We start from the raw sequence: 57671 nt of genomic DNA on the forward strand, positions 1-57671 counted from the left end.
GCAATGCCTGAGAAGCCTACACCATACCCGTTAGGGTTGGTGTAGGAGCGTCACTTAGCTTTAGCTAACTTTAGCTTTTAGCCCGAACTTTAGTTCAGGGCAGAATGTAGTGCGAAGAGGAAAATATATCAGCTATCTACCAGAGGTGAAGCGATGGTTAATCAAACATACACAGCCGATATCTTAGTCGTCGGAGGCGGTACTGGAGGAACCGCCGCCGCCATTCAAGCGGCGCGACGAGGGGCAAAAACTATCCTGGTGAGTGAATTTCCTTGGTTAGGGGGAATGCTAACCTCAGCCGGAGTATCTGCGCCGGATGGCAATGAATTAGAAGCTTTTCAAACAGGATTATGGGGTGCTTTTTTACGAGAATTGCAGCACCGACAGCCGGGAGGATTAGACAATAGTTGGGTCAGCTTTTTTAGTTATGATCCGCGTATTGGGGCACAGATTTTTGCAGATTGGGTGCAGAAATTGCCCAACCTGCTTTGGATTACAGGACAAGTGCCGTTAGAAGTTTTCCGCCAAGGAAACTGCGTAACTGGCGTTCGATTTGCAAATTTTGCAGTCAAAGCCAAGGTGACTCTAGACGCGACAGAATTGGGAGATTTGCTAGCTTTTGCGCAGGTGCCATTACGTTGGAGCTGGGAATTGCAGTCTGAGTGGAGAGAACCCAGTGCCCCAGCGAAGCTTGACTATATCACACAAAGATATCCAGTGCAAGCCCCCACTTGGGTTGTGATCATGCAAGATTTTGGTGAAGCGATCGCCCCAGAAATTCCCGCCGCACCAAATGAAGATCCATCACAGTTTGCTGGTGCCTGGGATGGCTACGGTGCAGAACAGTTTTTGAATTACGGTCGCTTGCCAGGAGGTCTATTTATGATTAACTGGCCCATTCGTGGCAATGACTACGGCAAAGACTTGGGGCGATTGATAGAAACAGAAGAAACACGGCGCGAATTTCTTCAAGAATGCCGGTGGCACAGCCAAAATTTTGCCCGTTTTATCCAAAACCAACTTGGTCGTCGCTACGGTTTAGCACCAGGTATCTTCCCCCACTCTCCCTCATCTGCCTCATGCTCCTCATCCCCCTCCGAACCCTCCGAACCCTCATCCCCCTCATCCCCCTACTCCTCCTTCGCCCTTCATCCCTACTACCGGGAAAGCCGCCGCTTGGTAGGACTCACTACTGTGCGAGAACAGGATATTTTGCCAATGTCTGGAGGTATAGTTGCATCTTTGAATGAAGATGCAATTGCTATTGGTAACTATCCCAACGATCACCATTATCCGGGTGTCGAGTTTCAGGTTTCACCTAAATCTATCCTCTGGGGAGGACGGAGGACGGGAACTCCTTTCACAATTCCCTACCGTTGTTTAATTCCTACAGAAATAGATGGTTTACTAGTGTGCGAAAAGAACATTTCTGTCTCCCATATTGCTAATGGAGCAACTAGATTGCAACCTGTAGTCATGGGTATCGGTCAAGCTGCGGGAATGGCTGCTGCTATCTGTATTGAATTGAATTTAAGCCCTCGCAATTTACCTGTGAGAGTTCTTCAAGAAGCTTTATTGAAAGATAAATATGCGCCTGCAGGAATTATTCCATTATTGAATATGCTACCAAACTCTCCGGATTGGCTCCACTGGCAATTGTATTATTTAGATAACCCAGAAGCATATCCAGTTAATGGCAATTGTCCTTTGTCATCGCCTCCTCAATATTATTACATTGGTGGCGATAGTCTAACTGTAAGGGAGACTTCTTGTTTCCAGGGCATCTTTTACCAAAAAGCTGAGCAAGATTACAAATTCACTATCACTGCGCCAAGTAAATACAAGGGGCAAACTTGGCAGATTGTGACTTTGCGATCGCACATACACGAGCAGTTGCAAACTTTTTGTGATCAGCAACTGCTCACAATTTGCGGTCGAATCAATCACGCTCTCAATTGCTTGATAATTGAAAATCTCAGCAGATGAGCAAATTTTGTGCAGTAAAAAAAAATACTATTTGCTAAATTATCCGGATGCAGTAAAGGAAACTCAGTATCAGTGAAATGGAGAGTTCAAAAATAGACATTTGCTATGCGTGCTGCCATTTCATTTTTAATCACAGGATTGTTATTTGGCTCCTTAGCTGCTAACAGCCAAGTACCTGGTATACACTTGTCCAACTCAGGCTCACAACAGTTGATGTCGGCAAAAGGTAATACCAAAAAGTCTACTAGCAGCCCCTATCGTGGTAGTGGGCGCGACAAAGACAAATTGATGGAATATGTCGAGAGTACACCTCCTGCTGTTTAACAACTCGAAGTTCTAGCTATTTGTTGGGGTGGCAATCGTCTTGTAGCAAGGAAATCAAAGTCCCATAACCCAGGGTGTTATATGTAACACTCATGCAACGCCATTCTTAGCAGAGATGTAACACTAAAAATACAACAAAGCTAAGCAATAGCTCGGTATTTCATCCGTAAGCTTCTGTATACCAACTCAGTTGTCAACCCTTGCATCGGAATGCGAAGCAAGTTAGTTGCCTGTTTTGCAAGCATTAAGAGCTACTTAAATAGCAGGAAATTCAAAGATTGCAACCTTCAAGTTATCTCTTGAAAAGGTGTTATACCATTTCACGCTCAGGCTTGATACAAATGATTGGTCTCTAATTCTTTCCCCCTGCCCCCTGCCCCCTACCCCCTGCTGCCCACCATGTTCTAACCTTAAAGTGAAAAGGTGTTACTAGGGCTGTTGCAGCTATAGCCCATGTGGTTCAGGTATTATGACTATCAAGAAATTTGTGACCGTACTGCAACCTGTCCAAAGGAAAGGTTGTAGGCGCACGGGCTGATAGAAGCGAAACTCCACTCAGATTTGGGGTAGCTGTTTTCGCTAACGCATGAAACAGCTTTTTGGTTGAATTTTGCTAAAAAAATAGGGTGGACATTGCCCACCCTATTTATAGAACACGTGTCTTGCCTGTTCTACACCGTCGTTTTCTGGCGGTTATTTTGCATCCCTTTCAAACCGTTAAGGAACATTGGCACAAACCTTTCCATCAATGCCTGGGGGTCTCGCTTCCAAACTCGCTGAACGACATCAATGCGAGTCATTTGCAAATCTGGCGCTAGCAGAGTTTGCGGTAAGCGCTCCATCAGGTATTGGGGACGTTCCCAAACAGGCATCGTGTTTGCCACTTCTAGCAGGTTGGCAACTCTACGCAGTTCTGCACCCAAGGTGATATCCATACCTGCTTCAAAGGCTGCTTGTTCAATAGCAGCGTATTTCCGCTTTGCTTGCTCAACCTTTTGCCGATGTTCTGGACTTTTATCTGCTAACTGCGCCAACCAACGATTACCCCAGCGAACGTGTCCTGCTTCCTCAGGCAGGATTTTTTCAATCGTTTCGCGGATTTTGATGTTTTCTTCGGTTTGCGGCGCTTGCTTTAGGGCGTAAATATGTGCCGAGAAATACTCACAGCCCCGTTTTTCGGTGACGTTAATTCCAGCAAGTAACGAAATTAAAAAATCGTCGAGGTCTTTGGTAGGGTCTTTTTGTTCGCGGTCTATTAGCCTTTCAAACTCGTCAATATAGGAAGACCCTGGAGGCGTTCCCACTTTCGCTCCCAGTTCCACTAACAGATCAGTCAGCCACATGGCATGACGGGCTTCATCTGAAATATGGTGAGACAAATCCCGTACTAGCTCCGGTGGCTGTCCATCGAGTTCTTCAATGATTTCAGTGAGGTCTTTGCAACTGCGTTGCTCGGCGTAGCGGTAGCGGTTGAGAGTGATCAGGTGGAGTTCGCGATCGCCGAAGGCGGGTGCTCTGCACCATCGCTGACAACCTGTTTCAAGATGTCCCTTGCGCCTATAGCGTTCTGAAATTTGCGTGGGTAGGCAACAGCCATAACTTTTTATGAGAGTTATGTTAACTAGTATTAATATTAGCTGACTTTTTTGTTGCTACCGTAGCGTTTCTTTACATCAAGCAGGCTTTCGAGCAATGAGATACTTGCTCATAAAGTGAACTTGCATATCAATATTTTCAAAGCCTGCTTTCTCTAAACGCTCTACCAAATCATCAGTCGTGTAATGTTTGTAGTAAGGTTCATGGAAAGTTTCCTGGAAGTTTTCCATTAAAGGCTCCATTTCAGGTGAATCGCTCATTTGAATAGAGTCGCAAATAATAAACATTCCCCCTGGTTTGGTCACCCGGTAACATTGCTCTATGACTTGTTGACGTGCTGCTGCGGGTAGCTCATGGAAGAGGAAAACTGAAGTCACAGCATGGAAATAGTTATCCAAGTAGGGTAACTCTTCCGCATTTGCTTGTAAAAGTTGCGGTAATTCTCCTGGAATTTGGGATAAGAGTTCATTTGCTTTACGCAAATAAGTTGGTGACAAATCTGTCCCAAACAGAGATGCTTGAGGTAAAGCTGCTCGAATCAACTTTAAAGTACGACCAGTTCCACAAGCGACATCTAGTATACGTACTTGGCGTGGTGGCACATCACTAAAAACTTTTAACCCTTCTTTGAGAGGAGCCAGAATGCGCCGCCGCATTGGATCAGCTGAACCACCAAACAGAAGTTCCACCTGCAAGTCATACAGATTGGCTGATAATTCACTCAAGTAGCCATCTGTTTGGTGATGGAAGTTCTGCACGTAGTAGCTGGGATAACCCTCAATGTCCACATTGGAGGAAAACTGTTGATATTTCTTTTGGTTAGCCCGCTCCCAGATTTGCGGTAAATCTAGCCACACGACTGGATAGTAGCGGAAAAACTCTTCCCAAGGGTTATCAAACAGTACACTTGTGGGATACACACCCCGCTCAGCGTCCTGCCAATCAACTTCCAGCAGATTATTCAGCCTTTGTTGAAGTTTGGGTAAAATCTCAGTTGGTATAGGTTTGGTCTGGTGCTGACTAGGAGAGATGATGTTCATCAACCGCGTACTTAATATTTTGTGAGCCAGACCAAAGTAATTTTTGCCCTGTTGGAAAGTCTGATAAGTCAGCTTCGTTAAAGTGTCAGACATGAGAATCGCTTAAGCTTTTGTTACGTTCTTCTCTACAAATTTAATAATTATAACTAAAGAATCATGAATCTTAAGAAAGGTTTATGTAATAAAGCGAAACCAATCTTGAGAAAGATGTAACAAAAAAGCAGGATTTATGGGGTTCTCTCCTGTGCCCCCAACTCCGGTTCTCCTCCGCTTCTTCGATGACCCCTTACCCCTCCGGGCTACCTTCGCTTGAGCCCGGAGGCGCACGCGGTTTCTGGTGGCATCTCGGCTCAATGCCCTTCAGGGTCACGACCCCGTTAACCGAACGGTATTGGAAGCGCCCGTACCCTAAAGGCAAACCGCTCGGCGTCTATAGACTTCTCTTCATCTCCCCACGTCTTTTTGTTAAGTTTTATTAAAGCAAACTATTCCGTAACTTTAGATACAGAATTTCTGCTATATTAGAATCAATTAAGTCAGCTAATCTTAACATTACAAAAAAAATTACGGAGGATCTTACTATGTCTACTCAAGAAAAAGCTCGTGCTTTAATGATGCGTCATTATCAGATCATCAAAAATCGTCAACAATCGATGCTAGAGCGTACTGGTGAGGAAATAGGTCTTCCCGGAGAGGTCTCTCATTACTGGAACCCTACCCAAGGGAAAATCGACCCTACCGCTCGCATGACTTACGATCGCAGCAATGCGGCTATGAGCTAGGTGTCAAGATTGTTGAATTTTGTACAGATGCGATATATCGCGTCTCTACACCAAAAAAAGCCACCCAGGGCGGGTGGCTTTAGTTATGGTCTCAAAATGCTCTCAAATAGCGTTCTTAATTAAGCATCGTAATAGAGGGCAAATTCGTAGGGATGAGGACGCAACCGCATCGGGTTGACTTCGTTATCTAGCTTGTAGGAAATCCAAGTTTGAATGAAGTCTTCGGTGAACACGCCTGGTTCTGTCAAGAAGGCGTGGTCATTCTCCAGTGCTTCCAACGCTAACTCTAGAGAACCTGGAGTTGAAGGAACTTTCGCCAGTTCTTCTGGAGAGAGTTCATAGATATTCTTATCCAGAGGTTGACCTGGGTCAATTTTGTTCTTAATACCATCTAAACCAGCGCACAGCATCGCAGCAAATGCTAGGTAGGGGTTAGAAGTCGCATCAGGACACCGGAACTCCAACCGCTTGGCTTTGGGGTTAGTACCAGACAAAGGAATACGGATAGAAGCAGAACGGTTCCCTTGGGAGTAAGCCAAGTTTACAGGTGCTTCATAACCAGGTACTAAGCGCTTGTAAGAGTTGGTGGTGGGGTTGGTGAGTGCCAAGAGTGCTGGTGCATGCTTGAGGATACCGCCAATGTAGTGCAACGCCATGTCACTCAAGCCAGCGTATTTGTCGCCAGCAAACAGCGGTTGACCATCTTTCCAAATGGACTGGTGAGTGTGCATCCCGGAACCGTTATCGCCAAAGATGGGCTTGGGCATAAAGGTGACGGTTTTGCTGTACTTTTTGGCTACGTTTTTGATGACATATTTGTAAGTCAACAGCCAGTCGGCTGCTTCAATCAACTTACCAAAACGGAAGCCCAATTCGCACTGTCCACCAGTGGCTACTTCGTGGTGCTGCTTTTCAATGGGTACGCCGCACTCTGCCATTGTCAGCAGCATTTCTGTACGAATATCCTGGAAAGTATCAGTAGGGGGAACTGGGAAGTAACCCTGTTTGTAGGCTGGTTTGTTACCCAGGTTAGGACCTTCTTCTCTACCAGAATTCCAACGACCTTCAACTGAGTCTACGTAGTAGTAGCCTTGGTGCGCAGTTTGGTCAAAGCGGACATCATCAAAGATGAAAAACTCGGCTTCAGGACCAAAGAAAGCTGTATCACCAATGCCTGTGGAAACCAGATAATCTACTGCTTTTTGGGCAATAACGCGGGGACAACGGTTGTACCATTCACCTGTCCGTGGTTCCTTGATGCTACAGATGATACTCAGAGTTGGCTCTTTCATGAAAGGATCGATCCAGGCAGTGTTGGGATCGAGTACCATCGCCATGTCTGATTCATTGATGGCTTTCCAACCCCGGATACTAGAACCGTCGAAAGGTACGCCGTCTGTGAAGGAAGTTTCATCGATTTGGTTATGGTAAACCGTGAGGTGCTGCCAGGTTCCTGGCGTATCGATGAATTTCAGATCGATCATCTGAATGTTATTGTCCTGAATTCGCTTCAGAACTTCTTGTGGGGTTGTCATGGTTACTCCTTATCTGCCGATTTATTCATAGTAAAACCAGAGTGTTCAAAGCATGCTGACCCGGCTTGTAAATCCAAATCCACGAGACACCTAGAATATCGTAAGGATTTAAAATTGGAGTATTTTGTATTGGTTGTAACAAAATATCAGTTTGCAAGATTATGTTTAACCTTTCCTTAACTAGTTTTACAAAAGTAGACAGTTCATCTTGCGGGGGTCAACTTTAGCATAGAATCCTTAATTAGCGCTATAGATTGTTTTTGTGCTGGAGCTTCTTTGACAAGAGGCACTCTTAAATTGCAGCTTTGCTAAAAGCAGTCAGATTAATATCAAACCATAGAAAGGATTGATTAGGAGAAAAAGGAATGCGGGATGCAGTCACAAGTTTAATTAAGAATTATGACGTTGCGGGTCGGTATTTCGACAGGAACGCGCTGGACAGCCTCAAGTCTTACTTTGAAAGCGGTACGGCACGCGTGCAAGCAGCGGCGGCTATCAATTCAAATGCGGCGGCACTAGTTAAGCAGGCTGGTTCTAAGTTATTTGAAGAACAGCCGGAGTTAATTCGTCCTGGTGGGAATGCCTACACGACTCGTCGTTATGCGGCTTGTCTACGGGATATGGACTACTACCTGCGCTATGCTACCTATGCTCTTGTTGCCGGTAATACGGATGTGCTGGATGAGCGTGTGTTACAAGGGCTGCGCGAAACTTACAATTCTCTGGGAGTACCCATTGGTCCCACGGTTCGCGGTATCCAAATTATGAAGGATATTGTGAAGGAGCAAGTGGCTGCAGCAGGTGTTGCCAATACCAGCTTTGTAGATGAGCCGTTTGACTATATGACTAGAGAGTTGAGCGAACAAGATATCTAAGTTGCTCTGTTGGTTTTAAAATAAGGCGAGTTTCCTCAGGGAAGCTCGCTTTTTTTAGCTTAGACGGAAAGACGCGCCCCACACCGTACTCGAAGAGTCGGTGTCGGGATGAATAGCCGGACAAAAACGAGGCGTACCTCCGAACGGCAGGCGAATCACACGCCGGGGAACCCGTCCAACGCGCTGCCTCCCTATGCTGAGCGTCGGTCAACGCGGGAGTGGGGTACCCGAGTTTTTGTCAATCTCCGGGATTTTTAACGAGTCAATCATCTCGTCAATTACTTGAGTCATTGTCTTTTCTGTTAAAGCTGCATATAAGCGAAGTTTATTTAATCTTCTTTCAGATGTTCTAACTCTAATATACTTATCTTTCATTTTGTTTCCTCATGACTTCCTCGTAATGCTATGATACATAAAGTAGAGAGGTAATTAAAGTGTTGAAAGCAGTTAAGGTCAGACTATACCCAACAACTGAACAAGAAATAGCTTTAGCAAAATCTTTTTGTTGTGCAAGATGGTATTGGAATTATGCACTTAATGCTTGCATTCAACACAGAGCGTGAAACTGGAAAGTCATTAAAGCTGAGTGTATACAAGGCTTACCTTCCTCAACTTAAAGTAGAGCATCCTTGGTTGAAAGAGGATTGTTATTCGTCTGTCTTACAGTCTGTAGCAATCAACTTGAACAAGGCTTACACTAATTTTTTTGAGGGACGCGCTAAGCTTCCTAGATTTAAAGCGAAACACCATAGACAATCAATTCAATATCCTCAAAACGTAAAGATTGTGGGTGATTGTTTGGAAATTCCTAAGATTGGTGTTGTTAAAGCAGTCTTTCATAGACTAATTGAAGGAAAAATTAAAACGGTTACAATCAGTAAAACTCCAACAGATAAGTATTTTGCTTCAATATTATGTGAAGAAGAGGAGGCAGTGCGTTGGGCGGGTTCGCCGACTTGTAGCACCTGCCGTGGAGACGCAAGTAAAGTATCTAGCAACAAGACGCTTGGTATTGACTTGGGAATAAAAGATTTTGCTATTGTTCATGATGGGAGTGAGGTACAAAAATATTCAAACCCAGCATATCTGACGCGTCATGAGAAAAATCTAGCACGCAAGCAGAAAAAACTTGCCCGTAAAATTAAAGGAAGTAATTCAAGAAATAAATACAAGAAACTAGTAGCCAAGGTTCATGAACGAGTATCAAATTCCCGCCAAGATTTCTTGCATAAATTGAGCAGGAAGCTGGTAGACTTAGCCCACGTCATCATTGTAGAAAATCTCAATGTGTTTTGGGACTGGTACGGAATCGCAAGCTATCAAAAGCAATATCCGACGTGGGATGGGGAATGTTTGTTAACTTCCTAGACTACAAGTTGAAACGCTCATGTGGACAACTCGTAGAAATAGGAAGATTCTTTCCCAGTTCCAAAACGTGTTCATGCTGCGGCCATCTTCTTGATGAGTTAACGCTCGATATTCGTGAATGGAATTGTCCATCATGTGGCACTCATCATGACCGTGATGGTAATGCAGCATTGAACATCAGGAATGAAGGAATTCGGATATTATCTATGGGCGGAGGGAACCCCGTTCTTGTTGATGGAGGCTGTGTAAGACCACCTACCCGTAAGGGCAAGGGGCAACGGTCAATGAAATCAGAAGCCCACATCGTACCCGACAGGGTCGGTGTTGGGTAGTTCACTGGGAACTGCTAAGCTACTGGCTGCAGTAGAAAGGAAGGCACTCCATGAGTGATGAACGCTTTCTTTGCTGGGTACTGTGTTTATCCAAGCTTTGTTGAATAAGCTTTGTTGAATAAACGTCACCAGTATCACGCTCAGCCTAAAGTACCATTTTTAGCAACTTGCTGGCTGCTTACCCTACTTCTTGGTTAGTTCGTGGGGGAAGGAGATGGCGGTAACTCTATCTTCTTACTTGGCGGGGGACACGGTGACGTGTGCCTCCTTAGCCGACAAGATGCTGTTGGCAAATTGCTTTGAACCGTTTGAAAGCCTCATTATTTTGAGTTAAGAACAATTTCAACTTCCTGTTGCTCAATTTGTTGCTTCAGCCATTCAGAAAACAAGATTGAGAGAATTTTTGAGCGTAGCATTTCATCTAATTGTGGTAATATAATATCCTCAACAAAAATCAAATGGGCTCCCTGAGAGGTCACAATAGGTTTGATCATCTGGGGCGGGGTAGCTGCAAATACAGCGGCGGAAATTTCTGGTTTTAAATCTGTGCGACTCAGCACTCCTTTATATCCTCCAGCTCGGCGAGTTTCAGTATCTTGAATGTATTGGTGGGCGACCTCAGGAAAACTCATCTCACCTTCAGCAAGTGCATAGAAAAGTTCCATAGCAAAGTCAAAGTCGTCCAAGACCACTTCATACATAACCACCTGGGCATAATTGAGCTGGTGTTCCACAAAAAAAGGTTCAACTTTCTCGGCAAACAGATGTTGAGCCAATTTTGAGGAAATAACATTGGCATAAACCAATTCTTCAAACTCGTCTAAGGACAGACTATGTTTTTGTAGCCATGACCAAGTAGCATCAGCACTAGTCAGCTTGTTCATCAACCGCAAACCGTCTGCTGCTTGCTGAAGTTCTTCCGGCTCCACTTTAATACCAGCCTTCCCTGCTGCACGCGCAATAATCTTGCGAGTAAGAATACCTTCAACCACAGAGGGAATTTGGCAGTCAAGTTTGATCTGGTAAATAATTTCGTCGCTGGAAACAGTTAGCACTTCTAACATAGAATAGCTCCTTGGTAATTTATTAATCGGAGTTGAATTGTGAAATGTTGACAAGGGGACAAGGTAAATTGTTTAATCCAGTTTGAAAGTTCTTGTTTTAAAAGAGATTGACCCAAGGTTTGGGTGAGTTTTTCACCTAGTTGTTGGGTTGAAAATTGTGATGATTTGTGAACCATGATTTGCTATAAGTTTAATGGCAGAATTAGTTACCAGTCTTGATGAGATTGAGTGACCACAGAAAATTAGGTTCGGAGTTCGACTGCAAATCGCGAATAGTAATGCTGCAATCCTTGGTATGATTAGTTCCTTTCTCGATGGTTTCGCGTTTCTGCCGAGTGGAAAGCCCCATCTCCTTGAGCAGGCGGTTAATGTGGCAACTGCTAACTTTAATCCCCAATTCTTTCGCCAGATGCTTGCTTAACCATTGCGCTGTCCAGCGTTGAAATGGATAGCCGTACTCACGCGGACTATGGCTCACCAGTTCTTTCAAGCGAGCGAGATATTGTTCATTAACAGCCTTGGGGCGTCCCATCGGGCGATCGCTCCAATGGTGGGCATTACCTGTCTGTGCCATAACAATCCAATGGCGTGCCATCTCTTGAGAACACCCCAAGGCTTTACAGATCTGAGCTTGAGATTGACCAGCATCTGCCAGCAGCATAATTTCAATACGACGACGATATTCTGGGCGTAAATCGCCTTTTAGACTCTTTAGTAAAAGCTTGTGTTGAAAAGGTGTTAAGTAAAGGCTCTGATTTTCCATAGCGATTCTTCCTGGTAGAACTTGCGGGGCTGGAAGTATGTCTGGGTACTCCCAGTGAACCTCTGCTTACTTATCACAATCAAAAGTCCAGGAATTCCACAATTAGTTACAAAAATCTACAATCATCGGGTGAATAGTCAGAAGGTAGACTTTTCGGGCGTTGGTGTTGTGACATAGAAGCAGCGAGAAAAAAGCGAGCGTGAAATCAAAGGCATAGCTTCAGTATTAAGGTGGTAAAACGGAATATTTTATTATGCCAAAAGACTTGATTTTACAAGATAAAACTGATTTTCATTTTTGTTTTTAAAAAGCTTCGATGATGAAAACATAAATCCTTTAGTTATGCGCGATCAATTAGTTTAAAACTCTTGAATTTATAGGTTGAATTTCAGAATATTGAAGTGGGATTAGACAACCTACAACTAATTCCATTGACACTCGATAAGAACTATCAGGAAAGGAAAGATGAAAGACAATCAGCATGAACAACTGTTTACCGAATTAACTGCCGCAGAAGCGGCTGTCGTAGAAGGTGGAGTTACCGTAAGAATAGATCGCATTCAAGCCATCAAGGCTGGTGCAGACGTTATCGGCGCTGACGATACCTATATCACAGTCAATGGCGGCAAAATATGGGGAGACTACAGCATGACGACAGGGCAAACTCGCTTGGTTAACCGAAGCGTAACGACTCGAGGTTCTTCGACACGGGTTGAACTTTTCGACGATGACCCCTGGCCAAATCGTGATGACTCATTGGGAGGATTTACCGCAGTTAACACCAACGGTCAGCTATCGCGAGCACGAGTGAGTGGAAGTGGGTCTATTTACGACGTATACTACCGTGGTTTTGCCTAAAGTCAGGCTAAGAGACAGACTAAGCAACTTTTAGAGGTTAATGGACAAAAGGTCTGGGGGCCTGAGAGCTGCGATGATGGAAAAGTTATACGCCCTCCTGGAAGAGGTATCAAAGTTCCTGGTTCTTCCGCACGGGTTGAACTTTTCGACGATGACCCCTGGCCAAATCGTGATGACTCATTGGGAGGATTTACCGCAGTTAACACCAACGGTCAGCTATCGCGAGCACGAGTGGGTGGAAGTGGGTCTATCTACGACATATACTACCGTACCACTGTCTAAAGTAAAGCTAAGAGACAGGCTAAGCAACTTTTAGATGTCTTAGGACAGTATGGCAAAAGCCCCAACCGCACTTTCTGCCCTGCGTAAGTCCCAATTATGAAATCCAAATTGTTCTACACTCTGATCGAACAAACTGATTAGATCAGTAGAACATTTACGGCGATCAAGGCTTTCCCCTTGATCGCCTTCTCTCCAACAAAGGGAGATGTAACACATTTGTTGTTGATTGTTCTGAAAGATGCAACAAGCGTACCATTCCAAAAATCAACAACAGAGCTAGAACCAACAAAGCTAGATGGTTTGAGTGTTGACGATGAAATATCAAAGTGTCCTGCAACATAGTGAAGAAGACTGTGGTGCTGCCTCCCTTGCCACTGTTGTCAAACACTCAGGACGCATCTTTGCCATTCGTTTTGTGAAGAAATATTACAAGAACTAATGGCTTGCATAAAACACAGACGTAACTCACCGAGAAATAGGTAGCAACTCAAAACAACAAGTTTTGTGCTTGCAAACAAAAACTGTAGTTCCTCAAGGAACAACACAGAACAATTCACACTTAATTACGAGAGAAAAGATGAAAGACAATCAGCACGAACAACTGTTTACAGAATTAGACCCTGTCTTTGAAGAAATTTCAGATGACAATTCTGCTTCTCTAACAGGAGGAGTCGTCAGATTTGCCTCGGGTAACCCAGATATAATTTTATATGACTCCCCTAATCGTGGTCTAGGAGATGCACTGCAAATCAATGCAGGAGCGTATGAGGGTGATGCCAACCTCGACAACAACCCGTGGCCCGGACAAAGTGGCTGGAATAACAAGACTTCGTCCATTCAAGTAATAAGAGGTAACTGGGTAATATACGAACACACTAACAGAGGTGGTCGATCTGGGGTGACTCTAACGCCCAACGGTGGACCAAACAGGGACGGGGTTTATCCTAATGCCCGAGCATTTGGTCTTCCAGACAACTCACTGACTGGTATTTTTCGGACAAACGTCTAGTCTTCCTGCAACTGTTTTAGAGATTTGTGCCTAGACAGTAAAGCTGCTTCAGAGCATCTGCTCTGAAGCAGTTGAATATCCGGCGTTGACTTTTACCGATCGCTTACACGATCGGCTATAAAGTTTATCCGCTAGTTTAATAATTCAACGACTAGACTGAACCAAACACCACTGCTATAAACCTTGTTAATAAATAAACTACTCCCGAAGCGCGATCGCCCCTTGGGGTGGCTCCTGTGGAGCATCGCCCTTTTCGGTAAATCAAATTAAGCGAAAGCAAAAAAGATTTCAGCACAGAAATGAAATACCAGATTGTTTTACAACACAGTGAAGAAGACTGTGGTGCTGCTTGCCTTGCCACTGTTGCCAAACATTACGGACGCACCTTTGCCATCAGTCGCGTGCGGGAAGCAGTTGGCACCGGGTCGCGGGGAACTAGCCTGCTAGGGTTGAGACGGGGAGCAGAAGTTTTAGGATTCAACGCCCGCCAAGTCAAAGCTACCCCGCAACTGCTCGACTCTTTGCATAAAGTTTCTCTGCCAGCCATCATACACTGGAAAGGCTACCACTGGGTCGTTTTATACGGGCAAAAAGGGAAAAAATATGCACTTGCTGACCCAGGCGTGGGTATTCGCTATCTCACCCGCTCTGAGTTAATGGCAGGTTGGGGCAATGGCGTGATGCTGTTGTTAGAGCCAGACGACAGTCGCTTTTATCAACAACCCTCAGATAAAGTTGGCGGCTTTGGGCGTTATCTGGTGCGGGTTTGGCCCTATCGCTTCATTCTCGCCCAAGCAATTGGCATCAATATTGCGATCGGTCTTCTCTCTCTCGCCTCCCCGTTGATGATGCAACTCCTCACCGATGACGTGCTGGTGCGGGGAGATACCCAACTGCTTACCACAGTGGCAATTGGGGTCATTGCCATGAATCTATTTAGTAGTGCGATCGGTTTAGTACAATCTCACCTGATTGGTCACTTTGGTCAGCGGCTGCAATTAGGGCTAATCTTGGAATACGGTCGAAAACTCCTGCACTTGCCCCTCTCATATTTTGAAGGACGGCGCAGTGGCGAAGTTGTCAGCCGCATTGCTGATGTTAATGCCATCAATGCCCTAGTTTCTCAAATTGTCCTCGGTTTACCCAGCCAATTTTTTATCGCTGTAGTTTCCTTGGGCTTTATGCTCTTCTACAGTTGGGGACTCACTCTGGCTTCCTTCGCTGCCTTTGTTATTGTCACGGGAGTCAACCTGCTTTTTCTCCCGGCGTTGCGCCACAAAACCCGCAGCCAAATTGTCTTAAGCACAGAAAACCAAGGCTTTCTCGTTGAAACTTTTCGCGGTGTCCAAGTTCTTAAAACTACCCAAGCGACTCCCCAAGCTTGGCAAGAGTATCAGAGCAATTTTGGTCGTCTTGCTAACTTGGGCTGGACTACGATGAAGTTGGGACTTTACAGCAGCACAATCACTGGTATTCTTTCCAGTTTGACTAGTATTGCATTGCTGTGGTTAGGCAGCTATTTAGTGATTAATCGTACCTTAAGCATTGGTCAGCTGCTAGCTTTTAACGGTATGAGTGGCAACTTTCTTGGCTTCCTGGGTTCAGCTATTGGGTTAGTTGATGAGTTTATCACTGCCCAGATTGTTATCCAACGCTTGACGGAAGTCATCGATGCTACCCCGGAAGACGAAAACGACTTCAAGAAGCCAGAGGCAGAAATTCCCGGTAATGCAGATATTACCTGCACCAACCTCAACTTCCACCATGCGGGTAGAGTTGACCTACTACAAGATTTTTCCCTCACTATACCTGGCGGTCAAGTGATTGCCCTGATTGGGAAATCTGGCTGTGGCAAAAGTACCCTCGCCAAAATGATTGCCGGTTTATATTCTCCCCAGTCTGGCAATATCCGCTACGGCATCTATAATCAGCAAGACCTTTCCCTAGAATGCCTGCGGCAGCAGGTGGTGCTAGTGCCTCAAGAACCCCACTTCTGGAGTCGCTCAATTATTGACAACTTCCGCTTCAGCTATCCCCATATCAGTTTTGAACAAATTGTCAGGGCTTGTCAGATAGCAGGTGCAGACGAGTTTATCAGTAAACTGCCGGACAAGTATCAAACTGTCTTAGGAGAATTTGGCGCGAATCTCTCTGGTGGACAACGGCAGAGATTAGCTATAGCTAGAGCTATAGCGACTGAGCCGCCGATACTTATATTAGATGAATCCACTGGCGCTCTTGACCCGGTGAGTGAAGCTCAAGTACTAGATAAACTGCTGTATTATCGACAGGGTAAAACCACAATTATGATTAGCCACCGCCCAAAAGTGATCGGTCGAGCTGATTGGATTGTACTGCTTGAGGAAGGGCGCTTGAAAATCTCTGGCACTCCACAGGAGCTACGGCTTGTTCCTGGTGACCACTTAGACTTTTTAGACGACTTTGCCTTATCAACGAATGGTTTGGTGGTGAAATCCTCCCCCAAATCTGAATCCAACGGCAAATCTCCTGCAATCAGAAAATAAAATTATCTTTTGCAGTGAGCATGTACCCGCATTATCAATTATCAGTTTTTTGGTCACTGCGGCTGGTACTGTTTACTGGTCACTGTTCACTGTTCACTGTTTTAATATGCTTAGTCACTTCAACTCACCAGACTCTCTTCCAATTATTGAAGAAAATGAATTTCTACCACCAATTAGTCGTTGGACTACTTTTGGTGGACTGGTTATGCTAAGTGCTGTGGCTGTTGCTCTTGCTGTTGCTTCTGTAACTAAATACAAAGTCACTGTTAAAGCACAGGCGAAGATCCGTCCTGCTGGTGAATTGCGGATTGTTCAAGCTGCAACAGAAGGTCCAGTGATGCGCGTCTCGGTGAAAGAGAATCAAGTTGTCAAAAAAGGAGATGTGATTGCCACTATCGACGCCAGTCGCCTTCAAACCAAAAAGAGCCAACTGCAAAGCAACATCCAGCAGTCCCGATTACAACTGGTTCAACTCAACGCCCAAATTAGTGCTACGAATAGCCAAATAAGAGCCGAAACCGACCGCTTCAACCGCCTTGTCGCTGCCGCTGAAGCTGAATTGAGTGGTCGCAGTCGCGAATATCAAGATAAAAAAATTACCACCACTGCTGATGTCGAAGAAGCCGAGGCGAACGTCAAGATAGCCGAGAAGGAATTGCAAAAAGGCTTTGCAGAGTTAAAGTCAACTCAAGCGAACTTAGGGGCAACAGTTGCCACCTTAGCAGCCGCCGAGTCAAAGCGAAACCGATATCAAAAAGTAGCGAAACAAGGAGCGCTTTCTCAGGATCAATTCGAGGAAGCACAACTGGCTGTTGACCAGCAAGAACAAGCAGTAGAAGGGCAAAAAGCAGCAATTGAGGCGCAAAAACAAACAATTTCGCGGCTACAACAAGCTGTCTCGGCAGCTGTTGCTAGAAGGCAACGCGCTTCTTCTGCCCTTAATCCTAGTAACGCAGAAGTGGCGATCGCCTCCTCGCGCATTGCCCAAGAAAAAGCCAGCCTTAAAGCCAACGAAGCTTCTTTAGACAAACAACGCAAGGCTCTCATTCAGCAACAGATTGAAATTCAGCAAACAATTGAGCGCGACATCCGTGAACTCCAACAAGTGAAAATTGACCTTAGCCAAACCGTCATTACTGCCACAGCTGATGGTATAATATCTAAGCTGAACCTGCGAAATTCTGGTCAAACTGTGCGCCCAGGAGAGGAAATAGCCCAAATTGTCCCTAGTGATGCTCCCTTGGTAGTCAAGGCAGCGGTGGCATCTGAGGAAAAAAGCAAGTTGAAAGAAGGTCAAAAAGTACTTCTGCGGGTTTCTGCCTGTCCTTATCCAGATTACGGCACTCTTAAAGGTCAGGTCAAAACCATTTCCCCAGATGCTTTCGTCCCTCAAGCCAATGGTGCGACTGCAGCTGCCCCGACAACAGGTACAAGTCAAAAGGCAGTTGGTGTCGGTGCTTTCTATGAGGTGACAATTGAGCCAGAAAGCCTATCTTTACATCAAGGCGAAAAACAGTGTTCTGTCCAATTGGGGATGGAGGGCACAGCCGATATTATTTCCAAAGAAGAAACTGTACTGCAATTCTTTTTGAGGAAAGCAAGGCTAATCGCTGACTTGTAAAGTCAGTCATTGATTAATAATATTCTTGGAAAGAATACCCTTGGAAAGTGCAGCAATTAGTTGTAATGTTTGGTAGGGTCAATGCGATCGCTGGTTGAGAAGTAAATTACTGCTTCTAATGGTGGTGCTATGTCTGGAATGACTGTATGCTGGCAGCGTTGGGATTGGAAATTGGTGCTAGCGAGTTGGTTAGCGATTGGTAGTGCGATCGCCTCTGCAAATTGCGCTCTTTGTTGCCCAAATCACTCCCGATGGTACTTTACCCAATAATTCTCGTGTCACAAGATGATTGGGCATTCCAAAAGGGACATCGATATGGAACGCTGTTAGTAGACCTTGAACGACACCGACCAGTAGATTTATTACCGGACCGAGAGTCGTCAACCTTTGCAAATTGGTTGAGAGAACATCCAGGCGTTGAAATCATTAGTCGAGACCCATTGGTAACAAATTAAAAACAAGTTATACCAATTTGAAAAAAGAATGCAACACATAGTAAGATACCCCTCCCTAACCCTCCCCTTAGCAAGGAGAGGGTGCGCGTTAGCGCGGGTGGGGTATCTGTCGCAAACATTTTTTGAATCGGTATTAATTTTGTCAATACATCTAAATGTAGAAAGAATTTTTTATTGGAATGATAATCAAAAAAAGGAGAGAAGGGGGAGAGGAAGCCGACGGCTTCCTCTCCCCCTTCTCATCGATTATGATTATTAATAAATCTTCTGGTTATATTCGCCTTGAGGAAATCTGAAATATCCCCGTCTTTAAGCTATTCTCGTAGGGGTGCTAGGTGGGGTACTGCTTACTTTCCTGTATCAAAAGTCCTGGAATTTTACAACTTTTACAAAACTTAGCATTAATCTAGCAAACAGTTATAAATGCGCCTTTTTCAAGTGGTTGTGCTGTGATAAGGCACCATTCTCTATATACAACCAACAAACATAGCTTCAGTTTCAAATTACATCATTTGGACTATCGAGAGACACTACAGTACTTTAAGTTGTAAGATAAAACCTCTTTTTTCTCGAATGTTTAAGGTTTGGCTCGTCAAAACATAAGTCATATAGTTATGCATTTTACATTTGTTTTTAAACCTTGAAATACTAAAGTTAATTTCATAACATTTCTATTATTGAAGTGGAATTAGACAATTTACAGTTAATTGCATTTTTAGGATTTTTTCTTGAAAACTACTAATTTAGTAAACGAGGAAAAAATAATATGGTCTACATTTACAATTTCCTAATTTAATCGAAGGTCAGCGTCATTACCCACAAATCAATAACACTACTTGAAAAACCAACTTGCATATTAATGAAGGAGTCGGTATGAACATTAATGACTCTAGTGTATATTTTGAAGATTTATCCCCTGACGAGGCTAGTGCTATTAGAGGCGGTGCGGACTTAGAACTTTACAATGGCGACAATTTTAGGGGGCTGTTAGTGGCTACAAACACTAGTATCCGGAATGTAGGTGATACCGCAAATGACCTAACTACCTCAGCTAAAGTTAAGCGTGGTACATGGCGATTATGGACAGGTCAGAATTTCACGGGTACGTCTAGGCGGGTAGGAGTAGGAAATTATCCGAATCTTTACTTTGACGTAGGCTTACCTAACGATTCGATCTCATCGGTTCAGCGTATAGCTTAACTCATCCCCCGGGCAAGAACATTTCACTGCGTTTAGTTTCATGAGAAGCCGGGGGGAAATCGAAGTCATTAGTCATTAGTCCTTAGTCATTAGTACGTTTTTCACAATTTTTCGTCATTAATTATACGTCGGACTGATGACCAATGACTAAGGACCAAGACGGGGAACGAGAAATCATCCCACCCCGCGCGTGGGGCGGGCTTTCTCGCCGTCTTTTCGGTAATCTCGTAGAGAACCGAAACCGTGCAGCGCGACTGTCTTTACGTTGAAGCAATCGCAAGCCTGACTTTTCACGTTATGTGGAAAAGGTCATTTTGACGTTTTCTCCAGCCCTTGTTTTTTCGTTGCCTATTATCAATAGCTTAAACTTATTGATAATAAGCCTGTGGAAAAAGTAACGTAATTTCCTTGGTTAAGGACTTACCGTGAAAAGTCAGATTGCAAGCAGTGGTTAGCGTTAAAACAGACTTGGTGGGGTTGTGAAAACTGCTTGAGTATTTGAAAAATTAATAACTATTCATATTTCAACCCAAGAGAAATCTTGGGTTTATTTTTTGGAAACCTTTGGAAAAGAGCGGCCTTGAGGTGAGCCGAACAAGCTGTATTGTAACCATTTGTAACTATCTCTGGCAATCCTACGGTTTTCTGCCCATCTATTTTGTATCCAGAGTAAACTGTAGTCCGTTTAACAACTGTTCCTTTATCGAGGCAAGTTTACCAGATGATTACTAGCTGGAAGAATTGGGGCAGTCAATTGGCGCTGGCGAGTTGCGTAATCGTTGGAGGAGCGATCGCCTCTGCAAATTGCGCTCTTGCTCAAATTACTCCCGATAGCACATTACCCAATAATTCTCGTGTCACAACACAGGACAACATTAGAATTATTGAAGGAGGAACCCAAGCTGGTGGCAACTTGTTCCACAGCTTCCAACAGTTTTCTGTACCTACAGGTAGCGAAGCTTACTTTAATAATACTCTTGATATTCAGAACATTATTAGCAGAGTAACGGGTTCATCAATCTCTAACATTGATGGTTTAATTCGTGCTAACGGCACAGCAAACCTATTTCTAATTAATCCCACCGGGATTATTTTTGGTCCCAATGCGTCACTAAATATCGGTGGGTCTTTTCTTGCAACTACGGCTAATAGCTTGAAATTTCCTGATGGTACTCAGTTTAGTGCTACTGCACCCCAAACAACACCTCTACTGACTATTAGCGTACCCATAGGTTTGCAATTTGGGGAAAATGCCGGGAGCATCCGCAATCAATCTCAGATTAGCGATCGCAATGGTGAACGTGTTGGTTTACAAGTCAAGTCCGGTAAAAGCTTAGCACTTGTAGGGGGTGAAGTCGCGCTGGAGGGAGGCACACTCACAACACCAGGGGGACGGATTGAACTGGGGAGTGTAGCTGGCAGTGGTTTGGTGACGCTGAACCCAACAAACAAAGGTTGGACTTTAGGATATGAGGGCATACAGAACTTCCAGAACATCGACCTGTCTCAGTATGCTCTTGTAGATGCTAGTGGCAAAAGCGGTGGTGATATTCACGTGCAAGGCAAACTTGTCAGGGTTACCGATGGTTCCCAAATAGCAGCTAAGACTCTAGGATCGGGATTGGGAGGCAATCTTGTCATCAACGCTTCTGAGGAAGTGATAGTGAGTGGAGAATCAGTAAAACCTCAAGATAAGAATGTCAGCCGTTTGACAACTAGAACTGAAGCATCTGGATCTGGTGGAAACTTGACAATTACTACAGGGAAGTTCTTTATTCAGGGTGGGGCACAGGTGTCCGCAGGCACTCAAGGTTCAGGGTCTGGAGGAACTCTGACTGTAAACGCCTCTGAGGAGGTACAGATAAGTGGCGCATCAGCGAATGGTGAGATTCTCAGCCGCTTGACAACTCGTACTGAGAGTGGTGGAACTGCTGGAAACATGATCATTACTAGTGGCAAGTTACTTATCCGCAATGGAGGACAAGTATCTACTGGCGCTTTAGACGGCAGTACAGGTGCTGGGGGTAGTTTGACTGTAAACGCAAAAGACTCGGTAGAGGTGAGCGGATTTATATTTATACCAGATGCTGATAGTGAGCCAGTGTTTAGCCGCTTGACGACTCGAACTGAGGGTGATGGAACTGCTGGAAACATGACAATTACCACTGGCAAGTTGCTTGTCCGTAATGGAGGACAAGTATCCACTGGCACTGTAGGTGGCAGTACAGGTGCTGGGGGTAGTTTGACTATAAACGCAAAAGACTCGGTAGAGGTGAGCGGATTTATATTTATACCAGATGCTAATAGTGAGCCAACGTTCAGCCGGATAACGACTCGGACTCGGGGTGATGGCACTGCCGGAGACATGGTAATTAACACCAACAAGTTAGTTATCTGGGATGGAGGACAGGTATCTGCTGGTACTTTGCCTACAAGTAAAGGAAATGGAGGAAATTTAACCATAAACGCTGCGGACTCAGTACAGGTGATTGGAACAGCGGCCAATATACCAGGTGAGCCAGTTCGCAGCCGTTTGACAAATCGGACTGAGAATGACTTGTCTACTGGTAACTTGAGGATTAGTACTGGAAAGTTAATTGTCCGGGATGGAGCTGAAGTCAGTGTTAACAGTCTTCGAGGATCTGCACAGGCAGGCAACCTTCACATAAAGGCTCGTTCTATCCAACTAGAAAACGAAGCAACTCTCAATGCTAGAGCAAAGTCAGCTGATGGTGGAAATATAACCTTACAACTGCAGGATTTATTACTGTTACGTCGCAATAGCCAAATATCAGCTACCGCAGGCATTACCCAAGGTAGTGGAAATGGCGGTAACATCACAATTAATGCTCCTAATGGATTTATTGTTGCCGTCCCAAATGAAAATAGCGACATTGCTGCAAATGCTTTCACTGGCTCTGGTGGTAAAGTGGAAATCACTGCACAAGGTATTTTTGGATTGACGCCACGCACTCGAGAAGAACTCGAGACTTTATTGGGAACTCAAGACCCCAACCAATTAAATCCTGCACGGCTACCGAGTAGCGATATCACCGCAATTTCGCGCATCAACCCCTCATTAAGTGGTCAAGTAATTATCAACACACCTGATGTTGATCCTAGTCGCGGATTAGTCAATCTGCCAGCAGTACCAGTTGATACCCAAGTGGCACAGGGCTGTACTGCGGATGGCTCTCAAGCGCAAAGCGAATTTATTATCACCGGACGCGGTGGCTTGCCCCCTAATCCAGGCGAAGCCCTCAACACTGATGTAGTACAGGTAGATTTGGTGACACTTAACCCAGAAGTGATTCAAAGTTCTACGACCGCAGTTTCCAATAATCCTACTACCCCTACTCCAGCTCGTATAGTAGAAGCTACTGGTTGGGTGATTGATGCCGATGGCAACGTGGTACTTACAGCAAATGCACCCACTGTCACACCCCATAGTTCCTGGCAGAGGACAGCTGATTGCCGTGCGTTCAATCAGCTGCCAGGAGGTTGATGAGCGCAAACTGCACTGTTCATTTGAAAGGAAAGACGCAGCACGAGTGAGGGCAAAAACATGGCAAGAAAAAAATTTAGATTCCGTAGAATCAAACGCCTCTTAAGCGTACTGCTGCTTTTGGCTATGTTCTTGGGCGCAGGGTTATTGCCACCCACTTTCGCCTATATGACTGGGGAAAACTCCATTGTTCAAAGCTTGCCCGATGCCCAAAACTTAGTGGAACAGGGCAGAAAACTTTATGAAGCCGAACGGTTTGCTGAGGCAGTTGCTTCTTGGCAACAGGCTATCTCTGCATTCAAAGCTAATGGGGATGTACTCAGACAAGCGATGACACTGGGCAATCTATCATTAGCTTATCAGCAACTAGGACAGTGGACTGAGGCTGAAAAAGCGATCGCCCAAAGCCTCAACATATTACAAACCGCACAAAATATAGATACTAAAGACCGCTCACAAATCCTCGCTCAAGCCTTAGATATCAAAGGTCGCCTACAGTTGGCTCAAAGCAAAGCTGAAGATGCCTTAAATACTTGGCGACTGTCACTTGACATTTACGAAAAAATAGGAGATAAGAATGCAGCAATTCGTAACCGCATAAACCAAGCTCAAGCTTTGCAAGCGTTGGGATTTTATCGTCAAGCTGAGAAAACGTTAAGGGAAAGTAACCAAGTTCTGCAAAGCCAACCCAACTCACCTCTTAAAGTCGCAGGACTGCGTAGTCTCGGCAACGTCGTGCAAGTCACGGGCGATTTAGAAACATCTCGGCAGATATTGCAGCAAAGTTTAAAAGTCGCTTCATCATTGCCAGATAAGCAAGCAATAGGTGATATTTTACTCAGTTTAGGCAACACAGCCCGCGCCCAACAAGATGTCCCAGCAGCTATAGAATTCTACCAACAAGCTGCCAACGCTACCACCTCACCGACCACCCGCATTCAAGCTCAAGTCAATCAACTAAGACTACTGCTGGAAACCGAGAAATTACCAGCTTTCCAAGCGTTATCGTCCCAAATCCAAACTCAGCTTGCCGACTTACCCGTTAGTCGCACGGCAATCTCTGCGCGCATCAACTTTGCCCAAAGTCTAACACAATTCAGAAAAAATACCACCGCAGATACTTCCGAATGGTTGGATATTGCCCAACTACTGTCAACTGCTATTGAGCAAGCCAGAAGCCTGCAAGATAAACGCACAGAATCCTATGCTCTTGGTGTTTTGGGTGGACTGTATGAACAAACCCAGCAGAAATCTGATGCACAAAACCTTACCCAGCAAGCCTTAGTGATGGCTGAAAATATTGATGCTAAGGACATTGCTTATCGATGGCAATGGCAACTGGGACGTTTGTTGAAAGCGAAGGGAGATATGAAAGGGGCGATCGCATCTTACAATGAAGCAGTCAATACCCTCCAGTCTCTGCGCTACGATTTAGTTGCTGTTAATCCAGAGGTGAAATTTTCCTTTCGGGATGAAGTTGAACCTGTCTACCGGGAGTTAGTAGAGTTGCTTTTGCAACCTGGGGCAAATTCCCAACCTAGTTTAAAAAATATCGAAAAAGCAAGCGAAACAATAGAATTGCTGCAAGTCGCAGAACTTGACAACTTTTTTCGCAACACCTGTTTGAATGCTCGGATTCAAGGTAAAAAACAAGACCAAACAGGGGCAGCAGTCATCTATCCTTTTATTTTGCCAGACCGACTAGAGGTCATCCTCCAGTTACCGCAAAAGCCTGTACGGCACTACGCTACCGCTGTAGGTAAAGAGGAAGTGCAAAGTACTTTAAAACAACTACAGGAAAATTTAACAAAGCCCCACACACTGCGACAGGTTCAGTCTTTGTCCCAAAAGGTCTACAACTGGTTGATTAAACCTGCTGAAGCTGACTTGGCTGACAGTAAGATCCCGACTTTGGTGTTTGTGCTGGATGGTTCCTTGCGGAATATCCCGATGGCCGCTCTTTACGACGGCAAACAGTATTTGATAGAGAAGTATAGCATTGCACTCACCCCCGGTCTGCAACTGATTGAACCCAAACCATTGCAGAAAGGATTAAAGACAATAGCCGCAGGATTGAGTGAACCACGTTCTGGATTTTCTGCACTACCCAACGTCAAGCGTGAATTAGAGGAAATCCGCTCTCAAGTACCTAGCAGCATACTTCTCAATCAAGAATTTACCAGTTCGGCTTTGCAAAACCGAATTAATTCTCAACCTTTCCCAGTCGTTCATCTTGCAACTCATGGTCAGTTTAGCTCCAAGGCTGAGGAAACATTTATTGTTGCTTGGGATAACCGCATTTATGTCAAGGAGTTCAATAAGTTAGTGCGAACTATAGAGCAAAACAGACCGGAAGCGATTGAATTGCTTATCCTGAGTGCTTGTCAAACAGCTGCTGGCGATGAACGGGCTGGACTGGGAATTGCTGGTGTCGCTTTTCAGGCGGGAGCACGCAGTACCATCGCTTCTCTGTGGAACTTGGATGATGAATCTACCGCTGTGTTGATGAGTCAATTTTACCAAGAGTTAGCTAACAAGAAGCTCACTAAAGCCGAAGCACTCCGTCGCGCCCAGCTAGCTCTTTTGCAGAATCCCAGGTACAGACGTCCCAGGTATTGGGCACCCTACGTTCTGCTTGGGAATTGGTTGTAATATCATATCCTCCGGTTAAATTTCGTGGATTGCAGCGGCGTGAGCATCAGTGCTCAATTTTGCATTTACACCTCAATACATTAGATTTCTTGCAAAAGTTAGATTTCTTGCAAAAGTATGATTAATAAATATTTAGAACCACAGATGCACACAGATTAACACTAGTTAATTATCTGTGTGCATCTGTGTAGCCTACGGCACGGCTTACGCCTACATCTGTGGTTTCATTTTCATCCAATTGACTTTTGCAAGAGGTCTATTGATGAATTTTTGTAAATAAATAGTGGTTTTGGCGTAAAACTGTGAGCTTGAAACAGAGAAGTAAGCAGAACATTACTTGACTACTAGAACACCAATTCAGTAATCCTCAATTAAACCTCTCCACGCCAGTCGCCTCAACTCTGGGAACCAGAGCACGGTGCTGGCTCCCCTACCCCTCCCCTACCTTGGGGAACTCACCGGTCCCCATGGAGGAGCGTAAGCTCCAGGAGGGTTTCCCGCTCTCGGGCGCGACTGGCGTTGGGGATTAGGGGCAGAGGGAGTAATGCTCCCCCTTCCCTTATAGGGAAGGGGGCTGGGGGGTTAGGTTTTTGATTACTGAATCGATGGTCTAGTAAATGTAGTTCGCGGGATCTCAGTAGCAGACGAAAATGCGACATTGGGTCGTACGTTTGTCTGCTACTTGCACCCATGACTTGTAAAAAGCAATACCACTGAATTTATATTGTCCATTTAACAAATTTTCAAACCTCATAAGGAGACGGAATGATAGACCGCTATACACTCCTGATGGAGCAGATTTCTCCCATTCGCAATACTCTAGTTGCTCATCCGGTTTATACCGAACTGCGCGATCTGCAATCTCTGCGAATTTTCATGGAATCTCATAGCTTTGCTGTATGGGATTTTATGAGCCTGTTGAAAACACTGCAAGCACAACTTACGTGTGTCACCGTACCTTGGCTACCGCCAAAAGACATTTTCTCTGCTCGAGTGATCAACGACATTGTTTTAGCTGAAGAAACGGACGAAGTTTCCCCTGGTCGTTTTATCAGCCACTTCGACCTTTATCTTGCTGGAATGAAGGAGATTGGTGCCAACACTACTCCCATTCAAAGCTTTATTCAAAAGCTACAGCAGGCAATACCTGTACCAATAGCCCTGGATAATATCGCAATTCCAACAACAACTAAGGCATTTGTCCTCAGCACAATGGAAGCAACTTTCAAGTCAACACATGAAGTGGCAGCCACATTCCTGTTAGGCAGAGAAGATGTTATTCCGTCTATGTTTCGACGAATCCTTCAAACCTTAGACCAGTCCAGCCTTGAGTGTAAACAACTCTCTCTCTACCTGGAACGCCATACTCACCTTGACGAGGACATTCATGGACCAATGGGTGAGCAACTGCTTAAGCATCTGTGCGCCGATGACGACCAGAAGTGGGAACAAGCTGTAAGTGCTGCAAAAAAAGCCCTTTTTGAGCGGCTCTCACTTTGGAATGGATTGACTTTGCATATAGTAGATAGCAAGAAATCCAAGCGAGAGTCACACAATTTGAGCCACACCCCTAGCTTCTAGCTAGGGGATTCTGGCTAGGAATTTGGATTAACTTTTCGCCCGGACTCCGTGGAGACAGCTATCTGGTTAATCTTTCCTAGCTTATTGGAGAACCACTCTGGGGCAATCAACCCACTTTCAGACGAGCCTACTTGTTTGCGGTTTAAAGACTCCTGCCACGCCTCCACTCTTGAGCGGCTCCGCCCCACAATACCCATCACGGGCATCTTGCAATGACAGTTTCTCGTCTTGATTGACATATCTACTCAAGTACGCACTAAACAAATCGCGATGCATTTTCATACCAGTTACATCATGATGGACTCGTTGGGATAGCGATTTCTTGGTACGACTCCCATCTAAGTGAGTTTGAGAAAGTGCTGTTTTTTGAGTAGAAAAAGTGATGAATTGACCGCCAGTTTTTTCAACTTTGCGTTGCAATTCAGATTGAACGAAACTGGGAGACTTGGCAGATATAGCTTTACCATAGCGCTTCTGCCAACCCTTTACAGATACTTTTTCAGTTTTGATTACATTACCATGCCGCAAGATTTCATTAACTGTTTTGCGATTTTGGCTTTTGGCATATGCTGCCTTTTTCCGTTGCAATTCTCGTTTCTTTTGGGCAAATTTCTTATAATTATTAGACTTCTTCCATTGACGCTTACCCTTGACTACCTTACCTTTTTTGGTAATAGTACGATGACCTTTTTTCACTTGAAAATCGGGTTCATAATTCTCAGGATTATTTACCCGTTGGGAACGCTGCATCTTTCTTTGAAGTGCAGCAATCTCTTTTTCGTAGGTGGGGACTTTTTCAGCAAATGGCAATAATCCCGCTTTATTATCTCCAACAAAGGCAACGTTGGATATATTTAAGTCCAAACCAATTAAATTTTTCAGTCTTCTCGACTAGGACCGCTAGCACGGAATACGATTAGGGGAATTGTTGAGCGAGCTGGCTCCTTAGCGGAGCTACCTTTCCCAGTTCACGCACATATGCTGCGACATGGAACAGGTTACTATCTTGCAAACCGAGGTATTGATACCCGGACAATTCAGAGTTACCTGGGACACAACAATATCCAACACACAGTGCGTTACACGGAACTCGCATCTGGACGGTTTCAAGGACTGTGGGATGGTTAATCTTTAAAATCAAGTTAAATCTTAAGTTGTCACGGGAGCACATTGCCCAGCTCCCCCGAAAAAAATCGCTCTCCTTATGAAAATCCCTCACGTCTCGTGAGGGAGCCTCAATCCCTTTTCCTTGAATTAATTACGGTAACCGCGAAATCAGCCGCGTACTCTCGGGGTTATCGACCACCCCTAAAAAAGGTGGGGTGGCGAGGAATCACCGCTCTAGGACTCCAGATTAACTATGGGAGGCGGAATCAGTTCGGTTTCCCAACGTCTGTCGGTTCTTAACCTGCCAAGTGCTGAATTTCCCTTGCCTGGAAACCAAAGCGACCCTGCATCAATCCTGACCTTGATACTCAAGGCATTAGGTCTAGGGTTATTTATGTCAAAGCGTGTATTGTTCTGAAAATTAGTAGTTAAGGAGGAGGGCACTACATTTCTAGTTCCTGAAAAAGTTTTATTCTGGTAGAAAGCTGCAACCAGTCCTCTTCCTGTAATTTTTATTCTTGCTGTTGAGGGTATCCCATTACTTAGGTTGGGATGAAGCAGGGTCACATCTGGGTAATCGCCAACACTTAGGGTTGCTATTAAATTATTATTGACGATAATTTGCACGCAATAATCGTAACGATTCCAATCCCAGAAATTATTATTCCTGCTGGCCACAGGCGGTCCGAATCGACCCACCTGATACCTTAGTCTGGCATCAGGTACATTCCCATGTTGGGTTCTGTAATTCCAGAAGTACCGGGCGTAGCGCTCATACTGGCCCATCAAAAAGTTTGCAAAGATATTCCGGTCGGCATTGCCAACATTCGCTAATCGACGTTGGCCGTAAGTTGGAGCGAACCGATCAAATAGACGTTGGATTTCTCGTGACGTGGTATCGTACTTCCGGCAGAGATTATGGAGTTGGGTACTAAGGGTTACAAAAAAATCTACTCGACGCCTTAATGCTTCTTCTTCCCCACTAAGATGATCATGTTGAGCCCAATGCGAGTCGGCTGCATAAATAGCGCGATTGTTTATGTTATCTATAAGTCTTACTTCACTTTGCCACCAATCATGAATAACGTGCATGTCATAATGACGTCTTGTCTCCAGGTAGCTTTGTCGTGCTAATCTGTCAAGGTAATTATACCAAGTGTTTATGAACGTTACTAATTCGTCTAGAAACAACCTTACAGAGTTAGGTTGGTTGGTCTTTACAGCTGTATCCAGTGCCCCCAATAGAACATTCAAACGTACTATTGTTGTTTCATCAACTAATTGATGCACTTGGTAATGAACTTGTGCTGCATTGCGGGATTGGTCTAGTAGCGTTAATTGAAGCCGGTAAGAACTTGATCTAGCCGCGAACCAGCTAGTTAGAGTTAGATGGTTTGGATTCTTAGCCATAACTCCGTTATAATCATGAACCGCTACCCTAAAATCAGTATGGATAGTTGAGATTGTGATCTCTCTTACAGCCCGCTCGACACGTTCATTAATCATCCTGTCTACATCGGCGGCGGTAAGTGGTGGCTGTGGAGGCCAAATCAGACTAAAGATTGCGCTTATAGCCGCGCTAGCAAACACGCCTCCGACGGCTCCAGCTATTAGTTGAACCGAAGTCCTTAGAGCAGTAGATTCTAGGAACCTTTCTAGGGAAGCATTAACAACTTCTATGATGATCTCTTGTAGAATACTAGAATCAGCAGGTACTACGGATGCGGGTTGCAACTCGGGAATATAGCTCATCTTTACCCAATCAAGAGCGACTTCTTGAGTCGATTCTGCCAGTTGAGTATAGGATTTGGTCTCTTGCGCTGGGTCTTGGGTCTCTTGCGCTGGGTCTTGGGACTCGGCATCTTTATTGATGATGATTAAGTCTTCTCTTACTTTTGCCCAGGTTTGCGCTTCTCGCCTTCCCCAAATTCTTGTCAGGAGCGAACTGATTTGGTCGCACTGAAGATCCTGTACATAGGAGTCGGCGATGCGCTCTCCGAGGAGAAGCAAAGCGTCATCAATTTTGCGTGCGTTTTCTTCTTCGCTGCTCTCTACCCAGTTAGTTAGTGACTGCTGGAGGTAGTGGTCGTAAATATAAATAAGATTCTTGAACGGACCGGACAGTTCAGTTTGGATCAGGTATTTGCGCCGTTCGAAAGCACTTGTCATCGCCCGAACCAGGAGTCCTTCTAACGATGCAAATATCCCCTCCCCTTCTTTTTCTTGATGCATCAAATCGAGTTTGATGCCTGCCCGCAGGACATAGAAGCTAAGATAGAGTAAATGTGGCAGATTTGGGAGGCTAGAGTAGTCAAAAGGTGCGCTGTACAATACTTTAAACACCTCTGAACACTTCTGGCGACAGTTCTCGAAGCTGATTTCAATAGAGGTCTTGTACTTTTGCTGCTCCTGTTTGTCGAGAGACGCGAGTTTGTCGTACAACAGAATTATTTCTTCTTCGAGGCCATCGAGGGCATTGTTGACCTCTTGGTGGTAATCCTCACATTCTTTCCTCCTATGTTCCGGTATCAGTCCGCTCAAAGCTTGGGTCAGCTTTTCTTGGGAACTCTCCCAAGCTGATTTGGTGTAGAAGTTTTCACTGGTTAGTGCCTGGAAATCAGTATTTTCCCACTGCTGGCTAGAAGTATCGCTCAAAAACGGTAAAAAGATATCTTCGAGACTCTTCTGTGAGAGAGAGGATGTAGATCCTGAAAAAGCTAGGGTCATATTGTTGTCCTTTAAGGCATTTGAGTTGGAAATTGATGACAAATCTACAATCAGTAGATCACAAAGTTTTTTGGAAGCCCTGCCACATGGACATTTCAGCAAAGTACATGGGCATGAGAAAAGTCCCTCTGATTCAGGACTTCAGGCGATATCGCTAGCCGACCTGAAGGCTAGCGCTCTCAAGTAGGTGCTGTTTGGACTTCTTCTATATAGGCTGAAACCCTTATTATTGCGTAAGCTTAGAAAAGTTTGTGATCTACTGACATTAGAGTTCCATTGCTACTCAAGGGCGGTTATTAGGTGGTAAAGCCCCTTGTAAATTACTAACTGTATTTATACACTGGTCGTCATTACATGCGGCATGAGTAATATATTCATTTTTACAGTTGCCATATGTGCGTGTTGATTGCTTAGCAACCACTGAATCATTACCAATTGGATTTCTGAAAATAGAAGTTTGAGCACCAATATGAGAACAAGATGGAAGTTGGTTATCTCCCTGAGAGAATTCTTCAACAAATCCCACAGAGGCATATATCCCACCCCAAGTATTAGGAATTACAATTGTAGCGATATTAGTCTTTGAACCATCCATTAAATTAGTAATAACACCTTTTACTTTATTATTTTCTTTTATGATATCAAGTTGATATAAATGGCCTGTTTTCCAAGGGATGACCACGTCACACTGAACCCCGCTACCCTCATGATCAAAGTATCTACAATGTCCCTGCTCACTAGGGGTAGGAGGAGCCCATGACTCGGCTTTCCAAATGGAATAATTAAACGCATAAACACCACTAGATCTATTTTGTAGACCAATATATCCACCGTCACCATTTTTAAAATAGAATTGATTAGCCCAGTAGTAGCGTGATTTATTTCCTCCATCATCATTAATTTGCTGAAAGAAAGATACCTTATTAAAGGAAGATGATGAAGGCCACTGTTGATCTATGGCTATCATCCCCCCAGCCACAACGGCGTTAGCTAGTGAAGGGAATAATAACGTTCCTGAAAGAACTAATATTGAAGCCAACATTACTTGTATAAGTCGTTTCATTCTTCTTTTCCTCGTTATGATTAACTAACGCGCATATTCCTGATATAAGAATCCTATTTGATTTACAAATACCTGATATCTAGCTCCCTTAATGAGAAGGATTCCAACAGGTCTGTGTTTGAATCTCATTTAGGCTTCTATATAGTTGAATCTTAAAAATTTGTTTTTGCTCTGAGTGCATTTAACTCATAGTTACTAACATACATTGAATCAGCAAGTTATTGGAAATGTATATTAAAAAAGTTATAATTGAAAATTATGCTAAATTGTGCAAAAAGCCAGATATTTGTGTAAACAGTATGTAGAATCTATTGATTGTACATTTTTTAATGATTTTTTTGGTGATTTTTTGGAAAAATAGTAATTTTTGTGAATTTGTACATATCATTTTGTAGTATCAAAGAAGATTAGAAAAATAAATATAAAATCTATGATTATTGTGACTTTGTTGGCGAATTTATGTAAACCACAATTTCTGGCGTAGCGGCTACGACATTTCAAAGGTTTGAGCATAGCAATGCCTGCAACGGGCTGCGCCAACGCAATTCGCCAACAGAATCACTTTATTCGCAAACCGCTCTTTCTTTTCCACATCCCGTGAAAAGTCAAACTTCTAAATATGGTTTAAGAAGCTGATTAATTGATTCATCTTCGTACAGTACGAAGATAGTTCTGACTTCAACTTGTGTAACAGGACAAATCACCGTCATCATTCACGATAATGCATCTGTTCATAAAAGCCATCTTGCACGTCAGCACCATCAACGAGAGAGTGATTTTTTTCAGGGGAGATGAGACTGGCAATGCGGTAAGATGACCAAATGTCCAATTCTGAGGAACTTGTCATCTACCAGCTTCATATTTTTATCCTAGGCATCAGTCCAATGATTTGGCGTAGGGTCAAAATCCGCAGCGACAGCACAATCGCCGATTTGCACTATATTATCCAGATAGCAATGGGGTGGACTGATTCCCACCTACATCGCTTTGTAATCCATGGTAAGCATTACGGGATTGCTAAAATTGGGGGAATGTGGTTTTCTGACGACCCAAAAGAAGTCAAATTATCAGATTTTGGCTGGCGAATGCGAGAGCGTTTTTTATACGAATATGACGAAAGGTGATAACTGGCAGCATCAAATTCGGGTCGAAGCAATTCTCACTTCCAAATCAAATTGCTTTTATCCAGTGTGCATTAGTGGTCAACGTGCTTGTCCTCCAGAAGACTGTGGTGGCTCGTGGGAGTTCATGGCACAAAAGCAGGAATACTCGGTAAGATATATAGCTTCTCGGTGCAGTACTTTATGGATGAAGGTGATATCCCTGGCAATATTGAAGAGATGTACGAACTACGCCAATGGTTAATGGTTGACCATTTTGACCGCCCAAAAATCAACCAACGGTTACAGCAATACGCGGCTGGGGATAAAGAGATGTTATTTGTATTGAAATAGTGTGAAAGTCAAAATCCAAATAGTTGTTGAGTCAGACAATGGAGATCCCCAAGTTGTCCAAGAAATTATGCTCCTTGAGCGCGGTGCTTTACAGCCAGAAAATTTGGGACTAAAGCTAGCAGAAGCCAAAACATTACTACAAAGCCTCCAACGCACCCTAGCCGAGCAACAAGTAGCAGAGTACTCTCAACAACAGGAATTATGTTTGCACGCTCCGCAAGAAACTATTGCATAAAGACAAGCGTACAATTGTATACCGCACATTGTTTGGTAAGTTACATCTCAAATGCCCTCGACTATTTCACTGCCTGTGTCAGGAACAACCAACCCGTAGCTTTAACCCAGTAGCCAACTTACTACCAGAACGCACTTCAAGAGAACTATTGTATCTGGAGTCCAAGTTTGGGTCTTTGATGTCTTACGGACTGTCTGTGAAACTATTGCAGGAAGTATTACCAATAGAAGGAGAAATAAACACTACATCGATACGGAATAACTTACACTCAATTGGTCAACGCTTAGAAGACGAGTTGGGGGAAGAAAAAGGAGGATACATTGAAGGCTGTCCAAGAGATTGGGAGGAATTGCCCCGACCTGATTTACCTTTGGTACTGGGAATGGATGGTGGATATGTTCGTTCCTACGACAAAAAATTGCTTTCCAAAGGTAATTTTGAAGTTATCGTTGATAAGAGTATAAAAGCAGACAGTACATCGAAGCGATTTGGGCGAGTTTCTTGTTACGATACCAAACCCCAACGTCGGATCTTTGAGGTCTTGACTTCTCTTGGAATGCAAATGAATCAACAAGTAACTTTCCTGTCAGACGGTGATGAGAAGATACGCGAACTACAGCTTTATCTCAATCCCAACGCAGAATATCTCTTGGATTGGTTTCATATCACCATGCGGCTGACAGTGATGAATCAGACGGCAAAAGGACTTAGCAAAAAAGATACCGAACTAGACACAGACATACCCAAAGAGCTAGAACGAATTAAGTGGTATTTGGTTGGCTTGGATTGGAGAACAAATGCCTCCAATATCAGAAGTTTGGCGACTCTACTTACGTCGCTTTACTGTTGACCACTGGTATCGTTTTTTGAAGCAACGCCTGCACTGGACTCTTCCAAAACTCAGTACTCCCAAGCAATGTGAGCGTTGGAGTGACTTGATGCCGATGATTACTTGGGAATTGTGGTTAGCTGGTGATATCGTTGCTGATAACCCCCTACCTTGGCAGAAGTCGATAGACAAACTAACCCCCGGAAGGGTTGCTCAGGCTATGGGGATCATTTTAGAGGCTATTGGTACTCCTGCCCGTTCACCCAAACCTCAAAGGAAAGTCCCCTGGTTGGAAACCAGGACAAGCAAGACAACGTAGAATTCGCTATCCTATAGTCAAAAAAACTACTAGTAAGCCTCGCAAACAGTTACCAGAATTCGCTTAATCACAAAGATTTTTATGCTTGAAGCTTGTGTCTCATCAACGAGCGTGCTGCTGGGTCTTTTTTTGTTGCTTAGTCTAAGCTCCAGTTACTCAGCGCTGATACACAAAGCGCTAAATTTGACCCGAATAGGGAACAGGCGACAATTAACATTAACTCACGAGATTTGATTATGCGCCGTGGCAGCAACATCAGAACCAACGCCACTGGAGAAAATGTCATCGGCGGTAACATCAACATTGACACAGACGTATTAGCGGCATTTGAAAATAGTGATATTAGCGCCAATTCTGCTAACTTCCGTGGCGGGAATGTGCGAATCAATGCCCAAGGTATCTTTGGTACACAGTTCCGAGATGTAGCATCTGATAAAACAAGTGACATCACCGCCACTGGGGCAAGTCCTGAGTTCAGTGGTACCGTAGAAATCAATCAACCCGATGTTGACCTCAGTCGCGGCTTAATTAACTTGCCGTCAGTACCAGTTGATACCCAAGTGACACAAAGCTGTACTGCGGGTGGAACTGTAGCTAAGAGCCAATTTATCATCACCGGACGCGGCGGCTTGCCTCCTAATCCCGGCGATGCCCTCAGCACTGATGCAGTTCAAGTAGATTTAATCACTCTCAATCCAAGCAGTAATAACCGCAATAGTCCATCTGTTACCAGCAAAACAACTACCGCCGTACCAGAACGCATTGTAGAAGCTACTGGTTGGATAATCAACGAAAAAGGGGAAGTCGTCCTCATAGCAAATGCTCCCACCACCACGCCCCATAGTCCTTCGTTTAACCCTGCATCTTGCAGAGCAAGTTAGCATTGGACTTCACTACTGACTTTCTAGGTTGCAGCACTCCACTTTTGGTTCAGTTGCAAAATCATTCAAACCAACAGTTTGCAACAGCGCAACCCAAGAAGTATCTTGCCCAGTAGTACGACGCAGTTCACTAGCAGCGCTCAGTGCCTCATACCAAATACCATTAGTACCATAAAGGGCTACGCGCTGGCTTGGTGTCGCTTTTTCTAATTGAGTTTTCAGAGCAGAGTTCAGTTGCTCCCGTTTTACGTACCCTTCAACATCAGCAATAATTTGATTATCCTTCTTACAGTAGATGTTAAAATACCAACGATACCTCTTACCAATCTCCAAAGGTGCTGCTTTTGATGGCAAACTCAGGTTCACTACTCCTGGTGTCCCTGTCAAAGAAGTTTTGTAAATAGTCTGATTTTGTGCTTCATCTTCTAGCACAAACTCTCCATAAGCTAAGGACGACGAATAAGGAACATAGAACGAGAAACTAGGATGTTCGGCAATCGTTGCTGCAAACACCAATTCTGACTTTGAATAAACAGGTACTAAGGCTGTGAGCCGCTTTTGAGAAGAAGTCAGGGGTTTTTTCATGGTATCCTGACCACAGCCACGGCTACCTGCTTCTGCTCGCTTACCTGGTTCCCCGATGTCTGGTGGTGGGGGCGGTGCAGCGAAAATCAATGATTGGTTTAATTGTCCCTTGGAGTTTCCAGGCTGTGCCTGCACTTGTATACAGCTAAGGAGTGTTAAATTGATAAGTGTTAAAAAACTAATGGCGAGGGAAAGTTGAATCTTTTGCACAGACAATTTCATCTTTTTTATGATGCCTCAAATTGTAAAAATCAATTGTCGCTGACTTTGTTGTGAAGCGAGGTAAATCGCCACTGTGCCGCCAGTCACTACTAAAACTAAGGCTGACGGGACGAGGGGAACCCAAATGCCAGAGCAAAAGAGAATTAAGCAAACAACGTATAAAACGCCTATTGCGCCTCCACCCGCTAGTATGAGATGTCGTCCTGACTGATAGCGCCAAGCAATTGCTCCTCCAACCACAGACCAACCCCAAACCCACAACACTTCACCCCAAACAGGCAAAACTGATATCAAAGGTCGCCCATCTTTCACCGCACTCACAAGCTGACTCACCATCTGTGCTTGCAGAATGACCCCTGGTATTTCCAGGGAAAAACCCTGCCCAGTCATGTAAGGGGTAGGACTATAATCACGGAAGCTTGGGGCAGTGGTACCAATGAGGACAATTCGGTCTTTGACTTGTTCCGGGTTGACCTTACCCCTAAGAACATCTGTGAGTGTGACTGTGGGGGCAATTTCTAAAGGAGAATCTTGGTAAGAGCGGTAATTGAGCAATATTTGATAGCCCTCTGTATCTAATTGTTGATATCCACCCATGTGAGACCGCAACCGCTTAAATACGACGTTGCCTAGCTGCAAATCCCCTTGGGGAGTGTATTTGGCAGAAATACCCTCCTTCTGGAGGTAGTGGAATGCCAGTTGGGCGTTAAGGGCGTAGTGTGCAGTACATGGGGTTGTTGGGTCTGCTGGTTGCATTGCCAATAAATGACGACGCACAACACCGTCTGGATCTGGGACAATATCACTAAATCCTTGGCGTTCTTTTGGAACTTCCTTTGGAGGTGAAGTTCCCTGATGGTCTTGTGTGCGATCGCTCACTTTACAAATCGCAAAGAAGTTATCAGCAGTTTGCAGACGAGTGGCTAAAGCAGCCTGGTTGGGATTTACTGTCCAAGGACGATAAATATCCAAGCCAATGGTTCGCGGTTGGAACTGTGCAAGTTTTTCCAACAGCTGCGCCAGTGCTATATCTGAGAGTGACCCTTTTCCTTGTTGCTGTTCTTTTAGTTTCAAATCATCTTCGGTGACAGTGACTATCAACAGGCGCGAATCTTGCTTTTCCTGTGGACGCGATCGCGAAGCGAGTAAAAAGCGAGGCGGCGATCGCATGAATTGGTCATAAGCCTGCAACTCCCATGTTTGCAATCCTCCTTGGTGTCTTATCCCTAGTACGCCAGCGGTTATCAACAAACTCAAAACTAGCAAGGTTCCGAGGCGGCGAGTGTTGGGAACTCGGGATTTTGCCCAAGCCATTGGCACTACAGCAGGATGTTCGCAAATGACTGGCAACCAACTTGCGCCTGGATATTCGCCCTCTAGTCCGTGGAGTTTTTCTCTAGCAGTCCGAAAGGCAGCATATATAGACTGTCCTGAGGAAAAAGCCTGCAGAAAATGCTTTAAAAATGCTTGAGCCACCAAGTCTGGCACCGGCTCTCGCATGACAATAATTTGCGGAATATGTAAATCTTGTAGTTCTCGCGCTAATCCCAACCCATCACAGGAGTTGAAAATCGCTAATTGCAACCCGTTGGCAACAGCATTTCTCAACGCATACTTGAGTTCGGCAATTGTTAAGCTCTCTGTCTCATTAATATAGATGCGACCAGTGTCACCTTCGGTCTTGCTATGACCCGCGAAGAATAAGATGTTCCAGGGTTGGTTCCACAACTGGTCGTTGATGTCTTGACGTTGAGGCTGTTCCAAAAAGGTCGTAGCCGCACCCGGCAATTTTTTTAGTAACTGGCGGTCTTGGTCTACATTAATACCATTACTATCACCCAAAATCGCTAAAATTCTGATTTTATTTCTTTGGGCAGATGTCTGCAATGCGGCTGCCACTTGTTCTGACTCTGGAACACTTAAAGCGACTTCAGCTTTTTGATAATCTTGATCAATCAAATCCCACAAATGCCAAGGAAGTTTCTTGATCTGCAAACAAGGAGTGCGTATCAGCACCCGCACTTCGTCCTCTGGCATTAAGTGTTTGAGCCATTTTTCCCGCACCGGGCGAAAAGACTCTGACAGCAACCAGTTATTCAGATGCTTACGCAACTCACAAGCAGCGCTTTCGCAGTCATTGCGCCACTGGGTAATGGAACCATCGTAAATAATTTTTTTGGCTTTGATACGGGCATTTCCCAGACTGCAATAAGTTGACCGCCACTGGTCAATTGCTCTCACCATGTTTGGATTTGAGGGTAACTTACCGGAAATTTCTGTACTGGGGCGAAAGCCTTCTTCCCCAATCTCCAGCGTCACCCGCACCCCCACCTCTAAATCGCCATCTAGCTTCAGGACAACTAACTTTCTCATTGGCAGCACCTCTATATTCGCTTCAGATGACAAAATCTTCTATAGTGCTGACATCCGCCAGAGCGAGTTTAACACTGAAACGTTCTCCTATCTCGCAACTAAACTCCAATTGAATATTCTTATTGCTGCTTCTAGTTTGGGCTTCCATGACAGATGCTCCATCACAATCCAACAATGTCAAATGGAGATTTGGTGGCAAATAATTTTCTTTGCTTGTGGGATGTACTTCCACGATAACGTCCATTTCCTGGTCATTGTCTGGAGTGAGAGTAACGACTAGAACGACGGCTTGCTCGGTCAAAAGTTTCCCCAAATTAATCAACTTGCCCCTGCTAACCAAATCGCCCTTACTACTTCTAAGGCTACTAGCTACATAGGCTGGTTGAGTGCGTAAGAGAGATTCAATTTCTTGCCAGCCAGCATCAAAAATATTCTCAAACCATTGCTTCAAGTTGACCAAATTATTATTTACTTTGAGCGAATCATCAGCTAATTTGGCTGTATTTAATTGAGTCAGATATTCTAAATAATCCAGTAAATCTTCCAAAGAATGCAGTTGACTGATTGATAATACATCATTTGATACTTCCTTGACAAATCCTAGCAACTTTGCCTCTCGAAATGATTTACTAATTTGCACAGCCACATAGCCGATTCGGTTTAACTGTGCTTCGGGTGGCACATAGACAAACTGTTCCCCTTCCAATACCGGACGACATTCTAACGAGCCTAAATTTTTTAGCGACAAATCAGCTACGTCCATAAGTAAATGCTGCACTGGGTTCCAACTGTCACTCGCTTCCAAGTCTGTCTCGAACCCCATGCATTGTAGATATGAATTCACAAAAGACACAGATAAAGTATTGAGACGGACTTGTTCGCCTTTTTCAGGCGTGGCTTGTTGTCTACATAATTGTTCAGCTAGCCGCCTAGCTCCTGGAGATATAAGTCCTGTAAATGTTAAAAAACCTGTTTTGTTGCTCATAATTTTTTGACCACCCGGTTAAATTTTATGAAATCTACAAATATTCTCTTAATATAGGAGCAAATTTTTTCAGGCATCTTTGATAAAAATTATGTAATGATGAAATTCCAATTCGCCATTCGGCTGAGATGTCTTTCCAGGGAATTCCCGAATACCTTCTTCTCGCTATTTCTTGAAAATTTGCTTCCGGATGACCTTTTATATGTTCTTTGATAAAAATTCCTTCTGGGTCAGATTCTATAAATTGAATGATTTGTTCATACAAAGACGTAGATTCAGAGTCGGAAATATTTTCTATGTGAGACTTGTCTAAACTTATTTCATTTTCTTGTCCTACAATTACGGGTATAGCTTCTGGAAAAAAGCGTTTAGTGAGTAGCATATTCACCCAGGTTATGACTTCACCCCGTTCTGAGTCATATTTGCTAATATTGTCATCTCGACAAATATAAAAGAATAGACTTTGTACCGCTTCTTGATAAATATCTTCATAAAGTCGTTGAAATTGACCGCTATAGGGACGAATAAGTTTACCTGACAGCCAAATGGCATCAACTAGCTGTGTTAAAGCCATCCGTCGCTCCTTGGTTGCTTGTGGGTGTCGTTGGGCAAGGAGCGCTAATTTTTTAAGTTGTACATCTAGCTGTTTTCTCAACGAGTCGTTTGTCATAAAAGACCTCGAATGTCATTGCACCGAGTTGCGCTCTATATTTCTCAGCTAGAAAGCGCGGGTTTTACACAAACTATTGTTGATTGTTACAAAAATTTATTTATTGAGAGTGGGATGGAGCGATCAAAGGGCAGTGTCACCCGGAAAATCGCCCTTTAGAGGGCTCCTGTCGCTATGCCTGCGGCTAAGCGATACCGCTTGGCAACTACCAGCCCCAAGATTCACCCGATCGCTGCACTCCCAAGTGCGATCGCGTTTCCCCTTAAGGCGACTGCGGTAGGTACTTCAGGGCAAGGTACAAGTTCAGCTAAAACCGCACGAAACTACATCTCACCCCGATAGGGGGAGTGTGAGAGGAATGCGGGTCAAAGAAGGGGGTTCGATACCCCCTTCTTTGACATTTTCTTGGCTAGCACCCGAAGGTAATCCCTAAACACATCATTTTGCGTTCTGGCTGTCATGTCACAATATTGCAGCCATACTTGTTTTTCTTCTGGGGTGAGACGAAAATTAACACACTCTGTAAGTTTTGCCATTGTCGTGTAAAAGGATTTCATTTACAATGATGACATGAAATACACATACCAGTACAAAACATTCGCAACAACTCAACAGAAGCTAGAGCTAAATCTCTGGCTCAGAACGTGCCAGTACTGGTACAACCGCCAATTAGGTGACAGATTTGATTGGTGGGAGTGCAACCGCTCCCCCGTTAATGCCTGTCCTCTGGTAACACACTTACCAGAATTACGGGACAAGCCAAACTATTACAACCAGAAAAAACAATTGCCAGACCTCAAAAAAGAACCTGTTGTTGTTCAGTGGTCTGGGCAAAAGCTAGATTTCTCGCGAGTACCAGCAAACACGCTACAAGAAGTTTGTAAGCGAGTAGACAAAGCCTTTGAACGCTTTATTGCAGGCGACTCATCTGGGAAGCGTAGTGGAAAACCACGCTTTAAATCCGAGTCTCGTTTTCGCTCTTTCGTAATTGAAGGTGCTGGACTAGAGTTGCATTCTTGCTCAGTGGGCGGGAAGTATCTCTACATCAAAGTCCCTAAGATTGGCTTAATTAAAGTTCGGTCACATAGACATATCCCGGATGGCGCTGTTCTCAAGCAGTTGCAGTTCATCAAAAAGAGCGATGGCTGGTTTGTAAACTTACGACTAGAAGATGTAACCGTTCCTACTATCACCCCAGAATCAATTATTCCTACATGGGAAAACTCGATGGGACTGGATGCTGTCTTGCATGAAGACAGCTACCTTGCAACATCAGAGAATACAAAGCTTCCCTCTCTCAAAGTTCTACGCAAGAGTTTAGAAAAGCTAGCTCAGATATCTAAGAAGAAGAATTTAAGAAAAAAAGGTTCTGCGTCTAGACGTAAGCTAGCTAAAACAGAAGGAAGGCAGCACCAGAAAATAGCTAGAGCGAGGAAAGATTTCCAGTACAAAACTGCTCACAAACTAGTGAGAACTGGCAAGAAAGTATTTTTCTATGAAGACCTCAACCTAACAGGTCTTACCCGACGCAATGCCCCTAAACAAGACGAGACAGGGGCATATCTTCCCAACGGTCAGTCCGTCAAATCAGGGTTGAACCTGTCATGGGCTGATGCTGCATTTGGTCAATTCTTTGAAATCTTAGGTCACATAGCTGGAAAAGCTGGAGCCGTTGTGGTTGCAAAGAATCCTGCCTATAGCTCTCAATTGCTCTCCTACCGAGACGAATTTGCCTTTACTGATAGAGATATTCGAGAGTATTGGGATGAAATGCAGAAGCTCTGGGTTGATAGAGATGTCAATGCTGCTATCAACTTGAAGAGGCTGGGGCTGGACGTGTTCCCCAGCATAAAACGCCGAAAAGGTGGTATGGCAATAGTAAATTCTATTACCGATACCACCTCCAAGGAAGTTCTCCGTATTCTCCGGAATACCTGAGAAGCCTACACGCTCCCCGTTAGGGCAGTGTAGGAGCGTCACGGACGATCGCTTGCCATGCTGGCGCACTCATGGCAGCACCCAAACTCAGCACGAACGTCAAAGCCAGTAATAAGGGATTTCCAAATGAAAAATGTCTTTCCTGTGACCCAACGTCCACCGATGAATAGGCGATCGAATCCGGTGTAGGGAGCGGGTGCATGAGAAGTTGAGTCGGTCGTTCGGTTTGGGGTCGTTGTGGTCATAAAAAAGTCTCCTTATCGGTTTGTTGGTTGGATACTGCCTCTCGACGCTCCAGACGAAATCAGACGTATCTCACAAAAACCGAATGCTTTATGGTATGTATGTTGTAGCTGCGATCGCGCTTCTGTTTCATCTTCCCTATGGTTAGGACGGAAGTTCAATATTGTGTGTTCGAGGATACCTTCCTGGAGTTCTGTCTATGACTACTTTTTAGTACGAGCGCCAATCTGGTAGGATGGCTTAGCTCTTGCAACAGATGTATACTGGGAATTGCGATCGCGAAGCGTCTCCATGAGCATCGCTTGGCGCATATAGCATCGATTTCCGCTAATTCTTGCTATAAGACAAACCAGTAGAGAAACACGATTGCGTTCATCGGCTAGATTTTACGTCAAAGCCAACGCTTGTTCCTTAGAGAATAATTTGGAAGATATACGGAACTCTGCGGTCTATCCACCCAAAGCAGCCTGCTATCCGGACAGTTGGTATTAATCCAATTAATACCATCCCCTTATGAAGCTAGCACGATTAGAAAAGTTGGTCAAAGTCCTGCTTGGTCAATCAATCTTGACAAAGATATCGATAGGTTTCTGGAAGATGATTCAGAATATTTTAAGACCAAATGGGATGAATCCTTTAGCAATAATTTACGACACATTGAGTGCTGGAATTCACAGGCTTCGTGAAGAGGAGTGTCTAAAGAACTCCGAATACATACGGGTTGCATTGTCCTATATAATCCAAACACTTACTCGGCAGAATGAAGAGCAAAGAGCATTTCTTGATGCCACAAAAAGTCTAAATGACTTTAACAGTAAATCTAGTTAATCTGGTGGAGAAAATCTGCCTAACGATTCGCGTGAGGGGCTGCAAACAACTTTGAACTCAGCAGTGGAAGGCTTTCATGAGTCTGCGCTAAGCGAATTGTTAGGCTTGGCTTGGAATATGGAGAAACAAGTCTATATCATGCATATTTAGATACTTTACTCATGCGCTGAATCCTCCAGAACAGTACCAAAAGCTAGCAGCCAATGCTTTATACATAGCTGTTTGCCAAGAGTTTAAATATACTGACTCACGACTTGCAGCTTCTTCACTGAGATGAGCATTAACTCCTTTATAGCCCGTCTTAGAGAAAAGCTGAGCAAGACGATCTCGAATATTGACAAGTTCTGTTGCTGCATGTGAGGTGTAAAGATATGAAAGCTTAAATACTTTAAAGTGGTGTTCGATGCGTTTAGCCTTCAGAATATCCCAACCTACAGGTGGTTTCGCAAAAAATTGAAGGACAGCTGGAGAGGTCTCAATAACTTTTGCATAAAGCCATAAGTCAGTTTCGACATCATCAAAGTATGGATGAATTGTCTCTTGATCTGACGTCTTTGGAATTGCAGCAATCTTTGTCTTATTACAATCTGCACAAGCAGGAACCAAATTTATTGGAACAACAGCAAGTGCCGGATATTCGGTCTTAGGTAGATGATGATCTAGGGTAGAGACTACGCGCTGTCCACATAAGGGACAACGACCATGTGCAGGAGCAGCCAATAACTTATCGTAAATTGAGCGTCCTGGAGCATCTTTTTTTGCCATCCTATTTGTGTATACTTCTAACATCTCTTGCTTTGTCACTATCCCATTAACATCATTTTGCGGTATCAATGTATGAAGCGTAGTCGTTGAAGCAGCCGCTTCAAATTCATTAGCAGCCGCTACTATAGTTGCTCCGACTGAGGTTAGACGGGACTTTAAACCAATGTTCCTAACACGGCTGATGCACGTGAGGAAAACTGCTCCAGGCTCATCAAGAGGCTTTGTCAACTTTCGCATGACGTTACAACTCCTCTTCGGAGTCGCGTGCTACGATCAGAGCGCGTAAGATAGCACGTGCTTCAGCTCCAAGTTCATAATCAAACATGTCCATAGTAGATTCAAAACTTCTCCCGTGTTCTACAGCAGCCTGAAGTAATCTATGGAACCCAGACTGTGTTACTTCCAATCCGAATACTTCACGTGTTAGGATACCAGCATTTTCTCCAAAAGTTTCTATCTCAGGTCTTTCAACTATGGCTTCAGAGCCAGTACGGCGTAACTTCCAAGCGCAGCTTCTAGGAACTTCTTGGAGAACAACGGGCGAGTGAGTTGCTATGATTGCAACGCCATTTCGATATATTAAAAGCTCAGAAAGCGCTCTAACGAATGCAGACAGAAGTGGTGGATGAAGATGTGCTTCTGGCTCATCTAGCAAAACTAATGTACGCTCTTCAACGGTTTCAACTAACCGGGTCATTGTCAAGAGAACAATTTTGTGACCAGAACTGAGCTTATCAAAAACTTTACGAGCTTTCTTATCAAATAACTCATTTTCATTACCATCAGCTAGTGATGCTACCTCCGCTTCTTTGAAGATTGGATCTGCTTCAAGCATTTCCAGAGATCTTTGCCAGCGAATGACTCTAGCACCTTGCCTGCAAGCGCGTACACTACTTACAAACTCAGTTGCCAATATTTGAGGAGTTTTTGGTGCAGGGTTAGCCTCTTTTCCCTTGCTACTCAAGCGCTTTAGTCCAACATAAGAGTATTTAATACCAACTGTCTTATCCTTTCTCTCACGCAGTGGTTCAAAATCATCAAAGGCACTAAAAGTAACAGAAACTAGATTTGCGAAAAGTTCAATATTATTGCTCATCTCTTGGGAAGTGAACCTTCCAAATTGATTGGGGGATGCCTCTTCATCCACTAGTGAACGTGTCATGTAATTAAGAATACGAGTTTTACCAACACCATTCCGACCGATTAAGACATGGATATTAGTTGGAGGATTTGACTCTGGTTCAACCTCAAAAGATAGAACAATCGAAGGTATTGTACTACCACTACGACTTGGCGATTGATAGGAGAAGTCGTAGCGAGAGAGCCGAGCTCCTCCATCTACCAATCGTCGGAACTGTCCACGCACAGACATAGGAGTAACAGACCTCAAAAGTGAAATCTTAGTTACTCGCTCCTCAAGTGCTCTCTCAAATAGTGAAAGATCTGCAACGACATCCCTTAGTCCAGTTAGCACTCGCTCTCGTAGTGAGTGACTGAGTTTCTTTAGACTCTCGTAATAGCTGTCTTCTTGCCCAAGCGAGAAGAAGTGTTCGTCCAATGCATCGAATTCATCTGGTATTTGAGGGCTACGTTGTCCCTTCTGCATACCAAACTGACCAATTTTGACACCCCCTGGCTGGTGTTGTTCACCTGCTTCATCAAATATGATTAACGAAAATAAAGTTGAAAACTCAAACCAGTCGTCCCAGTTATCCCTAACCAGGAAAACATTGGGAAGAGTTGAAGATAAGGTTGGTGTTCTTGAGGAGAGAACAGTAAAAAACATAAGAATAGAAAATAACGTAAGGCATTTATGTTCTCAATATTAGCTGAGGGAAAACTCATTAAAGCCTAACAATTCGTTCGCAGTGCATCGTCTATCATTTAAGCTGCATTAGCTCTTGTATAGCACATCAATTAATTCAATCTGCTCTGTCGCTCACACTGACATCAATTGCTGGATGCGCTCTGGCACCTCTCCTAGCCAATCCGGATTCTCGGCAGTGCCGTCGTAAATTGATGAGGTTTTGAATGGCTCAAACTCGCCGCGTGATGCCGCTTCTGCTGTTTTTGCTAACAGCGATCGCACCTGCTCATCATTCATCGGCTTGAACGTCCGCACCGCTTCAAACGCTTGATCGAGAATCTCCATGCTGTCAATTCCCGTAATTACAAGCGATGTGGGCAGATTCAATGCATAATGTAGGCACTCAATTGGCGTTACCGTATTTGACGGTAAAAGAATACCGTTTGCCATGCTTTTCATGCCAAGAGACACACTAGAGCTGGCTGTAGGCAATTTAGCTAATTCGGGCGCGAAACTACGTCCTACCCGTAAGGGAGGCGGTAGTTGCTGTCCTGGACAAAAACTCGGTACACCCCCGACCTATATTAAACGTCGTTTAACGCGGGACAGGGGTGTCCTCGTTGATTGTCTATCTCCGTGATATTATAGAGATGGTCGTTGACCCGCCCGCCAGCAAACAGATAGGTCAAAAGAAAGTAGCGTAACGACGCTTACCGCAGAAAGCTCGGTAGACCAGGGGAATGGGATTTGCCGCTGGAGAGCAAAGCACACTCCATGCGAATCCTCGGACAAAAAAACGATATTCGCCTGCGGAAGGCTGGGCGACTGCCGGGGTCTAGGCTTATGACCTAGTAAACGCCTATTGGCGAGAGACGCTGTGTAAGACCAAATTGTACTTGTACAAAGAGGCAACGGCGAGTGAGACCGGAAGCCTGCACTCACCCATGAGCGGGAGTGTAGGTACTTCACGCAGTGTGAGGTACATGGTTGAGTTGATGCGTTACGCGATCGCTCGTGAAGGCGAGATCCCCGACTTCTCTAAAAAGTCGGGGATCTGAAGCGCTGGCATCTCACACCTCAAATAGGATTGCTTGTAACTCATTTCTAAGGCGTGTTCATCGAGTTGGATCGTCACTGACTTTGACAATCAGCTTGCCAAAGTTTTTCCCTTGTAGTAAACCGATGAAGGCGTGCGGGGCGTTTTCCAGACCCTCTACAACGTCTTCTTTATACTTGAGCTTACCTTCCTGCAACCACTGAGAAACATCGTTTACGAACTCTGCCTGACGCTGTTGGTAATCACCAACCAGAAAACCTTTGATTAAAGCGCGTTTAACCAACAGTGGCATCAAATTAGGACCAGGAGGAGGATTTTCTGCGTTGTACTGCGAGATTAAACCAACCAGTGGTATTCTTGCCCCCAGATTAATCTGCTGCAACACAGCTTCTAAAATTGGACCTGCCGTATTGTCAAAGTAAACGTCGATTCCGTTAGGACTAGCAGCTTTGAGTGCTGAACTTAGGTCTTGATTTTTGCGGTTAATGCAGGCATCAAACCCTAATTCTTTCACTACGTAATCGCATTTCGCCTCACTACCAGCCACCCCCACTGCCCGACAGCCTTTGAGTTTGGCAATTTGACCGGCTACAGAACCGACTGCGCCAGAGGCAGCAGAAACGACAACCGTTTCGCCCGCTTGGGGTTGCCCAATATCAAGCAGCGCAAAATATGCCGTCATTCCGGGCATCCCCGTTATGCCCAACGCATAGGAGATGGGCGCTTGATTGGGGTCAAGCTTACGCAACGTTTCGCCTTTCGATACGCCATAGGCTTGCCAGCCGTCATAACTAAGCACAAAATCTCCAGCTGAGAATTGGGGATGGTTCGATTTCACCACTTGGCTGACTGTGCCACCCACCATCACAGACCCCAATTCTACCGGAGTAGCATAAGATTCGCGATCGCTCATGCGACCGCGCATGTAGGGGTCGAGGGACAGATAGATCGTGCGGTTGAGAACTTCCCCTTCCCCTGGTTCTGGGATTGGGGTTTCGATCAGGGCGAAATCACTTTCTTTCGGTTCCCCAACTGGGCGGCTTTTGAGTAAGATTTGTTGGTTAATTGAATTAGGCATAATAACTAGTTCTCGATGGCTTTGCTTTTTTTGATATACTGTGCTGCTAGGCAGAAAGAAAGCGATACAAGCCTCCTGTTATGGACTGATGGCAGCCAGACGTAAACAACACCTGATGACTCGTGCTTATCGAGTGTTTCTCAACAATGCAAACATTGATGATTCCTATTTTCTGCCAATACGTTGAGTTGGTCGTGCCGCAAATGACTCTGTATATGCAGTTCCTATAACTAGGATAATCAAGGTGATGATTTGAATCAATGTTATTTGGATTACATCAAAATTTCATGGAAGAAAACCTTCAAAATGATAACTATTAAGGTCTTCTGTGACTATGACTACACCAAATAGCCCCTAGAAGGCTCTACACAGCATTTTAGGGGCTATTGATTTATGATTGGTCACACATTCGGTTTACAAATCCAGTCCATTAAGATCGCCGAAAATCCGCCAAAATAGAAGTTGCCCAACGATTGAGGCACTGGATATGGAAGAATTACTAGAGTTAAAAGATTTGTTGCTCAAAGGTGATGTACCAGGAGCGTTGGTCATCGTTGAAGAATTAGAAGAGATGAGCCGTAAGGATATAATCAAGACGATTCGTAGTTATGCCGTGATTCTGCTGTTGCATCTGATTAAACAGCAAGCAGAAAACCGCACGACTCGCTCTTGGGATGTTTCTATTCGCAATTCAGTTCGGGAAATTCAAAGGGAAAATAAGCGTCGCAAAACAGGGGGCTATTATTTAACTGCTGAAGAATTGCTGGAAACCTTACAAGAAGCTTACTTAAATGCCATCGATGAGGCTTCCCTAGAAGTAGAAGAAGGGCGTTATCAACCAGAAGAATTAGAACAACTGGTTAACCGAGAAGAAATTATAAATCGTGCAATAGCTTTGATATTACCACAAGAGTAAAGATAATTGGCTAAACAACGACTTGACACTTTATTAGTAGAACTCAATTTATGCTCCTCGCGCCAACAAGCACAGCGGCTTATTCAGGCGGGGGGAAGTGAGTGTTGATCAGCAGGTGATTGATAAGCCTGGTACGGAAGTTGATGTTGCGGCGCAAATTCAGATAAAAGAGCGATCGCCCTTTGTTTCTAGAGGCGGGGAAAAGTTAGCAAAAGCATTGCAAGTGTTTGCGATTCCTGTGGAAGGGCGCATTTGTTTGGATGGCGGTATTTCTACAGGTGGTTTTACTGATTGTCTGCTGCAAGCCGCGGCAAAATTGGTTTACGGCGTTGATGTTGGTTATGGACAAGTTGACTGGCACTTGCGAAATGATTCTCGGGTGATTTTGAAGGAACGCACGAATTTACGGTATCTGAAGCCAGAAGAGTTGTATGGTGATGCTGAACTAGCTGATTTAGCGGTGGTTGATGTGTCGTTTATTTCCTTAACCAAGATTTTGCCTGCTCTATGGCAGCTACTGCAATCTCCCCGTGAAGCTGTATTACTAGTGAAACCACAGTTTGAAGTCGGGAAAAACCGTGTAGGTAAAAAAGGTGTTGTGCGTGATTCTAAAGACCAAGCAGATGCTATTTTTCAGGTGTTGCAAGCCGCCAGTGAATTGGGATGGAAGTACAAGGGTTTAACTTGGTCGCCTGGGTCCTGCTGGGAATATAGAGTATCTCTTATGGCTGGGAATCGAGAGTGAAACTCCGCCGCCTGATATAGAGAGTGTTCACCGAAAAAATGGGTCTGAAGCCTCGCCCTTTTAGGGCGACTTTTTTCGCCGTGATAATTCTTTGATGTAGTCTCGAATAACTTCCGAGATTTGCATATCTGTTGATTGAGCATATTCTCTTAGTGTCTCGAACTCTTTTTCGGACAGTCGAACTCGCAACATCTTTTCTCTTGGCATATCATTATAGTAGCAATAATAGTGCTACTATAATGATATGCCGAAATGGAGCATGGGCACTGTTATACTTCGCAGAAACGGTCTCGCCAGTAGGCAAGTGTTGGTGCATAACACGCAAATCGAAGTAATGGGGGCGTCCGGGAACATAACCTCGGTTGTAGAAACAACATCTGGAGTAAGCGTACCTCGTATGTACTAGTGGGAACCCAGAACCAGTAAGCCGCCCTTCAGGTTCCTGAACCAATATGCTTGCGGATGTTCATCTGCAACATCGTTGGGGAAGAGGGCTAGTGAAAACAACCGCTCTGGACTCGGTGGCGAATGCCCCCGTGCTTCAGCCGGGGGTAAGCTTACCAGATAACAATATTAGCTGCATCTAAGTTGCGATAAATTGTTTTTTGTCAATTTCTGTTTTATTTATCGGATTAACGTTTTGCTTTAGTTTTTTAAGTTGCAAAATAGAAGGACAGTTTAAATATTGATGAGAGAAAATTGCATGAGTACTCAAGATAAAGCACGGGAATTAATGGTTCAGCAGCGCCAGCATGACGAACACTTGCACGAGTCAATGCTCAATCGTGCTGAAGCAGTACATCCCGCAGGGACAGACGCTATGACTCAAGAAGAAGCACGGGAGTTAATGGCGCAGCAACGTCATCATGAAAAACACCTGCATGAGTCAATGCTGAACCGTGCGGAGGCTGAGGTAGGATTGCCTACTGATAACAGTGATTCTTCTCAAGAGTGTCGTCTTTATTGATCGCGCGTAAAACCCCATCCCCTTGTGGGTGGGGTGCATCACGCCGGGAGATGACGAAACCATCTCCCTTGCAGGCAGGACTTGCAAGTCATTGAGAGAGTGAGGTGGTTCGACGTTTCGCTCTCTCTGAACTTGGTAATTGCTTGATGTAGTCTCTTATCAATTCGGCTGACGAAATTCCTTTTCTTTGAGCAGCATTCTCCAATTTGTCCCAAACTTGGCTGAGTCAGTCGAACTCGAAATATTTTGTCTCTTGCCATAACCGTAGCCTGATTGTGCTACAATTATCGTATCAGCGCTCCCACTGACCAGATTGACACAAACGAACTTGCTTACAAGGTGAACAGTGCAAACTCTCTCGACGGTAACGGCAGATGCTCATGGGGGAAACCCCCTGCGTACCCGTCACTGCCTCCTGAACCATGACAATTGGTATGGGGTTGCATTGAGAAAGATTGCCTATGCATGAAACCATCAATGCCTAAAACCAATATGTAGGGTTGTACAAAGCTTTTCGCTTCTTGTACAAAGACTCCGTGGGACCTGACTGAGTCTCTAATCTGCCTGTGGAGGTGAGGCACTCCGTTGGGCGGGCAACGCCCGACTTGAAGGAAGTGCCGAACCCGTAAGGGTATCGTTGTCGGGGACAAGCAATCCGCTTGCATTGCAAGTCTAGATGCGACCAATGAAGCAGGAAATTTCTTCAAGGTGACGTAGGAGTTGCCCCATCCGCGCGGAGCGGTGGGGAGAATGTCACTATCAAACATCATTCCCAGGACGCCACCCGCCGAGTAACGCTGCAACACCCAGCGCCGCAAAAGCAACCGCGCCCCACTTCAGCGGTGGATTCATATCGAACCAATCCAAGAAAGTTGGTATTACTAGATTGTCAAAGTCTCCCTTAACTCGGTCGTACTCTGGGATGGCGGGTGCAAAAAGATTGTCTGGTGCGTCCTCTGACTTTGGTTCGTTGGTGCGCTGTCCCGGAATGCCGACAACCGCCAATATGGAATCCACAAGTTCTGGTGAAACGCGCTGCAACACATCTAACACTCTGCCCACATCCCCAGCGATAAAGTCACGAGTGGGATGTTCAGCAGTGTAGAGAATGGCATCAACGACAATGCTGGGCTGATAATACGGCGGTATCCCTGTAGGCTTAACCCCTAGTTTCGTGCGAACTTTGTTGTAGTAAGGCGTGTTAATGACCGCAGGTTTTATTGATGTAACGCTGATGGGCAATTTTTCGTGTTGCAACTCAACGCGCAGTGCTTCTAAGAAACCTTCTACACCATGTTTGGCAGCAGAGTAAGGGCTTTGCAGTGGTAGAGCACGTACACCTTCCATTGAGGAAATATGAATTAACGCCCCGCGTCCCTCTTGTTTGAGATAGGGCAGTGCCGCCATTGCACCATGTACCTGTCCCATTAAAGTGACATCAATGACGCGTTGAAACTCTTCTGGTGTAATGTCCTCAAAAGGAGCAAGTACACCCGTAGCCGCAGTATGAACCCAGGTATCCAATCTTCCGTATTGTGCTACGGTTTTGTCTGCGATCGCCTTAACTTGTTCAAAATCACTGACATCTGCAATAACATATGCTGCTTCACCGCCAAAGCTTTGGATTTCCTCTACCAAAGACTTTAGCCCGCTTTCGCTGCGTGCAGCAACCATGACCTTTGCACCGCGTTGGGCAAATCTTAGCGCTGCTTCCCTTCCTATACCACTGGAAGCCCCAACGATGGCAACAACTTGCTGATTAATTGGCTTTAATTGCATGATTTATCATCCGTACCCTCTCCCTTCTGTATTAAGCTTTATTAAGCCAATGTTCATCTTTCGCAGGTGTGAGCAGTGGTTTATTTCTTAAGAGTAGGGGTGGTTTGAGCGACATACGTGTCAATTTAAGGCTCAACTGTTTATTCCACGTTGATTTACCCCACACGCCCTTCGGGTTCGCCAGTTCCCTACGGCGGGAAACCCGCCTTCAGGACTGGACTCACCAGTCGCCTGCGGAGGGAAAGCCGTCATTCGCGCTGGCTCCCCTTAATCCCCTCCCCGAGCTTCGGGGAGGGGAGGTTTTGGCGCAAGACAAAACCGGGGTGGGGTAAAGCGAGAATTGCGAGCAAGCACAAGGACGTGATATGGCGTGATCACAAGGTTTTCAGCTTAAATTGACACCAATGTTTGGGCGATCGCGCACAGCGGAGTGCCAGAGGCGATCGCCCCTACTTGTCACACAAAGACAATTTCTAATACATAGCTGATAAATACGCTGGAATTTCAGAAACCATCCGATAGACAACCGTTACACTTTTTCTAGCAGCTTGCATTCAAATTTCGTTAGTGGAATAGGCTCAAATTTGGTAGGTGATTAGACTTAGACATGAGACATTTTTGATGGTGCTGGAATAAAATTTAATCTTAAAATAAGACTAAAGGATGATGACAATAATGTTGTCATAAAACAAATGTACAGAAAACAGGTACTCATAGATCGCTTGACCCTCTCAGCCTACTGAAAGCAACTAATGTTTAGACTCAAAATCTGTAACAGCGCGTCTTGGTGGTTGTAGGTAAGAAAAAATTAAAATTGAGCAGTCACTGTAAACGCCCAAAACAAGCAATGGAGTAATACCCTCTGTTCAATGTATACATGAACCAACGTGAACAACTACAAGAACTGTACGATCTGCTAGAGGAAAAAATTGTCCGCTTGCGGAAGGCGAGGATTATTGAGACAGATCCTTTAGTCCTGTTCAAGTTGGATAAGCAGATTGAGGCGGAAGAAGAAGAACGCCGTAAAATCGCACAACAGATTGATAATCTAGAGTCAGTTATTTCCAGGACTTCGACTTCTCACACCAAACGCTTACGGCAACATAATATAACTCTTAATCCCCAGTTCTCGTCGATTTTAGGTTTTGTGGGAGTTAGCGTGATCGCAGTCGTTGTAGGTTTTAACTGGTGGTCACAGAATCAACAAATGTCGAAACTGCCGTCGGTAGCGCCAATTCATCAGTCTGAACCAAACTCTAACACCCCACAAATTAATCTCAAAACGGTTGAAACCAAAGTTGTCAGTGCGATTGCCACCGAAAAATTGAGCCAGGGTGACTTGCAAGTAGGGCTTCAGGCTGTGGAAGAACTGCTCAACCGCAATCAACTTTCTAACGCTGAATCAGCCCTGAACGCCGTTCCCCAAGAGTCGGCAGACAATCCATCTGTCTACTTTTTCAAGGGGCGATTGGTGTGGCAATCTATCCAGACAGGAGACAACAAATACAGCGTCGATGATGCCCGTCGTTATTGGGAAAGTGCAGTTGAGGCTCAACCAAACTCGCCTTTGTATAACAACGCTTTAGGGTTCGCCTACTACGCACAAGGCAATTTAAATCGAGCCAATGATTCTTGGTTCAAGGCATTGGGTTTAGCAGTTAGAGAGCAAAATACGTCTGCTTCTTCTACAGCATTCTCTCCCTCAAACCCACTGCGTCAAAATGTTTTAACATCCTATGCGGGGTTCGCTATTGGATTGTATAAAACTGCAAATAATCAACCTGTAGGAAAACGCGAGCAATATCTGAATGAAGCAATCAGGCTGCGTCAAATGGTCACAAAAGAAGATCCAGTCAATTTCGAGTTGAGAGAATTAGGTAAAAATTGGCTGTGGCCGGAGACGGCTTTACAAGATTGGAAAGCACTTCTCCAGCTAAAAAGTCAGCGTTCAGCATTCCAAAAGGACCCATAGCCCAGACCGATGCAATCAACTTCAAGAAAATTATGGTAAGCGGCAAAGGAAGATTCTATAATCTGCCTTAAAAAACTGAATTTGTGAAAACTGATAGCATTTTCTATCGCCTATTTCAAGAATTTCCAAGCATCTTCTTTGAACTCATTGGTGAACCACCACAAGAAGCTAACGCTTATCAATTTTCATCAGTTGAAGTCAAGCAAACAGCTTTTAGCATTGATGGTGTATTTCTTCCTACACAAGAAGGTGATAACCCGCTTTACTTTGTGGAAGTTCAGTTTCAAACAGACGCGGAAATTTACGCTCGATTGTTTGCAGAAATCTTTTTATACCTACGGCAAAATCAACCACAAAATGACTGGCGTGCTGCTGTGATATATCCAACCAGAAGTATAGATACAGTAGATGTAAAACATTATCGTGAATTCTTTACGAGTCAGCGTGTTAGCCGTATCTACCTTGATGAATTAGATGAAGCTGTATCGTTACCTATTTTCATTGCAACTGTCAAGTTAGTGATTGAAAATGAAGATACAGCAATTGAGAAAGCAAGGGAGTTGATAGATAGAACTCAACAGGAGATAAGTTCACAACAGCAACAGCAGCAATTACTACAATTGATAGAGACAATTTTAATTTACAAGTTTCCGACAATGAGTCGAGAGGAGATAGAAGCAATGTTTGGATTGAGTGAGTTAAAGCAGACACGAGTTTATCAAGAAGCCTTTGAGGATGGTGTTCGTCGAGAAAAGTTCAGAACAGTACCTCTGTTGTTAAGATTGGGGTTGACTGTGGAACAAGTGGCACGGGAGTTAGAATTGACTGTAGAAGAGGTGCAGCAAGCAGCACAACAACAATCTTCTTCGTGAAAAACAAGAACCCCGACTTCTTTGAGAAGTCGGGGTTCTGAAGAGAAGTCAATTTTTATGAAACGATTTGAAAATCGCTATTTTTTAGCTTTTTTTATCCAACCTTTTTCTTTAAAACTGGTCTTTGTCCCTGTGCGAGGTTTTCCATTTGAATGGCAACTATACCTTCATCAAAAGCTCTTTGAAAAATATCTTGATTGTCTAAATTGTTATACCCCAGACCATCATAAAAGCCCTGAGCAAAGACAATCGCTGCTTGGTCTTCAATTGGCTGGTTCATCCCAATTGTATAGTTAATATATTGGCTAATTGCCTTTGCGGGTTTTTCTGAATAACAGGCATTTAGCAGCACACAGTTCACATATTCAGCGTGCAATTTAAACAATGCAGCTAACCCTTCTGGTGATACAGGTTTGTGGTTTCCTGCATCATCCTCTAACACCAAGCTACCATCCTCCATGCCATGACCGCAGAAATGAACAATTTGGGGGCGTACTTCTGCGATCGCCCTGCGAATATCTTGAGAACGTACAGCAGTTCTTGTATCAATTTCAAATAAATCTCGTCTTGTCGCCCGTTCGATAGCTGCCCTAATTTCCCGCATCTCTTTGTCTAAACGTAAATTATGCGGTTGCGGAATTGCTGCCAAAATCAATATTTTTTGCTGTATCTTTTTAAGCTCAGAGTTTGTTGGGAATGGTGCAGGTTGCAGTTGATTTTCAATTTCACATAATCTATCACTAAATTCTTTGAGCGTACACTCCTCTTCTTGAATCTGCTTTTCATATTGAAACTTACGTAATGGGTCAGTTTCAATAATCAAAGCTTCTCGTATCCATGTGACTTTCTCACTTTGGAGTTTATACAATTTTTCAAGCGAGTTTCTTTCTCGTTCCAATCGACGCCGTTGCTCTTGTGTTACCATATTAATTTTTTATAAAAACAAGATTTTTTACGCGATTCGTGTTACATAGTAATCCTCCGCACATTTGTAAAACTTGAGCTTATTCAGATCCCCGACTTCTTAAAGAAGTCGGGGATCTTGTTTTTTCACAAATCATTTAGGACTACTTCCAAGCTTTGATGGATGTACGTTGGCTCATGGAGGTAACGCAGAGCGGTTGCCGTGCTATAACATACTTGAGTTACTTAATCTTTCCACAAAGTAATCCCACCCAATAAACCAGTAATATTGGGAATAATCTTCACATTTGACGGCAGTTCGATCTTAACTCTGACAGCTTCACCGCCGCCGATATACAGGTAATCGTAATTGAACAGATGTTCCAGAGATGCGATCGCCTTTTGTAAGCGCCTGTTCCATTTCTTCTCACCCACCTTTTCCAAGGTTGCACGTCCTAGCTGTTCTTCGTAAGTCTCCCCTTTGCGAAATTCATGATGTCCCATTTCCAAATTCGGCACGAGTTTCCCATCGACAAACAAAGCAGAACCAAAACCTGTACCCAGCGTAATCACCAATTCCACGCCTTTGCCAGAAATTGACCCCAAACCTTGCATATCGGCGTCATTGATCACCCGCACAGGGTTGTTTAAACGCTTTGACAATGCTGTTGCTAAATCAAACCCAATCCATTCTGGATCTAAGTTCGCGGCTGTTTCTGTGACACCCGCGCGCACCACACCGGGAAAACCTACCGAAACACGATGAAACTCACCTTGAGTCGCTGCTAGCGCTACAATTGCATCAATCACAACCTGCGGTTTTGGAGGTTGCGGTGTCTGTGTTCGCGCCCGTTCTGTCAAAGGTTTGCCCGTAATATCCAAAACCAATACCTTGACACCACTACCACCAATGTCAACTGATAGGGTGCGGATAGCTCCATTTTTTTCAACCATTGGGTTTTCTCTCGTCAGTATGTGCTAATTGGTTGATATTTTCT

The 57671-nt window shown here is 44.4% G+C and carries 51 protein-coding genes and 4 pseudogenes; 34 read left to right on the top strand and 21 right to left on the bottom strand.

Annotated features, from left to right (window positions below; translation table 11 throughout):
* The first annotated feature begins 153 nt into the window (after positions 1 to 153).
* Both ACM0OZ_RS25115 and patX read left to right on the top strand, forming a co-directional pair.
* On the top strand, positions 154 to 1986 hold the full coding sequence (locus ACM0OZ_RS25115) for an FAD-dependent oxidoreductase (RefSeq protein WP_414585551.1): 1833 nt from the start codon (positions 154 to 156) through the stop codon (positions 1984 to 1986).
* Positions 1987 to 2091: 105 nt separating this feature from the next.
* Positions 2092 to 2310 (top strand): heterocyst-inhibiting protein PatX, encoded by a 219-nt coding sequence (gene patX / locus ACM0OZ_RS25120; protein ID WP_414585552.1) that lies wholly within the window; start codon positions 2092 to 2094, stop codon positions 2308 to 2310.
* A gap of 671 nt (positions 2311 to 2981) precedes the next feature.
* Here the strand turns inward: patX and ACM0OZ_RS25125 are convergent.
* Complete coding sequence (locus ACM0OZ_RS25125) at positions 2982 to 3689, bottom strand: DUF455 family protein (protein ID WP_414585553.1); 708 nt, start codon at positions 3687 to 3689, stop codon at positions 2982 to 2984.
* A 294-nt stretch (positions 3690 to 3983) separates the two neighbouring features.
* Complete coding sequence (locus ACM0OZ_RS25130; RefSeq protein WP_414585554.1) at positions 3984 to 5039, bottom strand: class I SAM-dependent methyltransferase; 1056 nt, start codon at positions 5037 to 5039, stop codon at positions 3984 to 3986.
* A 488-nt stretch (positions 5040 to 5527) separates the two neighbouring features.
* Here ACM0OZ_RS25130 and ACM0OZ_RS25135 point away from each other — a divergent pair, with 488 nt between their 5' ends.
* Positions 5528 to 5728: a hypothetical protein gene (locus ACM0OZ_RS25135; RefSeq protein ID WP_414585555.1), complete on the top strand. Its 201-nt coding sequence runs from the start codon at positions 5528 to 5530 to the stop codon at positions 5726 to 5728.
* A gap of 119 nt (positions 5729 to 5847) precedes the next feature.
* On the opposite strand, the gene glnA is transcribed toward ACM0OZ_RS25135, so the two are convergent.
* Positions 5848 to 7263 carry a type I glutamate--ammonia ligase gene (gene glnA, locus ACM0OZ_RS25140; RefSeq protein ID WP_414585556.1) on the bottom strand — a complete coding sequence of 472 codons (1416 nt, stop codon included), beginning with the start codon at positions 7261 to 7263 and terminating at the stop codon, positions 5848 to 5850.
* Between the two features lie 365 nt (positions 7264 to 7628).
* Here glnA and apcB point away from each other — a divergent pair, with 365 nt between their 5' ends.
* From apcB to ACM0OZ_RS25160, 4 genes are all read left to right on the top strand, one after another.
* Positions 7629 to 8138: an allophycocyanin subunit beta gene (apcB, locus tag ACM0OZ_RS25145; RefSeq protein ID WP_041033098.1), complete on the top strand. Its 510-nt coding sequence runs from the start codon at positions 7629 to 7631 to the stop codon at positions 8136 to 8138.
* A gap of 434 nt (positions 8139 to 8572) precedes the next feature.
* Positions 8573 to 8701 (top strand): helix-turn-helix domain-containing protein, encoded by a 129-nt coding sequence (locus ACM0OZ_RS25150; protein WP_414585557.1) that lies wholly within the window; start codon positions 8573 to 8575, stop codon positions 8699 to 8701.
* Positions 8646 to 9506 carry an RNA-guided endonuclease InsQ/TnpB family protein gene (locus ACM0OZ_RS25155; RefSeq protein WP_414585558.1) on the top strand — a complete coding sequence of 287 codons (861 nt, stop codon included), beginning with the start codon at positions 8646 to 8648 and terminating at the stop codon, positions 9504 to 9506. The genes ACM0OZ_RS25150 and ACM0OZ_RS25155 overlap by 56 nt, the downstream gene beginning before the upstream one ends.
* Positions 9488 to 9838 (top strand): zinc ribbon domain-containing protein, encoded by a 351-nt coding sequence (locus ACM0OZ_RS25160; RefSeq protein ID WP_414585559.1) that lies wholly within the window; start codon positions 9488 to 9490, stop codon positions 9836 to 9838. The genes ACM0OZ_RS25155 and ACM0OZ_RS25160 overlap by 19 nt, the downstream gene beginning before the upstream one ends.
* 320 nt (positions 9839 to 10158) lie before the next feature.
* Here ACM0OZ_RS25160 and ACM0OZ_RS25165 read toward each other — a convergent pair whose 3' ends face one another.
* Together ACM0OZ_RS25165 and ACM0OZ_RS25170 are read right to left on the bottom strand one after the other, a co-directional pair.
* Positions 10159 to 10902, bottom strand: coding sequence for a peptidylprolyl isomerase (locus ACM0OZ_RS25165; RefSeq protein ID WP_414585560.1), 744 nt, complete (start codon positions 10900 to 10902; stop codon positions 10159 to 10161).
* Between the two features lie 202 nt (positions 10903 to 11104).
* Positions 11105 to 11665 carry a helix-turn-helix domain-containing protein gene (locus ACM0OZ_RS25170; protein WP_414585561.1) on the bottom strand — a complete coding sequence of 187 codons (561 nt, stop codon included), beginning with the start codon at positions 11663 to 11665 and terminating at the stop codon, positions 11105 to 11107.
* A gap of 465 nt (positions 11666 to 12130) precedes the next feature.
* On the opposite strand from ACM0OZ_RS25170, the gene ACM0OZ_RS25175 reads away from it, so the two are divergent.
* The 12 genes and pseudogenes from ACM0OZ_RS25175 (at position 12131) to ACM0OZ_RS25230 (ending at position 27353) form a co-directional block, all read left to right on the top strand.
* A complete protein-coding gene (locus tag ACM0OZ_RS25175; RefSeq protein ID WP_414585562.1) occupies positions 12131 to 12523 on the top strand; it encodes a hypothetical protein in 393 nt (130 codons plus the stop codon).
* 595 nt (positions 12524 to 13118) lie between these two features.
* A complete protein-coding gene (locus ACM0OZ_RS25180; protein ID WP_414585623.1) occupies positions 13119 to 13244 on the top strand; it encodes a hypothetical protein in 126 nt (41 codons plus the stop codon).
* 138 nt (positions 13245 to 13382) lie between these two features.
* On the top strand, positions 13383 to 13814 hold the full coding sequence (locus ACM0OZ_RS25185; RefSeq protein WP_414585563.1) for a beta/gamma crystallin-related protein: 432 nt from the start codon (positions 13383 to 13385) through the stop codon (positions 13812 to 13814).
* Between the two features lie 299 nt (positions 13815 to 14113).
* Positions 14114 to 16339, top strand: a complete 2226-nt coding sequence (locus ACM0OZ_RS25190) for a peptidase domain-containing ABC transporter (RefSeq protein WP_414585564.1) — start codon at positions 14114 to 14116, stop codon at positions 16337 to 16339.
* A gap of 106 nt (positions 16340 to 16445) precedes the next feature.
* A complete protein-coding gene (locus ACM0OZ_RS25195) occupies positions 16446 to 17960 on the top strand; it encodes an HlyD family efflux transporter periplasmic adaptor subunit (RefSeq protein ID WP_414585565.1) in 1515 nt (504 codons plus the stop codon).
* A 129-nt stretch (positions 17961 to 18089) separates the two neighbouring features.
* A complete protein-coding gene (locus ACM0OZ_RS25200) occupies positions 18090 to 18230 on the top strand; it encodes a hypothetical protein (protein WP_414585566.1) in 141 nt (46 codons plus the stop codon).
* Between the two features lie 5 nt (positions 18231 to 18235).
* A pseudogene (locus ACM0OZ_RS25205) lies at positions 18236 to 18397 on the top strand (transposase); the annotation flags it as partial.
* 891 nt (positions 18398 to 19288) lie between these two features.
* Entirely contained in the window at positions 19289 to 19615 is a 327-nt protein-coding gene (locus tag ACM0OZ_RS25210) for a beta/gamma crystallin-related protein (RefSeq protein WP_414585567.1), read from the top strand.
* Positions 19616 to 19758: 143 nt separating this feature from the next.
* Entirely contained in the window at positions 19759 to 19884 is a 126-nt protein-coding gene (locus ACM0OZ_RS25215; protein ID WP_414585568.1) for a hypothetical protein, read from the top strand.
* 452 nt (positions 19885 to 20336) lie between these two features.
* Positions 20337 to 23120 (top strand): filamentous hemagglutinin N-terminal domain-containing protein, encoded by a 2784-nt coding sequence (locus ACM0OZ_RS25220; RefSeq protein ID WP_414585569.1) that lies wholly within the window; start codon positions 20337 to 20339, stop codon positions 23118 to 23120.
* 60 nt (positions 23121 to 23180) lie between these two features.
* Positions 23181 to 25772 (top strand): CHAT domain-containing protein, encoded by a 2592-nt coding sequence (locus ACM0OZ_RS25225; protein WP_414585570.1) that lies wholly within the window; start codon positions 23181 to 23183, stop codon positions 25770 to 25772.
* 765 nt (positions 25773 to 26537) lie between these two features.
* Positions 26538 to 27353 (top strand): DUF3050 domain-containing protein, encoded by an 816-nt coding sequence (locus tag ACM0OZ_RS25230; protein ID WP_414585572.1) that lies wholly within the window; start codon positions 26538 to 26540, stop codon positions 27351 to 27353.
* 117 nt (positions 27354 to 27470) lie between these two features.
* On the opposite strand, the gene ACM0OZ_RS25235 is transcribed toward ACM0OZ_RS25230, so the two are convergent.
* The gene (locus tag ACM0OZ_RS25235) at positions 27471 to 28217 is read right to left on the bottom strand and encodes a hypothetical protein (protein WP_414585573.1); all 747 of its coding nucleotides are present in this window, start codon (positions 28215 to 28217) and stop codon (positions 27471 to 27473) included.
* Positions 28218 to 28277: 60 nt separating this feature from the next.
* On the opposite strand from ACM0OZ_RS25235, the gene ACM0OZ_RS25240 reads away from it, so the two are divergent.
* Positions 28278 to 28481 (top strand): tyrosine-type recombinase/integrase, encoded by a 204-nt coding sequence (locus ACM0OZ_RS25240; RefSeq protein WP_414585622.1) that lies wholly within the window; start codon positions 28278 to 28280, stop codon positions 28479 to 28481.
* A 213-nt stretch (positions 28482 to 28694) separates the two neighbouring features.
* On the opposite strand, the gene ACM0OZ_RS25245 is transcribed toward ACM0OZ_RS25240, so the two are convergent.
* Positions 28695 to 31187, bottom strand: a complete 2493-nt coding sequence (locus ACM0OZ_RS25245) for a hypothetical protein (RefSeq protein ID WP_414585574.1) — start codon at positions 31185 to 31187, stop codon at positions 28695 to 28697.
* Positions 31188 to 31470: 283 nt separating this feature from the next.
* Entirely contained in the window at positions 31471 to 32250 is a 780-nt protein-coding gene (locus ACM0OZ_RS25250; protein WP_414585575.1) for a DUF3472 domain-containing protein, read from the bottom strand.
* 821 nt (positions 32251 to 33071) lie between these two features.
* Between ACM0OZ_RS25250 and ACM0OZ_RS25255 the strand changes: the two genes are divergently transcribed.
* The 6 genes and pseudogenes from ACM0OZ_RS25255 to ACM0OZ_RS25280 all read left to right on the top strand — a co-directional run bounded on the left by ACM0OZ_RS25255 (position 33072) and on the right by ACM0OZ_RS25280 (position 35968).
* Positions 33072 to 33374, top strand: a complete 303-nt coding sequence (locus ACM0OZ_RS25255; RefSeq protein WP_414585576.1) for a plasmid pRiA4b ORF-3 family protein — start codon at positions 33072 to 33074, stop codon at positions 33372 to 33374.
* Positions 33361 to 33441 (top strand): annotated as a pseudogene (locus ACM0OZ_RS25260) (hypothetical protein); the annotation flags it as partial. The gene ACM0OZ_RS25255 and the pseudogene ACM0OZ_RS25260, both read left to right, overlap by 14 nt.
* A 20-nt stretch (positions 33442 to 33461) precedes the next feature.
* Positions 33462 to 33704, top strand: a complete 243-nt coding sequence (locus tag ACM0OZ_RS25265) for a hypothetical protein (RefSeq protein ID WP_414585624.1) — start codon at positions 33462 to 33464, stop codon at positions 33702 to 33704.
* 1 nt (position 33705) lies between these two features.
* A pseudogene (locus ACM0OZ_RS25270) lies at positions 33706 to 34714 on the top strand (ISKra4 family transposase); the annotation flags it as partial.
* Between the two features lie 22 nt (positions 34715 to 34736).
* A complete protein-coding gene (locus tag ACM0OZ_RS25275; RefSeq protein ID WP_414585577.1) occupies positions 34737 to 35087 on the top strand; it encodes a hypothetical protein in 351 nt (116 codons plus the stop codon).
* Between the two features lie 236 nt (positions 35088 to 35323).
* The gene (locus tag ACM0OZ_RS25280; protein WP_414585578.1) at positions 35324 to 35968 is read left to right on the top strand and encodes a hypothetical protein; all 645 of its coding nucleotides are present in this window, start codon (positions 35324 to 35326) and stop codon (positions 35966 to 35968) included.
* Positions 35969 to 35980: 12 nt separating this feature from the next.
* Here the strand turns inward: ACM0OZ_RS25280 and ACM0OZ_RS25285 are convergent, their stop codons facing one another.
* Genes ACM0OZ_RS25285 through ACM0OZ_RS25300 form a run of 4 tightly spaced genes read right to left on the bottom strand, consistent with a single transcriptional unit; the run spans position 35981 to position 40803 of the window.
* Positions 35981 to 36775, bottom strand: a complete 795-nt coding sequence (locus ACM0OZ_RS25285) for a DUF928 domain-containing protein (protein WP_414585579.1) — start codon at positions 36773 to 36775, stop codon at positions 35981 to 35983.
* A 15-nt stretch (positions 36776 to 36790) separates the two neighbouring features.
* On the bottom strand, positions 36791 to 39148 hold the full coding sequence (locus tag ACM0OZ_RS25290) for a CHASE2 domain-containing protein (protein WP_414585580.1): 2358 nt from the start codon (positions 39146 to 39148) through the stop codon (positions 36791 to 36793).
* A 22-nt stretch (positions 39149 to 39170) separates the two neighbouring features.
* A complete protein-coding gene (locus ACM0OZ_RS25295; protein WP_414585582.1) occupies positions 39171 to 40133 on the bottom strand; it encodes a DUF1822 family protein in 963 nt (320 codons plus the stop codon).
* A gap of 34 nt (positions 40134 to 40167) precedes the next feature.
* Positions 40168 to 40803, bottom strand: a complete 636-nt coding sequence (locus ACM0OZ_RS25300) for a sigma-70 family RNA polymerase sigma factor (protein ID WP_414585583.1) — start codon at positions 40801 to 40803, stop codon at positions 40168 to 40170.
* A gap of 174 nt (positions 40804 to 40977) precedes the next feature.
* On the opposite strand from ACM0OZ_RS25300, the gene ACM0OZ_RS25305 reads away from it, so the two are divergent.
* The gene (locus ACM0OZ_RS25305; RefSeq protein WP_414585584.1) at positions 40978 to 41145 is read left to right on the top strand and encodes a hypothetical protein; all 168 of its coding nucleotides are present in this window, start codon (positions 40978 to 40980) and stop codon (positions 41143 to 41145) included.
* Positions 41146 to 41373: 228 nt separating this feature from the next.
* Positions 41374 to 42741, top strand: coding sequence for an RNA-guided endonuclease InsQ/TnpB family protein (locus tag ACM0OZ_RS25310; protein ID WP_414585585.1), 1368 nt, complete (start codon positions 41374 to 41376; stop codon positions 42739 to 42741).
* Between the two features lie 38 nt (positions 42742 to 42779).
* Here the strand turns inward: ACM0OZ_RS25310 and ACM0OZ_RS25315 are convergent, their stop codons facing one another.
* Complete coding sequence (locus ACM0OZ_RS25315) at positions 42780 to 42986, bottom strand: hypothetical protein (RefSeq protein WP_414585586.1); 207 nt, start codon at positions 42984 to 42986, stop codon at positions 42780 to 42782.
* Between the two features lie 511 nt (positions 42987 to 43497).
* On the opposite strand from ACM0OZ_RS25315, the gene ACM0OZ_RS25320 reads away from it, so the two are divergent.
* Positions 43498 to 43812, top strand: a complete 315-nt coding sequence (locus tag ACM0OZ_RS25320; protein WP_414585587.1) for a hypothetical protein — start codon at positions 43498 to 43500, stop codon at positions 43810 to 43812.
* Positions 43813 to 43971: 159 nt separating this feature from the next.
* Here ACM0OZ_RS25320 and ACM0OZ_RS25325 read toward each other — a convergent pair whose 3' ends face one another.
* From ACM0OZ_RS25325 to ACM0OZ_RS25340, 4 genes are all read right to left on the bottom strand, one after another.
* Positions 43972 to 44814 (bottom strand): HNH endonuclease, encoded by an 843-nt coding sequence (locus ACM0OZ_RS25325; RefSeq protein WP_414585588.1) that lies wholly within the window; start codon positions 44812 to 44814, stop codon positions 43972 to 43974.
* Positions 44815 to 44818: 4 nt separating this feature from the next.
* Positions 44819 to 46363 (bottom strand): AAA family ATPase, encoded by a 1545-nt coding sequence (locus ACM0OZ_RS25330; protein WP_414585589.1) that lies wholly within the window; start codon positions 46361 to 46363, stop codon positions 44819 to 44821.
* Positions 46364 to 46516: 153 nt separating this feature from the next.
* A complete protein-coding gene (locus ACM0OZ_RS25335) occupies positions 46517 to 46834 on the bottom strand; it encodes a hypothetical protein (RefSeq protein ID WP_414585590.1) in 318 nt (105 codons plus the stop codon).
* 665 nt (positions 46835 to 47499) lie between these two features.
* Positions 47500 to 48519 carry an NADP-dependent oxidoreductase gene (locus ACM0OZ_RS25340; RefSeq protein ID WP_414585591.1) on the bottom strand — a complete coding sequence of 340 codons (1020 nt, stop codon included), beginning with the start codon at positions 48517 to 48519 and terminating at the stop codon, positions 47500 to 47502.
* 487 nt (positions 48520 to 49006) lie between these two features.
* On the opposite strand from ACM0OZ_RS25340, the gene ACM0OZ_RS25345 reads away from it, so the two are divergent.
* Together ACM0OZ_RS25345 and ACM0OZ_RS25350 are read left to right on the top strand one after the other, a co-directional pair.
* Entirely contained in the window at positions 49007 to 49435 is a 429-nt protein-coding gene (locus ACM0OZ_RS25345; protein ID WP_414585593.1) for a DUF29 family protein, read from the top strand.
* Positions 49436 to 49441: 6 nt separating this feature from the next.
* Positions 49442 to 50244: pseudogene (locus ACM0OZ_RS25350) on the top strand (TlyA family RNA methyltransferase).
* Here ACM0OZ_RS25350 and ACM0OZ_RS25355 read toward each other — a convergent pair.
* Entirely contained in the window at positions 50241 to 50387 is a 147-nt protein-coding gene (locus tag ACM0OZ_RS25355) for a DUF6290 family protein (RefSeq protein ID WP_414585594.1), read from the bottom strand. The pseudogene ACM0OZ_RS25350 and the gene ACM0OZ_RS25355 overlap by 4 nt on opposite strands.
* A gap of 496 nt (positions 50388 to 50883) precedes the next feature.
* On the opposite strand from ACM0OZ_RS25355, the gene ACM0OZ_RS25360 reads away from it, so the two are divergent.
* On the top strand, positions 50884 to 51147 hold the full coding sequence (locus tag ACM0OZ_RS25360) for a hypothetical protein (RefSeq protein ID WP_414585595.1): 264 nt from the start codon (positions 50884 to 50886) through the stop codon (positions 51145 to 51147).
* Between the two features lie 759 nt (positions 51148 to 51906).
* Here ACM0OZ_RS25360 and ACM0OZ_RS25365 read toward each other — a convergent pair.
* Entirely contained in the window at positions 51907 to 52926 is a 1020-nt protein-coding gene (locus tag ACM0OZ_RS25365) for an SDR family oxidoreductase (RefSeq protein WP_414585596.1), read from the bottom strand.
* An 877-nt stretch (positions 52927 to 53803) separates the two neighbouring features.
* On the opposite strand from ACM0OZ_RS25365, the gene ACM0OZ_RS25370 reads away from it, so the two are divergent.
* Both ACM0OZ_RS25370 and ACM0OZ_RS25375 read left to right on the top strand, forming a co-directional pair.
* Complete coding sequence (locus ACM0OZ_RS25370; protein ID WP_414585597.1) at positions 53804 to 54898, top strand: tetratricopeptide repeat protein; 1095 nt, start codon at positions 53804 to 53806, stop codon at positions 54896 to 54898.
* 83 nt (positions 54899 to 54981) lie between these two features.
* Entirely contained in the window at positions 54982 to 55770 is a 789-nt protein-coding gene (locus ACM0OZ_RS25375) for an Rpn family recombination-promoting nuclease/putative transposase (RefSeq protein WP_414585598.1), read from the top strand.
* 94 nt (positions 55771 to 55864) lie between these two features.
* Here the strand turns inward: ACM0OZ_RS25375 and ACM0OZ_RS25380 are convergent, their stop codons facing one another.
* Together ACM0OZ_RS25380 and ACM0OZ_RS25385 are read right to left on the bottom strand one after the other, a co-directional pair.
* Positions 55865 to 56695: a CHAT domain-containing protein gene (locus ACM0OZ_RS25380; protein WP_414585599.1), complete on the bottom strand. Its 831-nt coding sequence runs from the start codon at positions 56693 to 56695 to the stop codon at positions 55865 to 55867.
* Between the two features lie 224 nt (positions 56696 to 56919).
* Entirely contained in the window at positions 56920 to 57627 is a 708-nt protein-coding gene (locus ACM0OZ_RS25385; protein ID WP_414585600.1) for an ROK family protein, read from the bottom strand.
* Positions 57628 to 57671 lie beyond the last annotated feature (44 nt).

The sequence above is a fragment of the Scytonema sp. PCC 10023 genome, assembly GCF_963920835.1.
GTDB lineage: Bacteria > Cyanobacteriota > Cyanobacteriia > Cyanobacteriales > Nostocaceae > Kalymmatonema.

What these genes read in the sequence shown, in the direction of transcription:
- ACM0OZ_RS25115 (WP_414585551.1), top strand. Translation starts at nt 154, where the DNA reads ATGGTTAATCAAACATACACAGCCGATATCTTAGTCGTCGGAGGCGGT.
- patX (WP_414585552.1), top strand. Translation starts at nt 2,092, where the DNA reads ATGCGTGCTGCCATTTCATTTTTAATCACAGGATTGTTATTTGGCTCC.
- ACM0OZ_RS25130 (WP_414585554.1), bottom strand. Translation starts at nt 5,039, where the DNA reads ATGTCTGACACTTTAACGAAGCTGACTTATCAGACTTTCCAACAGGGC.
- ACM0OZ_RS25135 (WP_414585555.1), top strand. Translation starts at nt 5,528, where the DNA reads ATGTCTACTCAAGAAAAAGCTCGTGCTTTAATGATGCGTCATTATCAG.
- glnA (WP_414585556.1), bottom strand. Translation starts at nt 7,263, where the DNA reads ATGACAACCCCACAAGAAGTTCTGAAGCGAATTCAGGACAATAACATT.
- apcB (WP_041033098.1), top strand. Translation starts at nt 7,629, where the DNA reads ATGCGGGATGCAGTCACAAGTTTAATTAAGAATTATGACGTTGCGGGT.
- ACM0OZ_RS25160 (WP_414585559.1), top strand. Translation starts at nt 9,488, where the DNA reads ATGTTTGTTAACTTCCTAGACTACAAGTTGAAACGCTCATGTGGACAA.
- ACM0OZ_RS25165 (WP_414585560.1), bottom strand. Translation starts at nt 10,902, where the DNA reads ATGTTAGAAGTGCTAACTGTTTCCAGCGACGAAATTATTTACCAGATC.
- ACM0OZ_RS25170 (WP_414585561.1), bottom strand. Translation starts at nt 11,665, where the DNA reads ATGGAAAATCAGAGCCTTTACTTAACACCTTTTCAACACAAGCTTTTA.
- ACM0OZ_RS25175 (WP_414585562.1), top strand. Translation starts at nt 12,131, where the DNA reads ATGAAAGACAATCAGCATGAACAACTGTTTACCGAATTAACTGCCGCA.
- ACM0OZ_RS25180 (WP_414585623.1), top strand. Translation starts at nt 13,119, where the DNA reads ATGAAATATCAAAGTGTCCTGCAACATAGTGAAGAAGACTGTGGTGCT.
- ACM0OZ_RS25185 (WP_414585563.1), top strand. Translation starts at nt 13,383, where the DNA reads ATGAAAGACAATCAGCACGAACAACTGTTTACAGAATTAGACCCTGTC.
- ACM0OZ_RS25190 (WP_414585564.1), top strand. Translation starts at nt 14,114, where the DNA reads ATGAAATACCAGATTGTTTTACAACACAGTGAAGAAGACTGTGGTGCT.
- ACM0OZ_RS25195 (WP_414585565.1), top strand. Translation starts at nt 16,446, where the DNA reads ATGCTTAGTCACTTCAACTCACCAGACTCTCTTCCAATTATTGAAGAA.
- ACM0OZ_RS25200 (WP_414585566.1), top strand. Translation starts at nt 18,090, where the DNA reads ATGTCTGGAATGACTGTATGCTGGCAGCGTTGGGATTGGAAATTGGTG.
- ACM0OZ_RS25210 (WP_414585567.1), top strand. Translation starts at nt 19,289, where the DNA reads ATGAACATTAATGACTCTAGTGTATATTTTGAAGATTTATCCCCTGAC.
- ACM0OZ_RS25215 (WP_414585568.1), top strand. Translation starts at nt 19,759, where the DNA reads ATGACTAAGGACCAAGACGGGGAACGAGAAATCATCCCACCCCGCGCG.
- ACM0OZ_RS25220 (WP_414585569.1), top strand. Translation starts at nt 20,337, where the DNA reads ATGATTACTAGCTGGAAGAATTGGGGCAGTCAATTGGCGCTGGCGAGT.
- ACM0OZ_RS25225 (WP_414585570.1), top strand. Translation starts at nt 23,181, where the DNA reads ATGGCAAGAAAAAAATTTAGATTCCGTAGAATCAAACGCCTCTTAAGC.
- ACM0OZ_RS25230 (WP_414585572.1), top strand. Translation starts at nt 26,538, where the DNA reads ATGATAGACCGCTATACACTCCTGATGGAGCAGATTTCTCCCATTCGC.
- ACM0OZ_RS25245 (WP_414585574.1), bottom strand. Translation starts at nt 31,187, where the DNA reads ATGACCCTAGCTTTTTCAGGATCTACATCCTCTCTCTCACAGAAGAGT.
- ACM0OZ_RS25250 (WP_414585575.1), bottom strand. Translation starts at nt 32,250, where the DNA reads ATGAAACGACTTATACAAGTAATGTTGGCTTCAATATTAGTTCTTTCA.
- ACM0OZ_RS25255 (WP_414585576.1), top strand. Translation starts at nt 33,072, where the DNA reads ATGTCCAATTCTGAGGAACTTGTCATCTACCAGCTTCATATTTTTATC.
- ACM0OZ_RS25275 (WP_414585577.1), top strand. Translation starts at nt 34,737, where the DNA reads ATGCCTCCAATATCAGAAGTTTGGCGACTCTACTTACGTCGCTTTACT.
- ACM0OZ_RS25280 (WP_414585578.1), top strand. Translation starts at nt 35,324, where the DNA reads ATGCGCCGTGGCAGCAACATCAGAACCAACGCCACTGGAGAAAATGTC.
- ACM0OZ_RS25285 (WP_414585579.1), bottom strand. Translation starts at nt 36,775, where the DNA reads ATGAAATTGTCTGTGCAAAAGATTCAACTTTCCCTCGCCATTAGTTTT.
- ACM0OZ_RS25290 (WP_414585580.1), bottom strand. Translation starts at nt 39,148, where the DNA reads ATGAGAAAGTTAGTTGTCCTGAAGCTAGATGGCGATTTAGAGGTGGGG.
- ACM0OZ_RS25295 (WP_414585582.1), bottom strand. Translation starts at nt 40,133, where the DNA reads ATGAGCAACAAAACAGGTTTTTTAACATTTACAGGACTTATATCTCCA.
- ACM0OZ_RS25300 (WP_414585583.1), bottom strand. Translation starts at nt 40,803, where the DNA reads ATGACAAACGACTCGTTGAGAAAACAGCTAGATGTACAACTTAAAAAA.
- ACM0OZ_RS25305 (WP_414585584.1), top strand. Translation starts at nt 40,978, where the DNA reads ATGCCTGCGGCTAAGCGATACCGCTTGGCAACTACCAGCCCCAAGATT.
- ACM0OZ_RS25310 (WP_414585585.1), top strand. Translation starts at nt 41,374, where the DNA reads ATGAAATACACATACCAGTACAAAACATTCGCAACAACTCAACAGAAG.
- ACM0OZ_RS25315 (WP_414585586.1), bottom strand. Translation starts at nt 42,986, where the DNA reads ATGACCACAACGACCCCAAACCGAACGACCGACTCAACTTCTCATGCA.
- ACM0OZ_RS25320 (WP_414585587.1), top strand. Translation starts at nt 43,498, where the DNA reads ATGAAGCTAGCACGATTAGAAAAGTTGGTCAAAGTCCTGCTTGGTCAA.
- ACM0OZ_RS25325 (WP_414585588.1), bottom strand. Translation starts at nt 44,814, where the DNA reads ATGCGAAAGTTGACAAAGCCTCTTGATGAGCCTGGAGCAGTTTTCCTC.
- ACM0OZ_RS25330 (WP_414585589.1), bottom strand. Translation starts at nt 46,363, where the DNA reads ATGTTTTTTACTGTTCTCTCCTCAAGAACACCAACCTTATCTTCAACT.
- ACM0OZ_RS25335 (WP_414585590.1), bottom strand. Translation starts at nt 46,834, where the DNA reads ATGGCAAACGGTATTCTTTTACCGTCAAATACGGTAACGCCAATTGAG.
- ACM0OZ_RS25340 (WP_414585591.1), bottom strand. Translation starts at nt 48,519, where the DNA reads ATGCCTAATTCAATTAACCAACAAATCTTACTCAAAAGCCGCCCAGTT.
- ACM0OZ_RS25345 (WP_414585593.1), top strand. Translation starts at nt 49,007, where the DNA reads ATGGAAGAATTACTAGAGTTAAAAGATTTGTTGCTCAAAGGTGATGTA.
- ACM0OZ_RS25355 (WP_414585594.1), bottom strand. Translation starts at nt 50,387, where the DNA reads ATGCCAAGAGAAAAGATGTTGCGAGTTCGACTGTCCGAAAAAGAGTTC.
- ACM0OZ_RS25360 (WP_414585595.1), top strand. Translation starts at nt 50,884, where the DNA reads ATGAGTACTCAAGATAAAGCACGGGAATTAATGGTTCAGCAGCGCCAG.
- ACM0OZ_RS25365 (WP_414585596.1), bottom strand. Translation starts at nt 52,926, where the DNA reads ATGCAATTAAAGCCAATTAATCAGCAAGTTGTTGCCATCGTTGGGGCT.
- ACM0OZ_RS25370 (WP_414585597.1), top strand. Translation starts at nt 53,804, where the DNA reads ATGAACCAACGTGAACAACTACAAGAACTGTACGATCTGCTAGAGGAA.
- ACM0OZ_RS25380 (WP_414585599.1), bottom strand. Translation starts at nt 56,695, where the DNA reads ATGGTAACACAAGAGCAACGGCGTCGATTGGAACGAGAAAGAAACTCG.
- ACM0OZ_RS25385 (WP_414585600.1), bottom strand. Translation starts at nt 57,627, where the DNA reads ATGGTTGAAAAAAATGGAGCTATCCGCACCCTATCAGTTGACATTGGT.